Below are 56,388 nucleotides of genomic sequence, written 5' to 3' on the forward strand. Positions count from 1 at the left end.
TTTCAAATTGAACTTCGTTTCAATTTGAATTGAAAATCAATAATTTTAAAAATAGCTAGGTCTGCTGGCCTAGCTTTTGGTTCATTATTTAAGAGAAAGGAAAAATTATGGCAAATCATTTCCGTACAGACCGTGTGGGCATGGAAATCAAGCGAGAAGTCAATGAGATTTTGCAAAAGAAAGTCCGTGATCCCCGTGTCCAAGGTGTGACCATTACAGATGTTCAGATGTTGGGTGATTTATCAATGGCTAAGGTTTACTACACTATTTTGAGTAATCTTGCATCAGATAATCAAAAAGCTCAAATTGGGCTTGAAAAAGCAACTGGAACTATCAAACGTGAACTTGGTCGCAATTTGACCTTATACAAAATTCCAGACTTAACTTTTGTCAAAGACGAATCCATCGAATATGGTAATAAGATTGACGAAATGTTACGCAATCTGGATAAAAACTAAGAAAAAGAGGGGAATCCCTCTTTTTTGTTACTTTAAACATGATGATAGATTAATTAGTTGCCCTTCTTAAAAGTCGGTTAAAAAAATGTATAAATCTCTAATAGTATGATATGATAAAGCTTAACTTGAATATAAAATGGAGGTATAGATGGCTAAACAAGATATAGCTATAAAAGTTTTACAACAAGTTGTAAAGCTTCCTGTCGTAAAAGTAAATAGAGAAAAATTTTTAGTGGAGAAGTTCTCTAAAGAATTAGATAAGAAGGATATTGCCAAATTGTTAGAACAAGGTCCTCCTTCATTATTACCCCAGGAAACCTTAGATAGAGTAGCCAGGTCCTGCATAAAGGATAATGTTTTACGAGCTAGTGGAACATCTGTTCTAGCAGGTCTACCTGGAGGTATTCTAATGGCGCTTACTATTCCAACGGATGTAGCTCAGTTTTATGCTTTTTCCTTGAAATTAGCCCAAGAATTGGGATATATTTATGGATTTAATGATCTTTGGGCATCAAGAAATGACTTAAGTGAAGAAGCTAAAAACACACTATTACTTTATTTAGGGGTCATGCTTGGGGTAAACGGAGCGGGTGCCTTGCTTCGTTCTGGTGGTGTTACAGTCGCTAAACATGTAATGACCACAGTACCTCAGAAAGCCGTAGCCAAGGCTGGCTGGTACCCTATTTTAAAAAAGGTTATGAAAATTTTTGGGGTTACTCTTACAAGGAGAGGCTTGGCAAAGGGAATGGGAAAAGCGATTCCTATTCTAGGTGGGGTTATTTCAGGGGGATTAACCTATGCGACTATGAAACCAATGGGCGAAAGATTGCAAAAAGAATTATCCAAATTAGTTAACTATTCTGAAGTGCAATATCAAAATGATATGGCAATTATTCGAAAAGAGGCTGAGGTAATCGAAACTGACTGATATGATGAAACTAGTAAGTCTTGTGTTGCTAGTTTTTTTAATCCCATTCCTTATGGTATAATAAAAACAGTTAAATGATTAGAAATAGACTCATGGAGGTTCTCATGGACAATATAATCGATGTATCAATTCCAGTTGCGGAAGTGGTGGATAAACATCCAGAAGTTTTAGATATTTTGGTTGAGCTTGGTTTTAAACCTCTTGCAAATCCCTTGATGCGTAATACTGTAGGGCGAAAAGTATCGCTCAAACAAGGATCGAAGCTTGAAGGGACTCCTATGGATAAGATTGTGCGTACGCTTGAAGCAAATGGTTACGAAGTGATCGGGTTAGACTAATGACAGATGAACGTATTCATATCCTGCGGGATATTTTATTAGAATTGCATAATGGAGCCTCTCCGGAGTCCGTTCAGGAACGATTTGATGCTACTTTTACAGGTGTATCTGCTATTGAGATTTCACTTATGGAGCACGAGTTGATGAACTCGGACTCAGGCGTTACCTTTGAAGATGTCATGGAGCTATGTGATGTGCATGCCAATCTCTTTAAGAATGCTGTTAAGGGTGTCGAAGTTGAGGACACCGAGCATCCTGGTCACCCTGTGCGTGTCTTTAAGGATGAAAATCTAGCTCTCCGTGCTGCTTTGATTCGGGTCCGTAGATTGCTCTCGACTTATGAATCTGTGGACGATGAGGAAATGCTGGTTGAGATGCGCAAAGGTTTGGTACGTCAGATGGGGCTTGTTGGTCAATTTGATATCCACTACCAGCGCAAAGAAGAGCTCTTTTTTCCTATCATGGAACGTTATGGACATGATTCACCTCCCAAAGTTATGTGGGGAGTGGATGATCAGATTAGGGATCTCTTTCAAACAGCCTTAGTGGCAACTAAGTCGCTCCCAGAAGTGCCAATTTCCACCGTAAAGGAAGCTTTTGAAGCTTTTGCGACAGAGTTTGAAAGTATGATTTTTAAGGAAGAATCAATCCTTCTCATGATTCTGCTTGAATCCTTTACCCAGGATGACTGGATTCAGATTGCTGAGGAAAGTGATGCCTATGGATATGCTATTATCCGTCCGTCTGAGAAATGGGTTCCTGAACGTCAAAGTTTTGTTGAGGAAAAAAGTTTAGAAGAACCAACTCAGCCAGAAACTGTAGATGGACAAGTTCAGCAAGTGATTGATACACCAGAAGGTCAGTTTACTATCACCTTTACACCAAAGGAAAAGGAAACGGTGCTAGATCGCAATAGCCAGCAGGCTTTTGGCAATGGCTATCTCTCAGTTGAACAGGCGAATCTTATTCTTAATCATTTGCCGATGGAGATTACCTTTGTTAATAAGGATGATATCTTCCAGTATTATAATGACAATACTCCAGCAGATGAGATGATTTTCAAGAGGACACCGTCTCAGGTTGGACGAAATGTCGAACTATGCCATCCACCAAAATATTTGGAGAAAGTCAAAGCGATTATGCAAGGTCTTCGTGAAGGGAAAAAAGACAAGTACGAGATGTGGTTCAAGTCAGAATCACGTGGAAAGTTTGTCCATGTCACTTACGCAGCTGTCCACGATCAAGCAGGAGAGTTTCAAGGAGTCTTGGAATATGTTCAGGACATCCAACCCTACCGTGAGATTGATACAGACTTTTTCCGTGGATTAGAATAAGGAGAAAAAATGAGTTACGAGCAAGAATTTATGAAGGAATTTGAAGCCTGGGTTAATACCCAGATTATGATCAATGATATGGCTCTTAAGGAAAGTCAAAAGGTCTATGAAGAAGATCAAGATGAGCGCGCTAAAGATGCTATGATTCGCTACGAGAGTCGCTTGGATGCCTACCAGTTCTTACTAGGTAAATTTGAAAACTTCAAGGTAGGCAAGGGATTCCATGATTTACCAGAAGGTTTGTTTGACGAGAGAAATTATTAATATTTAGAAATTAGAAAGGGGAGTGGGACTCCCTTTTTCATTGTCCCTTGAGCCTTTTTGTGTTACAATGTTAGCATGAAAACGAAAAATATTATTAAAACAGGTTTAGTCGTGGCAGGGCTTGGAGCACTTGCCTTTGGTGCTAAGAAAGTAGCTGATGATCACAAACTCATGAAGACACAAGAAGAGTTAACGGCTATTGTGCGTGACTATTTCTCAGAAATGGGTGAGATTGGGACTCTCTATGTCCAAGTGTACGAAAGTAGCCTTGAACGTCTTGTTGGTGGTGTCATTTTTGAAGATGGTCGTCACTATACCTTTGTCTATGAAGATGAAGATCTCATCTACGAGGAGGAAGTCATATGATTTCTCCTAAAAATATTGAAGAGTTAGCAAATCTAGTAGAGCAGGATGGCAAGAAGGTCTTCCTTTTTGTTGCGGATTGGTGTGGCGATTGCCGTTATATCTATCCTGCCTTGTCAGAGATTGAAGAGACAAATCCAGAGTTCACTTTTATACGGGTAGACCGAGATGAGTACATGGAACTTGCTAAACTTTGGGATGTATACGGGATTCCAAGTCTTGTTGTTTTAGACAAGGACAAGGAGATTGGACGTTTTGTCAATCGTGACCGTAAAACCAAGGGGCAAATCAATGACTTTTTAGCAAGTTTGAAATAGGAGAAAAGAATGATTTTTACATATAATAAAGAACATGTCGGCGATGTCCTTATGGTCATCGTGAAAAACAGTGGAGATGCCAAGCTAGATGTTGAGCGTAAAGGTAATGTAGCGCGTGTTTTCCTAAAAGAAACTGGTGAGACTGTCGCTTGGAACATTTTTGAAGTTTCTAGCATGTTTGAGATCGCTGAGCCCGGGCAAGTCTTTTTAACTGACGAGCAAGTAGCACGTTTGAACCAAGAATTGCAAGAAGAAGGATTTGCTGAAGAAATCATCAATGACAAGGAACCCAAATTTGTGGTTGGAGAAATTGTAGAAATGGTTGCGCATCCAGATAGTGACCACCTCAATATCTGTCAAGTGGCAGTTGCGAGTGATAAAACAGTACAAATCGTTGCTGGTGCTCCCAATGCACGTGTTGGTTTGAAAACCATTGTCGCTCTTCCTGGGGCCATGATGCCAAAAGGCAATCTCATTTTCCCAGGGGAACTTCGTGGGGAAAAGAGTTTTGGAATGATGTGTAGTCCTCGTGAACTTGCCTTGCCAAATGCTCCACAAAAACGTTGGGTCATTGAATTGTCAGACGACCAGGTAGTTGGAACACCCTTTGATCCAGCTAAGCACTGGACTGCTTAATCACTAAAAGTGATTTATAATCTTTGCTTGAGGAAAATAGGATGGCAAAAAATGTAGTCATTACAGGTGCAACATCAGGTATCGGTGAAGCCATTGCGCGTGCATATCTAGAGAAAGGTGAGAATGTTGTACTCACAGGGCGTCGAACAGAAAGGCTCAAAACTCTAAAAACTGAGTTCGCAGAAGCCTTTCCAAATCAAAAAGTCTGGACCTTTCCGTTAGATGTTACAGATATGAGCATGGTAAAGATTGTTTGTTCAGAAATTTTAGAGACAGTAGGTCAGGTTGATATTTTGGTCAATAATGCTGGACTGGCTCTCGATTTAGCACCCTATCAGGACTATGAAGAGTTGGATATGTTGACCATGCTGGATACCAATGTCAAGGGTTTAATGGCAGTTACGCGTTGCCTCTTGCCTTCCATGGTAGCAGCTAATCAAGGCCATATCATTAATATGGGTTCTACTGCAGGGATTTACGCCTATGCTGGTGCAGCAGTCTATTCAGCAACCAAGGCTGCAGTTAAAACTTTTTCAGACGGGCTTCGGATTGACACCATTGCGACAGATATCAAGGTGACCACTATTCAGCCAGGAATTGTAGAAACTGATTTTTCAAAAGTCCGTTTCCATGGAGATGAGGCACGGGCGGCGACGGTCTATCAGGGACTCGAAGCCTTGCAGGCGCAAGATATCGCTGATACTGTCGTTTATGTGACCAGTCAACCACGACGAGTACAAATCACAGATATGACTATCATGGCCAATCAACAAGCAACTGGATTTATGATTCACAGAGATTAATATTATTAAAAAAGTTACAAATCTTGTAACTTTTTTTGTATTCTTCCGAATTATTAAGTAGGAGGATGAAAAATGTATAATAAAGTTATTATGATTGGACGTTTAACGTCTACACCAGAATTGCACAAAACCAACAATGACAAGTCAGTGGCTCGTGCGACTATTGCCATTAATCGTCGTTTCAAGGATCAAAACGGGGAACGTGAAGCGGACTTCATCAATATTGTTGTCTGGGGGAAATTGGCTGAAACTTTGGCTAGCTATGCAAGCAAAGGTAGTCTCATTTCTGTAGACGGGGAGCTTCGTACCCGTAAGTTCGAGAAGAATGGTCAGACTAACTATGTGACCGAGGTTCTCGCTACAGGCTTCCAACTTTTAGAAAGTCGTGCCCAACGTGCTATGCGTGAAAATAATGCAGGCCAAGACTTAGCAGATCTAGTTTTGGAAGAGGAGGAACTTCCCTTTTAAAATGATAGGAGGCTGGGACAAAAGTCCTAGCCTCTCAATTGTCTTTGGGTTGTCAAGCAAGACGCAGTGGTTGAGTGGGCTCTACTACGCTGATTTCATCAGCTTTTACAGCCCTACTCAACTGTGCGGAGGTGGGACGACGAAATCGAATTCTAACGAATTACCGATTTCTGTCCCACTCTCTTTTTTATGCTATATATCAGACTTTTTTCTTGACTATTTTTGACCAAGTGATACAATAGAACTATGGTTTAGCACTCATATACAAAGAGTGCTAACAATATGATTGTATTATGGAGGAAGACAAATGTTGAAACCATTAGGAGACCGTGTGGTCTTGAAAATTGAAGAAAAAGAACAAACTGCTGGGGGATTCGTCCTCGCAAAATCAGCCCAAGAAGAAACGAAAACAGCTACTGTAGTGGCTACTGGACAGGGTGTTCGTACCTTGAACGGTGAGTTAGTTGCTCCGAGTGTAAAAGTTGGAGATCAAGTTTTGGTAGAAGCTCATGCAGGCATTGATGTCAAAGATGGGGACGAAAAATACCTCATTGTAGGTGAAGCTAGTATCTTGGCAATCGTCGAAGAATAGAAGGAGAAGGTAAGTATGGCAAAAGACATTAAATTTTCATCAGACGCTCGTTCAGCTATGGTTCGTGGTGTTGATATCCTAGCAGACACTGTTAAAGTAACCTTGGGACCTAAAGGTCGTAACGTTGTTCTTGAAAAATCATTTGGTTCTCCATTGATTACCAATGATGGTGTAACAATCGCTAAAGAAATCGAATTGGAAGACCATTTTGAAAATATGGGTGCCAAATTGGTATCAGAAGTAGCTTCTAAAACCAATGATATTGCTGGTGATGGTACTACTACCGCAACAGTATTGACTCAGGCTATCGTTCGAGAAGGGATTAAAAACGTCACTGCTGGCGCAAATCCAATTGGTATTCGCCGTGGGATTGAAACTGCAGTCGCTGCAGCTGTTGAAGCCTTGAAGAACAATGCTATTCCTGTTGCTAACAAAGAAGCGATTGCGCAGGTTGCCGCCGTTTCATCTCGTTCTGAAAAAGTTGGTGAGTACATCTCTGAAGCCATGGAAAAAGTTGGTAAAGACGGAGTTATCACTATTGAAGAATCACGTGGTATGGAAACAGAACTTGAAGTCGTAGAAGGAATGCAGTTTGACCGTGGTTACCTCTCACAATACATGGTTACTGATAATGAAAAAATGGTTGCAGACCTTGAAAATCCGTACATTTTAATCACTGACAAGAAGATTTCAAACATCCAAGAAATCTTGCCACTTCTAGAAAGTATTCTTCAAACCAGCCGTCCGCTCTTGATTATTGCAGATGATGTTGATGGTGAAGCTCTGCCAACCCTTGTTTTGAACAAGATTCGTGGGACTTTCAACGTAGTTGCTGTTAAGGCACCAGGATTTGGTGACCGACGTAAAGCTATGCTTGAAGATATCGCAATCTTGACAGGTGGTACCGTTATTACTGAAGACCTTGGACTTGAATTGAAAGATGCTACTATCGAAGCTTTAGGTCAGGCAGCTAAAGTGTCTGTAGATAAAGATAGCACAGTCATTGTAGAAGGTGCAGGAAATCCTGAAGCAATTGCCAACCGTGTAGCCGTCATCAAGTCTCAAATCGAAACAACAACTTCAGAATTCGACCGAGAAAAACTCCAAGAACGCTTGGCTAAATTATCAGGTGGAGTAGCAGTTATCAAGGTCGGTGCTGCAACTGAAACTGAATTGAAAGAAATGAAACTCCGCATCGAAGATGCCCTTAACGCTACCCGTGCAGCAGTTGAAGAAGGTATTGTTGCAGGTGGTGGTACTGCTCTTGTGAATGTCATTCCAGCTGTTGAAGCTTTAGAATTGATAGGTGATGAAGCAACAGGACGTAGCATTGTTCTTCGTGCCTTGGAAGAACCAGTTCGCCAAATTGCCTACAATGCAGGTTATGAAGGTTCAATCGTTATCGATCGTTTAAAAAATGCAGAAGCTGGTACAGGCTTCAACGCTGCGACAGGTGAATGGGTGAACATGATTGAAGCAGGTATTATCGATCCTGTTAAGGTTAGCCGTTCAGCCCTTCAAAACGCAGCTTCAGTAGCAAGTTTGATTCTAACGACAGAAGCCGTTGTGGCCAACAAACCAGAACCTGTAGCACCAGCTCCAGCTATGGATCCATCAATGATGGGTGGTTACTAATAAATAAAAACAGGTAGAAATCATAATTTCTACCTGTTTCTTTTGAATCACTTAAAAAGAGGGAGCTCAGCTTCCTCTTTTTTTATATGAAATTGTTATGGTTTGATGACTTCAGCTCCACCCATGTATGGACGAAGGACTTCAGGAATAGTTACAGAGCCATCTTCATTTTGATAGTTTTCAAGAATAGCAGCGACGGTACGTCCAACAGCAAGTCCAGAACCATTCAAGGTGTGGAGAAGTTTAACCTTACCATCTGCTTCATCACGGTAACGGATTTGGGCACGACGTGCTTGAAAATCTTCTGTATTTGAACAGCTTGAGATTTCTCGGTAGGTATTTTGTGCTGGGATCCAAACTTCCAAGTCGTAAGTCTTAGCAGCTGAGAAGCCCATGTCTCCTGTAGAAAGAGCAACTACACGGTATGGCAAGTTTAGTTTTTGAAGAATGTTTTCAGCGTTAGCTGTCATCTTTTCAAGTTCTTCATATGATTCTTCAGGTTTAGCAAATTTCACCATTTCTACCTTGTGGAATTGGTGCAAACGGATCAAACCGCGAGTATCGCGACCAGCAGAACCAGCTTCAGAACGGAATGATGGACTCATAGCAGTAAAGTAGATTGGCAAGTCTTTTCCGTCAAGAATTTCATCACGGTAGTAGTTAGTCAAAGGTACTTCAGCTGTAGGAATGAGGACATAGTTGGTATCGCTGATCTCAAAAGTATCTTCCTTGAATTTTGGATATTGGCCAGTACCAAACATAGAATCATGGTTAACCATGTAAGGGGTGATGACTTCAGTATAACCTTCCTTACCATGCTCATCTAGCATAAAGTTGTAGATGGCACGTTCCAAGCGAGCTCCGAGGCCTTTATAGAAGAGGAAACGAGCTCCAGTGACTTTTCCACCACGTTCCCAGTCAAGAATACCAAGGTCTTCTCCGAGATCCCAGTGGGCTTTTGGTTCAAAGTCAAACTCACGAGGAGTTCCCCAACGGCGAACTTCTACGTTATCATCTTCGTCTGCCCCAATAGGAACACTGTCAGCTGGGATGTTTGGAAGAGTAGTGGTAAATTCTGTCAATTTAGCATCGATTTCCGCTAATTCTGCATCGAGTGCTTTGACTTCGGCAGATAGGGTTTGCATGGCAGCAATCTTGTCGTCAGCATTTTCCTTGTTGCGTTTAGCTTGGGCGATTTCAGCAGAGACCGTGTTACGCTCAGCTTTGAGGGTTTCGACCTTAACCAAGATGTCACGACGTTTAGCGTCGATTTCTTTCATCTCATTCAAGATAGCAGCGTCTACACCACGCGTAGCCAGTTTTTCAGCGACAGTGGCAAAGTCTGTACGAATACGTTTGATATCTAACATAAGTCCTCCTTTATATGAAAAAAGCACACCTGTAAAAGCGTTGGAGTGGCAGAGCCACGGTTCCATCCAACTTCACAGATGTGCACTTGATTGTGTATTTGATTTAAAACAACGGTAGAATTTCACTTATCCCCTCTATCTGCTCGCAGCACCCGCAGACTTTCTGAAAGAAGAGGATAACCTACTTATCCGTTGCTATGATTATACTAAACTTTCTATTTTTTTGCAAATAGATTTTTGATTTTACGACCGATGATTTGGAGTAAGGTTGGAAGCTTCACAACCTTTTCATTTCCGATTTTTTCCCGAGCAATTTTAAGAATTTTTCCGGAGTCTTTTGAGGCAAAGAGGAATTTTCCTTGGTCTGTAAAAACTTCAAAATGACGACTAACCTTACGGCCTGAAACATTGGCTCCGATTTGATTAACGCTAGACCATGGGATTTGAATATAATCCTCAATATTGCGATCCGAGTAAAACTCCAAGGCTTGGTCTCCTACCAGAAATTTTCCAACTTTTCCTTGTATAGAGAGGTAAGAAGTTCCAGTAGTTTGTATGTCAATGACCTTGTTAAGAGATTGTGCCATGATTAATCTTCCTTACTTTCACCGAAAAAGGCATGGTATAGAGCCTTGATAGCAGCTTTTTCTTGGTCTTTTTGAACTACGAACATGATAGAAACTTCGCTCGATCCTTGAGACATCATTTGAATGTTGATCTTGTTTTCTGAAAGTGCGCGAGTAGCTGTAGCAGTTACCCCGATATGACTCTTCATTTTTTCGCCAACAATCATGATAATAGAGAGATCGTGTTCGATTTCAGCATGGTCAACTTCAGCTTTTTGAACAAGTTGACGGAGGATTTCTTCCTCTTTGATTGGTGTGAGTTCACGTTCACGAAGGATGATAGATAGGTCATCGATACCAGTTGGCATATGTTCCCAACCAATATTCAGATCTTCTAGAATTTGAAGTACTTTACGACCAAAACCAACTTCGCGGTTCATGAGGTACTTGGACATATTGATGCTGACAAATCCAGCATCGCTGGCAATTCCGACTACAGGGAATTTTTCATCGCTGTGTTGAAGGACGATGCGAGTACCTGGATGGTCAGGATTGTTAGTATTTTTGATAACCAAAGGAATTTTTCCGCGATAGGCAGGGAGAAGGGCTTCATCGTGAAGGACAGAAAAACCTGCATAGGCTAACTCACGCATCTCACGGTAGGTTAATTCTGGAATCGAGTGTGGTTGGTGGATGATACCAGGGTGGGCAGCAAAGATTCCATCTACATCAGTAAAGTTTTCATAGAGGTCAGCCTTAACACCTGCGGCGATGATAGAACCAGTAATATCTGAGCCACCACGAGAGAAGGTACAAATTTGATCTTCCTTAGTGACACCAAAGAAACCTGGGATAACAAGAACTTCTGGACTTTTATTGAGTTCTTCAATTTTGTCATAACTTGAAGGAATGATACGAGCATTTCCAGGTTCGCTTGTTACAACAATACCAGCTTCTCGCGGATGAACATAGCGAGCCTCTAATCCATTTTGGTTAAAGTAAGCTGCAATGAGTTTGGCGTTATTATTTTCTCCCGCAGCCAAGAAAGTATCGTAAAGAAACTCATTGTCTTCAATCGGAAGGGTCGCAAGAGAACGGATACTTTTTGAGATTTTCTCTAGTACTGCTGGTTTGAGTTTTAATTCACTGACCATGGCAGCATAGCGTTCGATAATCCAGTTTTGACTTTTACTAATATCATTTCCAGCAACATAGTCACGGTAGTATTTAATTAAGGCATCTGTTACCTTTGTATCTTCAGAATCTCGTTTTCCTGGAGCAGAAACAACTACAAAACGTCGTTCAGGATCGCTCTTTACAATATTTAAAACTTTTTCTAACTGACTAGCAGAGGCAAGTGAACTTCCCCCAAATTTTACAACCTTCATAAGTACTCCTAAAGTAAGTATTTTATACGATTATAGCAGAAAGAGAACCTTTTTTCAATCGAGGATGTGGAAGGCAATCTCAATCTAAGATATTGTTGAGCGTTTATGAGTTGTCTATTAGGATTTGATAGATTAAATACAAAACAGAAAAAATCGGCTGATACACTTTTAATCATTTTTTCCTTGTGCAAAAATTTATAAAAAGATATAATTTGAAAATAAAATAATTTAAAAATCTTTGAAAACGAAAAGGAGTGGATATGAATCATATTATTTATCAAGTTCAAGATGATCTAGCAATCATTACCTTAAATCGTCCAGAAGTGGCAAATGGTTTCCATATCCCAATGTGTGAAGAAATCTTAGAAGCCTTGAACCTAGCTGAAAAGGATGGAGCAGTTTCTTACATATTGATCAATGCCTTAGGAAAAGTATTTTCTGTCGGAGGCGATTTGGTAGAAATGAAACGTGCTGTCGATGAGGATGATATCGGATCTTTAGGAAAAATTGCTGAGCTTGTTAATACTATTTCTTTTAAAATAAAGCAAATTCCTAAACCTATCATTATGGAAGTTGACGGAGCTGTGGCAGGTGCCGCGGCCAACATGGCCTTGGCTGTTGATTTCTGTATTGCAACTGATAAAGCAAAATTTATTCAAGCCTTTGTTGGTGTTGGATTAGCGCCGGATGCTGGTGGTTTGTTTTTGCTAACAAGAGCACTTGGAGTTACTCGAGCAACACAACTAGCTATGACAGGAGAAGCTTTTACAGCTGAGAAAGCCTTTGAAGCAGGAGCAGTTTATCGTGTTTGTACAAGTGATCAGTTAGAAAAAACAAGAAATCAATTGTTGAAGAAGTTGAAACGTGGATCATCCAACTCTTATGCGGCAATTAAAAAGCTAGTCTGGGAGAGTGAATTTAAACAGTGGCAAGATTATGCTAACTTGGAGTTGGAGTTACAAAAATCGTTGGCATACACCGAAGACTTTAAAGAAGGAGTTCTGGCTCATTCGGAAAGACGACGTCCTAAGTTTTTAGGAAAATAAAAACTTGCATAATCCTTTAAAGTTTGATATACTTCCATTATCAAATTCTTTGATTATAAAAGTTTTTGTAAAGGAGGGGTGAGAATTGGATTATAAAATAATCAATGAATACTTAACATCTATTTTTAATAATGTACTAGTCATTGAAGAAGTGAGCTTGAGAGGGAGTCGTTTTAAAGATATCTCTATCAAAGAAATGCATACGGTTGATGTAATCGGCAATTTTTCTGATGTAACGCCAAGTTTTGTTTCTAAAGAATTAATGGTAACTCTTGGAACAGTAACAACTTGTTTGAATAACTTGGAGCGAAAAGGTTATATTGAAAGAATCCGATCAGACCAAGATCGTCGGGTTGTATATTTACATTTGACAAAGAAAGGTCGCTTGGTCCATCGTCTTCATAAACGTTTCCACAAAGCAATGGTGGAAAAAATTATCGATGGCATGAGTCCAGAAGAAATAAATGTTATGGGCAAAGGCTTGACTAATCTTTATCAATTTTTGGAGGATTTGAAATAATGGCTTTTGCAAAAATAAGCCAAGTAGCTCATTATGTTCCAGAGCAGGTAATCGTAAATGATGATTTAGCTCGGGTTATGGATACAAGTGATGAGTGGATTTCCAGTCGGACAGGTATAAAACAAAGGCATATTTCTAAAACAGAATCCACTAGTGATTTATCTGCAGAAGTTGCTAGACGTTTACTTAACCAAGCTGGACTTTTAGCAGAGCAACTAGATTTTATTATTGTTGCTACTGTAACACCAGATTCAATGGTGCCTTCAACGGCTGCGCTAGTTCAAGCTAAAATAGGAGCTACACAAGCTTTTGCTTTCGATTTGACAGCAGCTTGTAGTGGATTTATCTTTGCACTATCAACTGGAGAGAAATTGATATCTTCTGGTCGTTATCAAAAAGGTATTGTTATTGGTGCTGAAACTTTATCGAAATCAGTGGATTGGTCTGACCGGTCGACAGCTGTTCTCTTTGGAGATGGAGCTGGTGGTGTCTTGTTAGAATCAGCTAAAATCAATCATTTCCTAGCTGAGAGTTTGCATAGTGATGGTGCTAGAGGCGAGTGTTTGACTTACGGTGAAACACCTTTGACTTCACCCTTTTCCGTCCAAAAAGAAGCAAGTGCTTTCTTAAAAATGGATGGTAGGGCAGTATTTGACTTTGCTATTCGAGATGTTTCCAAATCAATAAAAGAGACAATTGAATTGAGTCCTGTATCGACAGATGAGTTGGACTATCTCTTACTCCATCAGGCCAATGATCGTATCTTAGACAAAATGGCTAGAAAGATTGGGGTTAATCGTGATAAATTGCCCGCTAATATGACTAAGTATGGAAATACGAGTGCAGCAAGTATCCCGATTTTACTTTCTGAGTGTGTTGAAGAAGGCTTAATCCTTTTGGATGGAAGTCAAACGATTCTCATGGCAGGCTTCGGTGGAGGTTTGACATGGGGCACGCTCATTGTTACACTTTAGGTAATCATGTGGTGAACACATTTTTATAAAAAATATATATATTTAAAAGGAGTCTATCATGGCAGTATTTGAAAAAGTACAAGAAATTATCGTTGAGGAACTTGGGAAAGACGCATCAGAAGTAACACTTGAGTCTACTTTCGAGGATTTGGATGCAGATTCATTGGATTTGTTCCAAGTTATCTCAGAAATCGAGGATGCTTTTGACATCCAAATTGAAGCAGAAGATAGCTTGAAAACTGTAGGTGATTTGGTTGCTTACGTTGAAGAAAAAACAAAATAATTAACATAAACTAGGAAGGAGTAGGGGGAACCCACTCCCTCTTGTTTAGCTAATAGTTTGAAATTCAAAATATAGAACCTTCAAACTATTAGCTGAGCAATAAAATTGGAGGCAAAATGAAAACACGTATCACTGAACTATTGAATATTAAATATCCTATTTTTCAAGGTGGAATGGCTTGGGTTGCTGATGGTGACTTGGCTGGAGCTGTATCTAAGGCTGGTGGACTAGGAATTATCGGTGGTGGAAATGCACCTAAAGAAGTCGTTAAGGCAAATATCGATAAAATCAAATCACTGACAGACAAGCCTTTTGGTGTCAATATTATGCTTTTGTCTCCATTTGTTGAAGACATTGTAGACCTTGTGATTGAAGAAGGTGTTAAGGTTGTAACTACAGGTGCAGGAAACCCAAGCAAATACATGGAACGTTTCCATGATGCAGGGATTACAGTTATTCCTGTTGTGCCTAGTGTGGCACTAGCCAAACGTATGGAAAAGATTGGTGCAGATGCTGTTATTGCAGAAGGGATGGAAGCTGGAGGTCATATTGGTAAATTAACAACTATGACTTTAGTTCGCCAAGTTTCCGCAGCTGTGTCTATTCCAGTGATTGCTGCTGGTGGTATTGCAGATGGTGAAGGTGTTGCTGCTGGATTTATGTTAGGTGCAGAAGCTGTTCAAGTCGGAACACGTTTTGTAGTAGCTAAGGAATCGAATGCTCATCCAAATTATAAGGCTAAAATTTTAAAAGCTCGTGATATTGACACCACTGTTTCGGCACAGCACTTCGGGCATGCTGTCCGTGCTATCAAAAATCAATTAACTCGTGATTTTGAACAGGCTGAAAAGGATGCTTTTAAACAGGAAAATCCTGATTTGGAAGTGTTCGAACAGATGGGTGCTGGAGCGCTTGCTAAGGCTGTCGTGCATGGAGACGTAGATAGTGGTTCAGTAATGGCGGGACAAATTGCAGGTCTCGTATCTAAGGAAGAAACTGTTGAAGAAATTCTAAAAGATCTCTATTATGGTGCAGCCAAAAAAATTCAAGAAGAAGCCTCTCGTTGGATAGGAGTTACAAGAAATGACTAAAACAGCCTTTTTATTTGCAGGCCAAGGAGCCCAGTATCTTGGTATGGGAAAAGATCTTTATGATCTCTACCCTATTGTAAAGGAAACTATCGACAAGGCAAGCCAAGTTTTGGGTTATGACCTTCGTCAGCTCATTGATCAAGAAGAAAATAAGTTAAACCAAACCCGCTATACTCAACCCGCTATTCTAGCTACATCAGTTGCCATCTATCGCTTGCTAGTCGAAAAAGGCTATGAGGCTGATATGGTAGCAGGATTATCTTTAGGTGAGTATTCTGCCCTTGTGGCGAGTGGAGCTTTAGATTTTGAAGCGGCCATTGCCTTAGTTGCCAAGCGTGGAGCTTATATGGAAGAAGCTGCTCCTGCAGGTTCAGGCAAGATGGTTGCAGTCCTTAATACTCCAGTCGATGTGATTGAAGAAGTTTGTAAAAAAGCATCAGAATTTGGAGTAGTAACCCCAGCTAACTACAACACACCAAGCCAAATTGTTATTGGTGGTGAAGTTGTTGCGGTAGACCGCACTGTAGAACTTTTAAAAGAAGCAGGAGCCAAACGCATCCTCCCACTTAATGTATCTGGACCTTTCCATACCGCTCTGCTAGAACCTGCTAGTCAGAAATTAGCTGAGGTATTAACAGAGGTTCAGTTTAATGATTTTAATTATCCTTTAGTTGGCAATACAGAAGCCAAAATAATGGAAAAAGATAGAATAGCTGAACTTTTGACACGACAGGTGAAGGAACCGGTTCGTTTTTATGAGAGTATTGCTCTTATGAAAGAAGCTGGAGTGACGAGATTTATCGAAGTCGGCCCAGGAAAAGTCTTGTCAGGTTTTGTTAAAAAAATTGATAGAACCGCTGACTTAGCTAATGTGGAAGATCAAGCAAGTTTAGAAACACTTATTAATAACTAACTGAGATAGTTGAGGTTCTGAAAGGAGAAAAATGAAACTAGAAAATAAAAATGTCTTTATTACAGGCTCAAGCCGTGGAATTGGTCTTGCAATAGCTCATAAATTTGCCAGCTTGGGTGCTAATATAGTATTAAATAGCCGTGGTCAAATCTCCGAGGAGCTCTTAGCTAGTTTTAAATCATACGGTGTCAAGGTCCTTGCTATCTCTGGAGATGTATCAGACTATTCCGATGCTAAGAGAATGGTTGACCAAGCGATTGAAGAATTAGGATCAGTCGATGTTTTGGTCAATAATGCAGGTATCACCCAAGATACAATCATGCTAAAGATGACAGAAGATGACTTTGAACGAGTGTTAAAAGTTAACCTGACGGGAGCCTTCAATATGACTCAATCTGTTTTGAAACAGATGATTAAAGCTCGAGAAGGCGCCATCATCAACATGTCCAGTGTTGTTGGTCTAATGGGGAATGTTGGTCAAGCAAACTATGCCGCTTCTAAGGCAGGCCTAATTGGATTTACCAAGTCTGTAGCGCGTGAAGTTGCTGGACGTAATGTTCGGGTAAACGCCATTGCACCAGGTATGATTGAGTCAGATATGACAGCTGTTTTAAGCGATAAGGTCAAGGATGCAATGTTGGCACAAATTCCAATGAAACAGTTTGGTCAAGCAGAACAAGTTGCAGATGTGGCAGTCTTTCTTGCAAGTCAAGATTATCTAACAGGACAAGTCATTGCTATTGATGGTGGACTAACCATGCAATAATCGTTAAAGTAGAGGTGAAATAATGAAATTAAATAGAGTAGTAGTAACTGGTTACGGATTAACATCTCCGATTGGCAATACACCGGAAGAATTTTGGAATAATCTAAAAATTGGTAAGATCGGGATTGATAAGATTACCAAGTTTGATCACAGTGCTTTTGACGTCCATAACGCAGCAGAAATCCAAGATTTCCCATTTGATAAATATTTTGTAAAAAAAGATACCAATCGTTTCGATGATTATTCTTTGTATGCCTTGTATGCTGCTCAAGAAGCAGTTGACCATGCTAATCTTGACGTAGAAGCACTTGATAAAGACCGCTTTGGTGTCATCGTTGCATCAGGTATCGGTGGAATTAGAGAAATCGAAGACCAAGTCCTTCGACTTCACGAAAAAGGGCCAAAACGTGTTAAACCATTAACACTTCCCAAAGCCTTGCCAAATATGGCTGCAGGAAATGTAGCTATGCGCTTTGGTGCCAATGGTATCTGTAAATCTATCAACACAGCTTGCGCTTCATCAAATGATGCTATCGGAGATGCCTTCCGTTCTATCAAATTTGGTTTCCAAGACATCATGTTGGTTGGAGGATCAGAAGCCTCTATTACTCCTTTTGCGATCGCTGGATTCCAAGTATTGACAGCTTTATCAACTACTGAAGATCCAACTCGTGCTTCTATCCCATTTGATAAGGATCGTAATGGATTTGTCATGGGTGAAGGTTCAGGTATGCTAGTATTAGAAAGTTTAGAACATGCTGAGAAGCGTGGAGCAACTATCTTGGCAGAAGTTGTTGGTTACGGGAATACCTGTGATGCTTATCATATGACAGCGCCTCATCCAGAAGGTAAGGGAGCTATCAAGGCTATCAAACTTGCCTTAGAAGAAGCAGGAATCAGTCCAGACCAGGTTGGCTATGTTAACGCTCATGGTACCTCAACTCCAGCTAATGAAAAAGGTGAAAGTGGCGCTATTGTAGCTATTTTAGGAAAAGAAGTTCCAGTGTCTTCAACCAAATCATTTACAGGTCACTTGCTAGGAGCAGCTGGTGCTGTCGAAGCTATTGCTACGATTGAAGCGATGCGTAATAGTTATGTACCAATGACGGCAGGAACAACAGAATTATCTGACTATATTGAAGCAAATGTTATCTTTGGGCAAGGTTTGGAACGTGAGATTCCATATGCTATTTCAAATACTTTTGGATTTGGTGGACACAATGCAGTCCTTGCATTCAAACGTTGGGAGAATAAGTAAAGATGAATTTAAACGAAATCAAAGATTTGATGGCGCAGTTTAATCAATCAAGTCTGAGAGAATTATCTTATAAAAATGGGGCTGAGGAATTGATGTTTAGCAAAAATGAAACAAGAATTGTTTCAGAATTTGCGCAGCCAGTTCAAACAGTTCATTCCCATCAGCCGATTGAAGCGATTGCCAAAGAACAATCAATAGAATCTGTTGCTACTAATTCAACACCAATAGCAGAAGAAACTCAAATAGAATCAACAGTTGAGTATCAAGAAGCTGAAGGTGATCTTGTAGAGAGTCCCCTTGTTGGGGTAGCTTACTTGGCTGCTGGACCAGATAAACCATATTTTGTGAGTGTTGGAGATACTGTTAAAAAAGGCCAAACATTAGTAATCATTGAAGCCATGAAGGTCATGAATGAAATTCCAGCACCTAAGGATGGAATTGTAACTGAGATTCTTGTTACAAATGAAGAAATGGTAGAATTCGGGAAAGGCTTGGTACGTATCAAATGATTGATATTCAAGGAATAAAAGAAGCTTTGCCACACCGATATCCCATGCTCTTAGTGGATCGTGTTTTAGAAGTCAGTGAAGACACCATTGTTGCTATCAAGAATGTGAGCATCAATGAGCCTTTCTTCAACGGACACTTCCCAGCTTACCCTGTAATGCCAGGGGTACTGATCATGGAAGCCTTGGCACAAACAGCAGGTGTTTTAGAACTATCAAAACCTGAGAACAAAGGGAAACTCGTCTTCTATGCGGGTATGGACAAGGTCAAATTTAAGAAGCAAGTTGTACCTGGTGATCAATTAGTCATGACCGCTACATTTGTCAAACGTCGTGGTACAATCGCCGTAGTAGAAGCGAAGGCAGAAGTGGATGGTAAGCTAGCAGCAAGTGGAACCCTAACCTTTGCAATTGGAAACTAGGAGGTTATCCATGTTTCGAAAGATTTTAATTGCTAATCGTGGAGAAATCGCAGTTCGAATTATTCGAGCGGCAAGAGAGCTGGGAATTGCAACAGTTGCTGTTTATTCGACTGCTGATAAAGAAGCTCTGCACACACTTTTGGCTGATGAGGCAATCTGTATCGGCCCTGGTAAGGCAACAGAGTCTTATCTAAATATTAATGCTATTTTATCTGCTGCAGTTTTAACTGAGGCAGAAGCTATTCACCCTGGATTTGGTTTTTTAAGTGAAAATTCCAAATTTGCAACTATGTGTGAAGAAGTCGGTATCAAATTTATTGGTCCTTCAGCTCGTGTAATGGATGTCATGGGGGATAAAATTAATGCCCGTGCTCAAATGATTAAGGCTAAGGTACCCGTCATTCCTGGTTCAGATGGAGAAGTCCATACTGCAGAAGATGCCTTGGCTATTGCAGAAAAAATTGGTTATCCTGTCATGCTGAAAGCTTCAGCTGGAGGTGGTGGTAAAGGAATTCGTAAGGTTGAAAAGGCAGACGATCTCGTATCAGCCTTTGAAACAGCCTCTAGTGAAGCCAAAGCAAACTTTGGTAATGGTGCTATGTACCTAGAGCGCGTGATTTATCCTGCCCGCCATATTGAAGTACAGATTCTTGCTGATCAAATGGGACATGTTATTCACCTAGGTGAGCGTGATTGTTCGCTTCAGCGGAATAACCAAAAGGTTTTAGAAGAAAGCCCTTCTATTGCGATTGGTAAGACACTCCGTAATGAAATAGGTGCTGCAGCAGTCCGTGCGGCGGAATCTGTTGGTTATGAAAATGCTGGTACCATTGAATTCTTACTAGATGAAGCAACTGGTAAATTCTACTTTATGGAGATGAATACTCGTATCCAAGTAGAACATCCTGTCACAGAATTTGTTTCAAACGTCGATATAGTTAAGGAACAAATTCGTATCGCGGCTGGTCATCCCTTGACGTTAAAGCAAGAAGATGTTGTTCTAAGAGGACATGCTATCGAGTGTCGAATCAATGCAGAAAATCCAGCTTTTAATTTTGCACCTAGTCCAGGTAAGATAAAAAATCTTTATCTTCCTAGTGGTGGTGTAGGTTTGAGAGTAGATTCGGCAGTTTATCCAGGTTATACTATTCCACCTTACTATGATAGTATGATTGCTAAAGTCATTGTTCATGGTGAAAATCGTTTTGATGCACTTATGAAAATGCAACGTGCTCTATGTGAGCTTGAAATTGAAGGTGTGGAGACTAATACTAATTTTCAATTGGATTTGATTTCAGATAGTCGTGTAATTGCAGGAGATTATGATACCTCCTTCTTGATGGAAACCTTCTTACCAAATTATCAAGCTAAAAAATAAGTATTCTAGAGTATGAGACTGAAAAGGGGGATGTATGGCTCTATTTAGTAAAAAAGATAAATATATTCGAATTACACCTAATCGTACGCAAAAAAAGCAAGCTAAACCAGTAGTGCCAGATGAACTGTTTTCTAAGTGTCCAGCTTGTAAACACACTATCTATCAAAAAGATTTAGGAAGTGAGCGTATCTGTCCCCACTGCAACTATACTTTCCGTATTTCTGCTCAAGAACGGTTGGATTTAACAGTTGAACCCAATAGTTTTGTAGAGATGTTTACTGGAATTGAAACTAAAGATCCTTTGAAATTCCCTGATTATCGTAAAAAATTAGCCCAAATTCGTCAGGAAACAGGTTTAGATGAGGCTGTTATAACAGGAACAGCTCTAATCAAGGGAGAAAAGGTAGCACTGGGAATTATGGATTCCAACTTTATTATGGCATCTATGGGAACAGTTGTTGGTGAAAAAATCACTCGTTTGTTTGAATTTGCAACTCTTGAAGGATTACCTGTCGTTCTTTTTACAGCATCTGGTGGAGCTCGTATGCAAGAAGGTATTATGAGCTTAATGCAGATGGCCAAGGTGTCAGCTGCTGTGAAACGTCATTCTATGGCAGGTCTCTTTTATCTGACCATTCTTACAGATCCTACAACAGGAGGTGTAACGGCTTCTTTTGCCATGGAGGGAGATATCATCTTAGCAGAACCTCAAAGTTTAGTTGGTTTTGCTGGTCGCCGAGTTATTGAAAACACGGTGAGAGAAGATTTGCCAGAGGATTTCCAGAAGGCAGAATTTCTCCTGGAACATGGTTTTGTGGATGCGATTGTTAGACGAAGAGAACTACCAGATATGATCTCTCGATTAGTGAGACTACATGGGAGGAATCACAGATGAAGATTGCAAAAATTGTCAGAAAAGCACGTGAACAAAGTAGATTAACTGCTCTGGATTTTGCAGTGGGAATCTTCGATGACTTTATTGAATTACATGGGGATCGCTCTTTTAGAGACGATGGTGCTGTTATCGGTGGAATCGGTTGGTTAGGTCATCAAGCAGTAACTGTTGTTGGTATTCAAAAAGGTAAAAGTTTACAGGATAATCTCAACCGTAATTTTGGACAACCTCATCCTGAAGGTTATCGCAAGGCCTTACGTTTAATGAAGCAAGCGGAAAAATTTGGTCGTCCAATTGTGACATTTATCAATACTGCGGGTGCCTATCCTGGAGTAGGAGCAGAAGAACGTGGACAAGGAGAAGCGATTGCTCGTAATCTCATGGAAATGAGTGATCTCAAGGTTCCTATCATCGCAATTATAATCGGTGAAGGTGGATCTGGTGGAGCTCTTGCACTTGCAGTAGCTGACCGTGTTTGGATGCTAGAAAATTCTATCTATGCAGTTCTTAGTCCCGAAGGCTTTGCCTCTATCCTTTGGAAGGATGGAAGCCGTGCCATGGAGGCAGCAGAACTGATGAAGATAACCTCTCATGAACTTCTAGAGATGGAAGTTGTAGATAAGGTTATTTCAGAAAGTGCTCTCTCTAGTAAAGACTTGTTAGCTCATGTAAAAAATGAACTAGAGCTAGAAGTAGAGCGACTAAAATCTATGTCTTTAGAGAAGTTATTGGAAGAACGATACCAACGTTTTAGAAAATATTAAAAAGAAAGCTAGAACTAGAAAATAGCTCTAGCTTTTTGGCTTCTATAAAATACATTTCAGGATTAACAATTGACTGTTGAAGAAATAATTGCTAAAATAATCAAAAAAATATGTATACTATTGAAATCAGTCAACTAAGATTTTTAGGAGTAAGTATGAAAAAACTAGGCTATTTGGGAATCTATACATTACTGGTATTTCTATCAATTTATCTACTAGACTACAGTAGTCTCTATCTGGCTAAGCTATTTGTCTGGGGTATGGATGGCTATTCTATTATTGTAGCAGTAGAGCAATTAGCTCTTTTAGTACTAGTTATCTATTGGCTTAAAAGGAAAAAAATGCTCTATATTTTTGAGAAAAAGGGCTCGAAGAAATCCAGATTCTTTTACCTTTTAGTTAGTTTAGTGGCTGCTTATTTTGTCCGTCAGTTGTTAAGTGCTTTTTACTTACAATTTAGTCGCTTCATTAATAACAACTATATCTTTGAAGACCTTCTTTCAGTCCTATCCTTCAGTGAGCAATCTACTATTTTAACGACTTGCTTCTCTTTTATCTCAGTTGTCATTTTGGGGCCTATATTGGAGGAGATTGTTCATAGAGGCTATTTTATGAATACCTTTTTCCCTAAGTCCAAATACTACTTGGATGTCATCTTATCAGCTCTTATATTTGGGCTCAGTCATTTGGTATTGTCCCATCGCGACCCCATCAGTTTGATGATTTATTGTTTTTTCGGTCTTTTCTTTGCTTTAGTCTACCGTTGGACAAAGAATCTAAAAATCACAATCCTGTGCCATATTTTTATTAACTTTCTCATTCATGCAGATTTCATCTGGTTGTTGCTTTCTAATTTAATCTATGATCGTTTTTTTAGATAGAGTGAAGCAAAGAAAAAGTGTTTGACATTCGTCAAACACTTTTTCTTGTATTTAATTTTTTTCTGTTACAAATTGACTAAGGAGTCCGTTGATAAAACGGGCAGATTTTTGATCTGAAAAGCTCTTAGCAAGCTCAATAGCCTCATTAACAGCTACGAGTTGAGGAGTATCAAAGGAAGTGATTTCAAAAACTCCTAAACGTAGAATACTTTTTTCAACCAAGGTTAAACGATCAATTGTCCAACCTGTTTTCAAATGCTGAGTAATTTGTTTATCTAAATCCTCTTTTTGAGCTTGAACACCCGATACTAGATCTGTAAGAAAGCTAGGGAGTTTTACCTCTTCGTCTTCACGATCATGAGTGTAGGCAAAGCGACAAGCTGTCTCTAAATCAGAACCAAATTCAAGACTCATAAGTGCTTGGAAAGCACATTTACGTAGTTCGCGTCTAGATTCTAATAATGGACTAGTCATTGAGGAAGTCCTCATCAAACAAATCTTTTAATTCTGGTTTTGGAGTTTTATCAGGCACAATACCAGCAACGTGAATGTTGACAGCAGAGATTTCGACATCTGCCATATTACGAACTGCATCCTTAACGGCTTTTTGGATAGCCATTGCTACCTTAGGTACCTTAACACCATACTCAAGGTATAGATAGATATCAGCTGTCAATTCTTCGTCAGATTCTTTTAGATATACACCGCGACCAAGTGAGAGTTTTGAAATAGTATCAGATACTGATTTATTTGAGAAAGAGTGGACTCCTTCTACTTTAGCAGTAGCAATAGCAATGATTTTTTCAAGTACACGTGGGGCGATAACGATTTCGCCAAATTGTTCTTCAATTCCCATAGAATGACCTCTTTCTAGAGATTAAGCGCGAGAAACGTAAGTTCCTTCGGCAGTGTTAATCACAAGTTTTTGTCCTGCTTCGATAAAGTCAGGAACGTTGACGACAAGACCAGTTTCCATAGTTGCTGGTTTACCAGAACCTGTAACAGTAGCACCTTTAATAGATGGTTGAGTCTCAGCAACTGTCAATTCAACAGTTGTAGGTACTGTTACACCGATTACTTCAGTTCCGTAGAATTGGATTTTAACATCAGAGTTTTCAAGGATATAAAGCAATTCGTTTTCAACATTAGCAACAGGAATTTCATACTGGTCGTAAGTTTCAGTATTCATAAAGTAAGCTGTTTCATCCATTTTGTACAAGTATTGTGCTGGTACAGTTTCGATGATCGCTTGTTCAAATTTTTCCTCTGGACGGTAGCTTGTTTCAAAAGTAGAACCAGTGCGGACATCACGCAATTTCATACGCATAATCGTATTTCCTTTACCTGGTTTGTGGTGACTAGCTTCCAAAACGCGAATTAATTTTCCGTCAGCTGTTTCAAAGGTCATACCAGCCTTTAGTTTACTTGCTTCAATCATGTTTATACCTCTTTTATAAATAGTTTACTCTTTATTGTATCATAATAGCCTAAAATTCTCAAATATCAGAGAAGATGAACTAGTTGACGGGTACAATATCCCCATTTTCATTTCTAGTTACTAAAACATATTTTCCATCTACTTCGATGTAAAAGTTTTTACTTGCAGTTTGTTCTGAATTAGTCGTTGGTTCAGGATTAGTTGTCTCTTCTGCTGGACTTGTGACTGTTGGATTAGTAGCTTGTTCAGGATTTGCAGATTGTACTGGGCTAGACACTTGCTCAGGATTTGCAGTTTGTCCTGAAGTCAAAGCTTGGTTTGGATCAGCAGGTTGTACTGGGGTATAGCTTTGATTTGGGTTCAAAGGTTGAGCTTGCTGGTTAATTTGACCGCCAAGTGTTTGTCCTAGGTTCATCCCCATAATCATGTTCATTCCATTGCCATTACCTTCATTATTAGCAGCAGCGATGAGAGCTTCGTTACGAGCACGACGTTCTTCAATCTCAATCGTGTTGTATTTCATGGCAACTAGTTCGCTGTCAAGCTTGCGAACAATTTCAAGACTTTCTTGATCGTAACTCAAGTCTTCAAGAAGGATATTGGTTGCTTCAATACCGTAAAGACTAGTCCATACCTTGTTGACTTCTTGTTTAGCGATTTCATTAAAAGTATCTTGATTAGCATTTAGGCTATAGATATCAACACGGTACTCATTTGTGAATTTGGCAATTGCGATTGCAATTTTAGGGGAAATATTTTGTCTAAGAGTTCCTTGAGCAATATCTTGGAGTGTAAATGGTTTATGTTCGTCAATTTGTTGACTGATAGAGCTAACGTAGAAAAGTACTGGGTCAGAAATCTTGATGTCGAACAAACCATAGAAACGGATATTGAGCAATTGTTGGTAACGTTCACTGAAGTATTCTACAGCATTTTGAGTGCCAAATTTATTCCCTGCGATTGGTTGGACACGGACAAAGATGATTTCTTGTTGAGTAACGACTTGACCAGCAAATGAAAAGCGGTGCTTGAAGTTTTCCCAAGTTCCTCTTATTCCACCTTTTTCTAGAAGCCAAGCGTTGTCTCCAGAGCGCCATTCATGGCTACCAGCTTCTAAGACATCACCAAGGAAAGTACCGTTATTTACAAGGATAGCAACATAACCTTGTGGCACAATTACGACAGAACCATCTGTTAAAAGTCCTGTATGTTGATTACCTTGTCTAGAAACTCCGTCAGGGTCTTTTGTAAGAAGAATTCCTTTAACAGCTAATGCTTCTGATGATACGTGTTCGGGAAGTACAACGGCTTCCTTAAATTTACTGTCATTAAAACTATTAATACCAGCAGATTTGGCAACATCAACAACTCCCTTAATCTGCTCTTTGGCCATACGAATAAATCCCATAATTTCCTCCTAATTATAAAGTTCGTCTTCATCCACAACTTCATAGGTATCAAGAACCCATTGGTTAGGACTACGGGTGATATCAGACCCGCAATAGTCACATTTGCTGATAGCTGATATTTTCAGTGGTGCGCCACAGTTTGGACAGCGGTCGCTAACGGCTTCATCTTGGACAGAGCTTTCAGTTTGACTGCCATGTTTGCGGATGAAGTTCATTTGATAAACTGTAAATAGATCTTTTTGAGGGTCTCCCTCAATAACCTTACGAGTCTTGTCTTCGATGACATAGTCTCTCAAGGTAGATGATAAAACGATGACTAAAGTATCGTTTCCATCTGGATTACTATTGAAATCTTTGATTCGAACATTTTCAACGTAAACGCGTTCCAAAACATTCGTTTTTTGAGATTGGATATAGTCTTCCAGTTGAGCACTGTGTTGAGTATAGAGACTAACACTTTCAAGAGAACGCACCAAGTTCCAATCCTTTTTAGTCCAAGCAGCCTGCAACTGGATATAAACTTCTTTAGCCCATGAAGTGAAAGCAGAGGCATCAAAGTTTGGATCATAGTATCTAAGTCGATCAATGGCTTGGCTATTATTTTCAACTCGACGATGGATAGTTGGTTGTGGTTGGTAGTTAGTCGAACTTCCATAAGATTTACCAGATGATGAATTCTGGTCATTCAGATATTTGATAAGCATGAAGAGTATGAAACCTCCGACACCAAACATAATCAGAATGTTCATGCCAGTGCTTAAAGAATCCCCCAAATTCGAGTAACTACCGCCAGAACGATAGCTGCTTCTGGAAGAAGAACTACCACTTGAACGACTTCGGCTAGAGCTACTACTTCGAGAACTGCTACTACTTCGTGAGCTACTGCGACTAGAGCTACCACTTCGAGAATGGCCGACACCTGCATCGATGGATTGTAGGGGTGTCACAAAGAGAAGAAGCAAGCAAGCAGCGATAAGAGTATATAACTTTTTCATATGTCTCCTAACTATGTGAGTACAAAAATAGTTTTTGCTAAATTTTATGTCTATAAGGAGTTTTATAGTTTTATAGTTTTATTTTCAATAAACCACCCTATAATCCAACCCAACACGAGTAAATAATTCTCGATAGCACCAATCGCATTAACAGGAGAATGATATTCAATAAAATTTAGCAAATGATTTGTTCCTATTCCGATACCACCAATAATGAGGGCAAGAAGGGCAATTCTCAGGTAAAACCAATCGTACTTAATATTAACGGCAAGAATAATAATTAAGACGGCTAGATTCCAAATTCCAATTTCTCTTTGCCATCCTGCAGAAATTCCGTAACCAGAATGCTCTCCCATATATGATGGGAAAAAGATTTGTAGAATGGAAGCACCCAACATTGCGACAATAACTAAGATAAATAGTACTCGTAAAAATTTGTTCATTTATTCTCCTTATTCTATTTTTAGTAGAAAAGGCTATTAACGAAAGTATATTTACTCGTTCTCTTTCAACTTAGCCAATTCTTGGGCAAGTAGTTTAAGAGCTACTTGTGGGTTGGCTTGGCCTTTGGTTGCTTTCATGAGGAATCCTGTGAAGGCCTTGTCAGCGTTACGTTTGCCTGACTTGAAGTCGGCAACAGCGGCTTCGTTATCGGCAAAAACTTGATGGATAATTGGAATCAAGATATCTGGGTCTGAAATTTGAACTAAACCGGCTTTTTCAACGTATTCACGAGCACCTCCACCATTTTTAGCAAGGTGGACAAAGACTTTCTTGGCAATCTTAGATGAAATAGTGCCGTCTTCGATGATAGCGATCATTTCAACCAAGTTTTCTGGTGTCAACTCGATTTGTTCCAGTGTCTTACCTTCGGCGTTCAAGAATTGAGCGACTTCACCTTGGAGCCAGTTAGAGACTTGCTTAGCATCGCCACCAAGGGAAACTGCTTTCTCAAAGAAGTCAGAAGTGACTTTGTTGGCAGTCAACTGGCTAGCATCGTAGTCTGATAATCCGAGTTGAGAGACATAGCGTGCACGGCGCTCTTTTGGAAACTCTGGCAACTCCGTACGCATTTCTTCGATCCACTCATCAGAGATTTCAAAGAGGGGTAGGTCTGGTTCTGGGAAGTAGCGGTAGTCTGCAGCTCCTTCCTTAACACGCATGAGAATAGTAGCTTTATTAGCTTCGTCATAACGGCGCGTTTCTTGGCGGATTTGACCACCTGAGCGAAGGATTTCAGCCTGACGTTGGACTTCGTATTCAAGACCCTTACGCACGTTTGAGAAGGAATTGAGGTTTTTCAACTCAGTCTTGGTACCGAATTTCTCTTGACCATAAGGACGAAGCGAGATGTTGGCATCCACACGCATAGAACCTTCTTCCATCTTAACATCAGAAATGCCAGCGTATTGGATAACCTCCTTGAGGGCTGTTAGATAAGCATAAGCTTCTTCTGGTGAACGCATGTCTGCTTCAGATACGATTTCAATCAAAGGCACCCCTTGGCGGTTGAGGTCAACATAAGAGTAACCATCTGTACCATGCGTGTTTTTACCTGCATCTTCTTCTAGGTGAGCACGTTCGATACCGATTCTCTTAGTCGTACCATCTTCTAGTTCCACTTCAATCCAGCCGTTGTAACCGATTGGTTCATCAAACTGAGAAATTTGGTAGGCTTTAGGATTATCAGGGTAGAAGTAGTTCTTGCGGTCAAAGTGCATCTTCTTATGGATGTCCATGTTAAGAGCGAGTGCAGCCTTGATACCAGCATCGACAACACCTTTATTGAGAACTGGTAGTACACCTGGGAAAGACCAGTCAATCACGTTAGTGTTGGCATTTTGGTCGTTTCCAAAGTGGGCAGAAGTAGGTGAGAAGATTTTTGAATTGGTGTTAAGCTCTACGTGGACTTCAAGTCCAATGACTGTTTCAAAGTTCATTAGTTATCACCTCCAAAAATCACGGGTTGTTGTTTGTGGTAGTCTGTTGTTGCTTCAAAAGCAGCAGCAGCTTGGTAGATAGTTTCTTCTGAATACTTAGGACCAATCAATTGGAGTCCTACTGGTAGACCTTGAACAAATCCAGCAGGAATAGAAATACCTGGGAGACCAGCTAAGTTAACTGGGATGGTCAAGAGGTCAGCCAAGTACATAGCAACTGGATCATGGTTGAGCGAATCCAAGTCGTAGGCAACGCTAGGAGCAGTTGGTCCCAAAATCAAGTCATAATCCGCAAAGACGTTATCGAAATCTTGGATGATGAGGGTACGGACTTGTCCAGCCTTCTTGTAGTATGCATCGTAGTAACCCGATGAAAGGCTGAAAGTACCTAGCATGATACGGCGTTTCACCTCTTCACCGAAACCTTGGCTACGGCTGTTTACATAGATTTCATCAAGATTAGTCGCATCCTCTGCGCGGTAGCCGTAACGAATACCATCAAAACGTTGCAAGTTTGATGAAGCTTCTGAAGAAGCGATGATGTAGTAAACGGCAACTCCGTATTTAGAGTGAGGAAGGCTAACTTCTTCAACGATAGCACCAAGTTTTTCAAAGTGCTTAGCAGCACTCAGAATAGTTTCCTTAACCTCTGGATCAATCCCTTCACCCAGGTATTCCTTAGGCAAAGCGATTTTCATGCCCTTGATGTCTTGACCGATTTTTGAAGTAAAGTCAGCAATGCGGACTGGAGCAGAAGTAGAGTCTTTGGCATCTTCGCTAGCAATAGCATTGAGCAAGAGGGCATTTTCCTTAACAGTTGGTGCAAAAGGACCAATTTGGTCTAATGAGCTACCAAAAGCAATGAGACCGAAACGTGAAACTGTTCCGTAGGTTGGCTTGAGACCAACAATCCCGTTAAAGGCAGCAGGTTGGCGGATAGAACCACCAGTATCAGAACCAAGTGATAAACGGACTTGCCCTGAAGATACAGCTGCTGCAGAACCACTTGATGATCCACCAGGAACCTTGCTGTGGTCCCAAGCATTTTTGGTTGCACCGTAGTAAGAAGTCTCACCTGATCCACCCATGGCAAATTCGTCCATGTTAGTTTTCCCAACAACGATCATGCCCTTAGATTTTGCATTGGCAACAGCTGTGGCATCAAAGATAGGCTCGTAGTTATAGAGCATTTTTGATGCTGCTGTTGTTAAGAGACCATCTGTAGAAATGTTGTCCTTAACTGCGAGCGGAATTCCTGAAAGGACATTGTCAGCATCAATACCAGCTTCATCAATAGCTTTAGCTTGAGCAAGAGCTTGGGCCTCAGCGATAGTGACGAAAGCATTGATAGCTGTCTCACGAGATTTGATATCTTCAAGAGTTGCTTGTGTTAGTTCTGTTGCAGAAATTTCCTTAGAGACAAGGAGATTGTGCAACTCTTCAATAGTTTTATTGTTAAAAGTCATTAGGCATCTCCTCCATCATCTAGGATAGCTGGCACCTTGATATAGTAGTTATCTTTTTCGGGTACATTTTTAAATAAGCGATCACGGTCTGTTCCTTCTTCGGCTACATCAGGTCGGAGAACAGTTTTACGGTCAGCCATAGTTGTAGTTGGTGCGACACCAGTTGTATCGACTTCACTGAGCAATTCGACCATATCAACAATTTTTGAGAGTGTTGTCGCAAATGCAGCAGTGTCTTCTTTTGAGAAATTTAATTTTGAAAGATTGGCAACGTGAGTTACCTCTTCTTGCGTAATTTTCATCGGATATCCTTTCGTGAAATGATGATTCTTTATCTGTTCTATTTTACCATATTTTCCCCTAAATAAGACAAGTCAGGCTAAAAAGAAATAGAAATTGCCAAACCCTTTTTAATTCGATATAATGGTTGAAATTGGAAGAGACAATAGTATTGGATTTAGTTATTCAAAAAAGACGGATTTTTTAGTAATTATAGGAAGTTAAGGATGACACATGACGATTTGGGAATTATTTTTTACAAGTAAACCAACAGTTCCTCCTCACTTGGGACCTTGGTACTTTCTCTTGCCAACATCTTTAGTGGTCGTGACTTATCTATCGATTAGATATGCACGCTACAAAGGTTACCAAAATTTTTGGTATTGGGGACAATTGATTCAACTGCTGATTATCAACGCATGGTATATATCAGCACGCCTGCCTCTTTCTGAGGCTCTCCCTTTTTACCACAGTCGTATGGCAATGTGGATTATCCTTTTTGCCCCAAATAAGACTTTTTTTAAACAATACTTTGCCTTAGTAGGAGTCTTTGGTTCCATCATGGCTCTGATTTATCCGGTTTTCTATCCCTATCCTTTCCCACATGTTTCGTCTTTAAACAATGTTTTCGGGCACTGGGCCCTCTTAGCCAACTGCTTGATTTATCTTGTCAGATATTATGAGATTAAAAAAGGGGATATTTGGAAAATTTGCCAGATGACCTTTGGGGTCAATGCCATTATCTTTCTTGCCAACCTCTTGACAGGAGGGAATTATGGCTTTATGAGTAAGCCTCCTGTGATTGGGAATCATGGTAGTTTGCTTAACTATTTGATAGTGACCAGTTTGATGACAGTTACTCTCGTCCTTATCAATCAACTTGTTAAATGTAAACATACAAACAGGCAGATTAAAACTTGAATTTGTTACCATAAGGAGACTTTATGCATCATTTTATTACAAGAACCCAAACGACGCCACCGCCTATTCCGATTTTTTGGTATGGAGTTATGATAGGCCTTCTTGCCTTGTCTATTTATGCTTCTCTTACTTACTACAAAAATCCTAAATTTGTTGGATTGTTTAAGTGGATACAAATGGCTCAACTGCTAGCTCTTTATACCTGGTATATAGGTTTTAGCATTCCATTTTCAAACAGTCTGCCCCTTTACCATTGTCGTCTGGCCATGTTTGCTGTTTTTTTCCTGCCAAATAAGTGGAAAATTAAGCAGTATTTTGCCCTTTTGGGAGCCAGTGGAGCAGTATTTGCCTTGGGCTACCCTGTTTTTGCCCCCTATGATTTTCCGCATATTACCAGTTTTTCTTTCCTGATTGGCCATTATGCCCTCTTGGTCAATTCCCTGGTCTATCTCATGAATCACTACGATAAGACCTTGCTGAAAAAGTATCGAATTATCGCCTACACTTTTATTCTCAACCTTTTCCTAGTTGGAGTCAATCAAGTGACAGGTGGGAATTACGGACTCTTGAATACGACGCCGTTTATTCCAGATGCCCCTATATGGATAAAGTATCTTCTGGTTTCAATCATTCTATCTGCAGCCCTAGTGCTCTTTGATATCTTGTTTAAGAAACGTTGGCAAAAGAAAATTGCTCTAGAAAAAATTAAATTTTGAAGAGATTGTAACTAGCGATACAAAATTAATATTGAATAAAAGAATCTTATGAGCAGGTCTAGTATCTTGACCTGCTTTTCTTTTATAAGCGATTGAAAAACTCTCTAAAATCCGATATAATGGAGTGTTGAAAGGAATGTTAGGGTCCGATGTAATAAAGAGTGATTATAAATTGAATTAATAAAAAAGTAGAAAGAAAGAGAAATATGACTATTCAAGAAGAAATTAAAAAACGCCGTACCTTTGCCATCATCTCCCACCCGGACGCTGGGAAAACAACCATTACTGAGCAATTGCTCTACTTTGGAGGAGAGATTCGTGAGGCTGGTACTGTAAAAGGAAAGAAAACAGGGACTTTTGCCAAATCTGACTGGATGGATATTGAGAAACAACGTGGGATTTCGGTAACCTCATCTGTCATGCAGTTTGACTACGATGGGAAACGAGTCAATATCCTAGACACTCCAGGGCACGAGGATTTCTCAGAGGATACCTATCGTACCTTGATGGCGGTGGATGCTGCGGTAATGGTAGTGGACTCTGCCAAGGGTATTGAGGCCCAAACCAAAAAGTTGTTTGAAGTTGTCAAACACCGTGGGATTCCAGTCTTTACCTTTATGAATAAGTTGGACCGTGACGGTCGTGAACCACTAGATCTCTTGCAAGAATTGGAAGAAGTCTTGGGTATTGCAAGTTATCCAATGAACTGGCCAATCGGGATGGGGAAAGCCTTTGAGGGGCTCTACGACCTCTATAACCAACGCTTGGAACTCTATAAAGGTGATGAACGTTTTGCCAGCCTAGAAGATGGCGATAAACTCTTTGCCAGCAACCCATTCTACGAACAAGTTAAAGATGATATTGAGCTTTTGAATGAAGCAGGAAATGAATTCTCAGAGGAAGCCATTCTTGCAGGTGATTTGACACCAGTCTTCTTTGGCTCGGCCTTGACTAATTTTGGGGTGCAGACTTTCTTAGAAACCTTCCTCAAGTTTGCTCCAGAACCACATGGACACAAGAAAACAGACGGAGAAATTGTTGATCCTTATGATAAGGATTTCTCAGGATTTGTCTTTAAGATTCAGGCCAACATGGATCCTCGTCACCGTGACCGGATTGCCTTTGTGCGGATCGTATCGGGTGAATTCGAGCGTGGTATGAGTGTTAACCTCCCTCGTACTGGTAAGGGAGCTAAGCTATCTAACGTCACCCAGTTTATGGCTGAAAGTCGTGAAAATGTCACTAATGCCGTGGCTGGAGATATTATCGGAGTTTACGATACTGGTACCTATCAGGTTGGAGATACGCTAACTGTTGGGAAAAACAAGTTTGAATTTGAGCCACTGCCAACCTTTACTCCAGAGATTTTCATGAAGGTTTCTCCTAAGAACGTCATGAAACAAAAATCCTTCCACAAGGGAATGGAACAGTTGGTACAAGAAGGAGCCGTCCAGCTTTATAAGAATTACCAAACAGGCGAGTATATGCTAGGTGCTGTTGGACAACTCCAGTTTGAAGTGTTTAAACACCGTATGGAAGGTGAGTATAACGCTGAAGTGGTTATGACTCCAATGGGTAAAAAGACAGTTCGTTGGATTAAACCTGAAGATTTAGACGAACGCATGTCTTCGAGTCGTAATATCTTGGCCAAGGACCGCTTTGACCAACCTGTCTTCCTCTTTGAAAACGACTTTGCCCTTCGTTGGTTTGCAGACAAGTATCCAGATGTGGAGTTGGAAGAAAAGATGTAACTCAGTACTAACAATTGGAACTAAAGTTCCTAATTGTTGGACGCTAGTCGCTATTCGGCGAACTAGCTAACTGCCTTACTAACTGCGTTTGGCAAATATAATCGATTTGCCAAACTCCGTGTCGTAGTTCAGTAAATTTATGTAGTTGTGTAACAATCTAAGTAACTAACGCCATGTTTCTATGGAACTTGGCTAGGCGCTCTACTAGTAAAGTTTTACGAATATTATCGATTCGTAAAACTTTACGTCGTAACAGTCCGATGGGAAGGTTATCCTAACTGCCTCACTTACTGAGTTTTACAAATGGAATCGATTTGCCAAACTCCGTGTCGTAGAGTAAAAATCGGCTTACCTAAACACTTCACTAGAAAAAGTCCACGAATGGGATCGATTCGTGGACTTTTCCGTTGTAAGAGATAGAAAACCCATGAATAGTAATATTCATGGGTTTTTAAGTAATTGTTTTAAGTTTTTTCCTGTCCTAGCTTACATGCCGATATATCTCGATAATAATACTACTAGAGTAAGCAAGATAAAGCTGACACTATTTAGGACCATATGAATGGCGATAGACATTTCTAAACGACGCGTTGTGTATGCGGTCCAAGTTAGGACAGCAGACATCCAACCGTAGATTATAAATGACGGGAAATTTGAAGGAACGTGAGCTAGGAGAAAGAGTAGCCACCCTAGTACATAGCCCACTTTTTCATATCCTTGGAAGAGTTTGGTTGGGATAATGCCACGACAGATAATCTCTTCACAAATCGGAGCAATTAAAACGACTAGAAAGAACATAGCAATAAGTGAGCTTTCGGAGAAGAGATTATTGAGAATTTGTTGGTTGGAAGTCGTTGTTTGATTAAGTAATTGTAACATGATGCCACCTATGAGATTTCCAACAAAGATAGCTAGGTAACTCAAGGCAATTCTAGGCAAATCGTTGATACTAAAGAGTTTTTTCTTAATCACTAAAAGCTTACTTTTATGAGCGCCATACAAAAAGATAGCTAAAACAAATATAGAAACAAGGCTAATAATGATTCCAGACCAGATGGAAGGAATCTCAGTTTGGGCTAGCAAACCTAGAAGTGCCATTGGAGTCTGTGAAAGAACGATGGCTACCAGTAAAATACCAAACCATGCAAGTCGTTTACGAAAATCTTTAAAAAAATTCATTAAAGTTCCTCCTGAAAATTTACTTTATTATAACATATTTGTAGGAATTGTTCTATCTGATACCACAAAATGAATGAAACTAAAATCCTCTCGAATTTGAGAGGATTTTAGTTTCATTCTTCTTATCGTTTAGACCAAGTTCTTCTCATGAAGAGCAGTAAAATAGGATAAATCTCTAGTCGTCCAGCAATCATAGCGAAAGCAAGCAAAATCTTTGAGAAAGGGCTAAAGATTGAAAAACTTGCTGTTGTGCCAAGGATAGGTCCGATATTGTTAAAACAGCTAAATACAGCACTAGTAACAATCATCAGATTATTATTGTCTAAGCTGATGATAAAGATCAAGCTGATTAGAATCATAACATAAATCACAAAATATTTGAGAACCTTGTGCTGGGTATCCTTGTCAATAACCGCTTGATTTACATGGAGAGTGAGGACACGGTGAGGTGATAAAGTTGATAACACCTGATTTTTAGCAATTTTTGCCATAATGAGTCCTCGAATAATCTTAAGACCACCAGCTGTTGAACCGGCAGAGCCTCCAATAGCCATCAATAAGAGAAGGATAAATTGAGAGAAGAGTGGCCAATTAGTAGTATTTCCATAACCAAAACCAGTGGTAGTGATGATGTTTGAAACTTGAAAGAGAGCCATCTCAAAGCTATCTGCAAGGCTATGATAAAGATGGAGTGTGTTTAAAGTGATGAGACCGGTAGCAGTGATAACAATTAGGAAATATGCGCGTAGCTCTTCATCGAAAAAGAATTCCTTTACTCGACGCAGCATAAGATAGTAGTAGAGGTTGAAATTGACGCCAAATACTAAGACCCCAAAACTTGTGAGATAGGTAATTAAAGAACTTTGATAGTGAGCAATACCATCATTATAAACAGTGAAACCACCAGTACCAGCAGTCCCCATAGCAATAACGACACTGTCATAGAGTGGCATTCCTGCCATGTAATAAAGAATGATAAAGAGGACAAAGAGAGCTAGATAAAGTACATATAAAATTTGTGCGGTGTTCTTAAGTTTAGAGACTACTTTTCCAAAAATAGGTCCAGGAACCTCAGCTCTCATGACTTCCATATGACTGTTCTGAGCGTTATCCATAATTGCTAAGGCAAAGACAAGTACCCCCATTCCTCCAATGAGGTGGGTAAAGCTTCTCCAGAATAATAGAGAACGACTTAGGACAGATACATCGTTTAAAATTGTTGCTCCCGTTGTTGTAAATCCAGAGCTGATTTCAAAGAATGCATCTATCAGGTTCGGAATTTGAGCTGAAAATACAAAGGGTAAAGCACCAAAGAAGGACCAGAGAATCCAGCATAGGGAAACGATTAAGACTCCCTCTTTTGCGTAAATGTGTTTCTCTTTTGGTTTAATGATAACCCCTGCTCCACCCAGTACTGTTAGAATACCAATAGTAGAAAAAAGGGCGATAAAGACCTGGTTTGATTCTTGGTAGTATAGAGCAATAGCCACTGGAACTAGCAGCAAAACTGCTTCAATTAAGAGGAGTTTTGCGAGAAGAAAGCGAATCATACTTCTATTCATGGCTTACCTCTCTAACAGATCGTAGATCTTAGTGATATTTGATAGTAAGGTAATGACAACCAATTTATCTCCCACTTCAAGAGTGTCTTCGCCCGTTGGGAAGATGGTTTTTCCATTTCGGATAATAGCAGCAATCAAGATATCTTTCTTAAATTTGAGATTTGATAAAGGCTTGCCTGTCATTTTATTTTCTTCTTTGATAAGAAGTTGTATAGTTTCTACCTGACCGTTAGCGAGGTGGTGGATAGCTTGAAGGTCAGAATATTGGGCATTAGCTCGCCCGTGGATAAAGTGCATGATTGTATCAACAGCAATTGTCTTTGGCGTGATGATACTTGAAAAATCTGGGGTATTAATAATTTCTAAAAGACTAGTTCTATTAACTTTAGTAATGTTTTTTTGAACTCCAATACTATCTAAGAACATTGAGGTAATGATATTCTCCTCATCGACCCCAGTTAGAGTAGCGACAGCATCATAGTGTTGCGCGCTTTCTTCTAAGAGAACATCCTTGGTAGTTCCGTCTCCTTGAACGATGTATAGTTTAGGGAAATTTTCACTAAAAAAGGTTGCTCTTTCAGAATTGACTTCGATAACTTTTGTTTCGATACGACTGTCTTTCAAGATTTTCAAGAGATAGTAAGCAATTTTACCAGCACCTACGATTAGTAAGCTCTTAACAACTCTAGATTTGATGTAGTTATGGAAGAGCATCATGTCAATCCGATCCCCTGTAACAAAGATTCGGTCCTTGTCTTCTAAAATCATGTTACCACTTGGGATCATGAGTTTGTGATCACGTTCAATAGCACAAATAATGACATTGCCAAATTTTTTACGGAAATCAACCATAGACATTTGGCAAATATTACTATCTTTTCGGACAATAAATTCCATTAGACTGACCAAGCCACCAGCAAAGCGTTCAACTGAAAGAGCATTAGGGAAGTCTATGATATTGGCAATAGCACGAGCTGCCAGTAATTCAGGATTAACAATCAAGGAGAATCCAAGAATATTTTTTTCTTTAAAATAAGGATTGGAATATTCAGGATTACGTACACGGACAATTGTTTCTTTTGCACCCATTTTTTTAGCAAGAACAGCTGCAACCATATTGACTTCGTCGTACTGGGTCATAGCAATAAAAATATCACAATCTTGGACATTAGCTGCTTCTAGCATAGCGAAGTCAGCTCCGTTTCCTGCAAGTCCAATAATATCAAAACGTCTTGTCATGTAATTAAGGACTGTTTCATTTTGCTCAATTAAGACGACATCATGGTCGTCTGCTACTAAAGAGCTACAGAGGGCTGAACCAACTTTTCCCCCTCCGACAAGGATAATTTTCATAGTTATTTAACCTACTTTTTCAATATGTTTCTATCATACTCTTTTTTATAAAAAAATGCACTTAAGAACCGCTATTTTTATCTATTCCGAGACATTTCCTAATCTTAAAAGTCAAATCATAAAAGTCTTTATTTCCTATAAATTTTCATTGTTTTTCAAGATATGGTATTCTGTAATATAACGATTTTAATAATTGTTAGAGTGTTTTCTGACTATGCAAATATGCTTGTGAAAAAAGTGAAAAATTCAAGACGTTTCTATTGACAATCAATCTGAAAGTGTTATACTAAGAAAGTAGTTTCGCTGATTTACTTCAAACCTGTTGTGAGGTAAGTTAACGATGCCTTAACCACGCTGTTTGCTGAGCTTGACTCCGGGCAGTGTGGCTATTTTTTTGCAATGATAAAAGGAAGCAAGTTATGACAAACCACATTGTATTATTTGAACCACAGATTCCACAAAATACAGGAAATATTGCGCGTACCTGTGCAGCAACCAATAGTCCCCTTCATATTATCAAGCCCATGGGTTTTCCTATCGATGATCGCAAAATGAAGCGTGCGGGTCTGGATTATTGGGACAAGCTTGAAATCTATTTTTACGAGAATCTAGCTGACTTTGTGGACAAGATGGATGGTCAACTTTACCTGATTTCCAAGTTTGCAGAAAAGGTTTATTCGGATGCCGATTTTACAATGGAAGGGAACCACTATTTCCTTTTTGGAAGAGAAGATAAAGGCTTGCCTGAGGAATTTATGCGAGAACATCCAGAAAAGGCACTTCGAATACCTATGAATGATGAACATGTCCGCAGTCTCAATGTTTCGAATACTGTTTGTATGATCGTATACGAAGCTCTACGTCAACAGAATTTTGCTGGTTTGGACTTGGTTCATATCTATGAGACTGACAAGTTGAAATAATCATGAAAACGAATACTTAATGCTTGCACTTGCAAGCGTTTTTTGTTATGATAGAAGGGTCTTCAGGGCTGGGTGTAATTCCCGACCGGCGGTGACTTTAATTAGCTATTTCGGCTTACTCGTCGTTGTCTTGTCTCGATATACTTTAGTATTATCTTCGACTGCAACGCCTAGATTAATCTCAAATATCTTAGTTAAAGAAGTCCGCGAGCGCAAGCTGATGTGGTGTGATTCCACAACCGACAGTATAGTCTGGATGGGAGAAGACGAAAGAATAATTTTATCTATTCCACTTAAATATATAGGAAGTTCTTTTGGTGTTTTTGACCAATAGATTGTTTTTGATATAGTTGAGTTGATAGATAGAGTGGGACTTTCCAACTTCTTCTGATTTTATAGAAAATTGGAGGAACCTGTTATGACAAACACACGTCGACTTTCGACCATTGCAATTTTATCAGCACTTTCATTTGTGTTGATGTACTTTGACTTTCCACTCTTGCCTGCGGCGTCCTTTTTGAGGATTGAGTTCAGCATCTTACCGGTTTTGGTAGGGTTAATAGTACTCGATTTACCTGCAGCTTTTGTGATAATTTTACTCCGTTCCTTGCTTAAGTTAATTCTAAACAATCAAGGAGTCAGCACCTATATCGGTTTGCCGATGAATATCGTGGCTATAGGAGTTTTTGTTCTTGCATTTGGTTTGATTTGGAAAAAAGATCGGACGCCAATTCGTTTTGCTCTAGCTTCTCTTGCTGGTACGATTGGTTTGACCTTGGCTATGCTAGTTCTTAACTATGTTTATGCTGTCCCATTATATGCTAAATTTGCTAATTTTGATATTGAGAAAATACTAGGACTAAGTAACTATTTGTTGACAATGGTTTTACCTTTTAACTTAATTGAGGGTATTATCTTTGCACTAGCATTTTGGTTGATTTATGTCTTCCTAAAGGTAACTTTAAAACGTTATGAAAGATAAACAAACATATTTAACAAAGGGCTCTTTTGCCCTTTTACTATTTGTAATTCTAGGTTATGTCGTTAAGTTTTATCCAGAACAATTGATACCATTTGATTCGTCTATCCAGACAGCAATCCGTGGAGATTTACCAGCTATATTGACAACTGCCTTTCGTGGGATTACTCGTCTGATTGACTTACCAGTCGTTATTTCTTGGACAATTCTATTGACTGTTATTTTTTATCTGAAAAAGTGGAAGTCAGAAAGCCTTTTAGTAGCTGGCAATCTTAGTTTGGCTGGAATTTTAATTGTGTCCTTAAAACACCTCTATCAACGTCCCCGACCTGAAATTTTACACTTGGTCGAAGAAGAAGGCTTTTCTTTCCCTAGTGGTCACTCGCTAGCAGTAACCCTCTTAATCGGTTCTCTAATTATCATTGTGGGTCAAAGAGTGAAAAATAGGACTGTAAAGCTTATCCTGCAGATTTCACTGGGAATCTACCTAGTAAGTGTAATCATTTCCAGAGTCTATCTGGGAGTTCATTACCCATCAGATGTTCTTGCCAGTCTCTGTCTGGGTCTTGGAATTCTATTCATTGAATTTCCATTTTATGACAAACTTCGCTTTCAATGGCGCTTCACAGGCAAACAAAAGTAGTTATTAACTCTTCTTGAGGAGAAAAAATGGAAGTCAAGATAAAAGATCTTCATCCGACCCAACTATACTTATCAGAAAAGAAGTTGCAAGATATCCAGATGCTTTATCAGTCGGTAGAAAAGCCAAGTATTAATCCAATCAGTGTTCTTGCATTTGGAGATCGCTTGCTAATTACAGACGGGCATCACAGAGTTTACCAAGCTTTGTTGACAGGTCAAAATACGATTTCTGCTGAGTGGGATAAAGATGGTGGTAATGAACTATATCATCTCTATGCGCAAGTTTGCGAGGAAAGAAAGATATACTCTGTTCTGGATTTAAAAAATCGTATCATACCTCAAGATGAGTATGAAGCAAAATGGTACAACTGGTGTGATGGTTTTAATCAAGCAGCGGCTCTCTTATTGAAAAGGAAGTTAAAATGAAACAAATCATTCAAATTGATAGTTCTTTACGCTTGGTTCCTTATTTTTTAGCAGATCATCGTGATGTAGCTTTGACTTGGTATCAGGATGTGGACTTGGTTGAACTTGTAGATGGAGTCAGAAGCCCCTATAGTGTTAAAAAATTGAATGCTATGTACTCCTATTTAGAAAAACACGGGGATTTATTTTGGATTGAGTATAGAGAAAAGGGAGAGTGGCTTCCGATTGGGGATGTCACCTTATCTCTGGAGAATATTCCTATTGTGATTGGCAATCCAACTTACCAGCATCAAGGACTTGGATGTAAGGTTTTGAAGACTTTGATTGATCTAGCTCGACAAAGAGGATGGAAAGAATTAAAAGTTCAGGAAATCTATGATTTCAATTATGCCTCCAGACGATGTTTTGAGTCCCTTGGATTTGTGGAGAGCGGAAGTACTGAGAAAGGGACAAGCCTGCTCTTAAAGCTGGACTCCTACAAAATTTAGTATCCCTTATAATCGTTCAAAACAGAGCGGTTTTTTGTTTGTAGTTCAGGACTCTTTCACGAAGGAAATGATAGTAAAATTCAGTAATAAAAATTCTCTAAAAATAGAACTTTTCTCTTGCATTTGAGATAGATTAGTGTATAATAGTAGGGTATGTGTAAAACATACTTGTGGGAGGTAAAAATCTTACATTACCGCCAAAACCACAAAGGAGGATTTAAAAATGGCTAAAAAAGTCGAAAAACTTGTAAAATTGCAAATCCCTGCTGGTAAAGCTACACCAGCTCCACCAGTTGGACCTGCTCTTGGTCAAGCTGGTATCAACATCATGGGATTCACAAAAGAGTTCAACGCTCGTACAGCTGACCAAGCTGGTATGATCATTCCAGTTGTTATCTCAGTTTACGAAGATAAATCATTTACTTTCATCACTAAGACACCACCAGCTGCTGTTCTTTTGAAAAAAGCTGCAGGTGTTGAAAAAGGATCAGGTACACCTAACAAAACAAAAGTTGCTTCAGTTACTCGTGCGCAAGTACAAGAAATTGCAGAAACTAAGATGCCAGATTTGAACGCTGCAAACCTTGAGTCTGCAATGCGTATGATCGAAGGTACTGCTCGTTCTATGGGATTCAACGTTGTTGACTAATCAATAACATCCCAAGATAACCCGCAAGACTTCATCATTTCGAGAAGTGACGTGGGAGATGAAAATCGATTGAACCACTTACAAGGAGAATAGAAAATGGCTAAAAAAAGCAAACAACTTCGTGCTGCTCTTGAGAAAATCGACAGCACAAAAGCATACAGCGTAGAAGAAGCTGTAGCTCTTGCAAAAGAAACTAACTTTGCAAAATTTGACGCAACTGTAGAAGTTGCATACAACTTGAACATTGACGTTAAAAAAGCTGATCAACAAATCCGTGGAGCAATGGTATTGCCAAACGGTACTGGTAAAACAGCTCGCGTTCTTGTATTTGCACGTGGTGCAAAAGCTGAAGAAGCTAAAGCTGCTGGTGCAGACTTCGTTGGTGAAGACGACCTTGTTGCTAGAATCAACGACGGTTGGTTGGACTTCGACGTAGTTATCGCTACACCTGACATGATGGCTCTTGTTGGACGCCTTGGACGTGTCCTTGGACCACGTAACTTGATGCCAAACCCTAAAACTGGTACTGTAACAATGGATGTTGCTAAAGCAGTTGAAGAGTCTAAAGGTGGTAAAATCACTTACCGTGCAGACCGTGCAGGTATCGTACAAGCTATCATCGGTAAAGTTTCATTTGAAGCTGATAAGTTGGTTGAAAACTTCAAAGCATTCAACGAAACAATCCAAAAAGCTAAACCAGCTACTGCTAAAGGAACTTACGTAACAAGCTTGACAATCACAACTACACAAGGTGTTGGTATCAAGGTTGACGTTAACTCACTTTAATTTAATAAGTATAAAATTTAAAACAAAAAGGTTGAAGGTAGATTTACCTCAACCTTTTTTGTCGTCATAATAAAATTTTACTAATTTAATTTGATATTGAAAATCGTCTATATAGAAAATTCAGAAAATTGTTTCTTTTCTATTGAAAATTTTTGAAAAAATGGTATCATAGAAACAAGTCATTTTAAGAGAAGAGAAAGGGGAAGAATGGAGAAAATCACTTTAGAAACTCCTAAGACAGGATCGGATTTAGTTTTAGAAACACTTCGTGACTTAGGGGTTGATACAATTTTTGGTTATCCAGGCGGGGCAGTGTTACCTCTATATGATGCTATATACAATTTTAAAGGTATTCGTCATATTCTTGGCCGTCATGAACAAGGCTGTCTTCATGAAGCTGAAGGATATGCTAAATCAACAGGGAAGCTTGGTGTTGCGGTCGTCACAAGTGGACCAGGAGCAACTAATGCCATTACAGGTATTGCAGATGCCATGAGCGATAGCGTTCCACTCTTAGTTTTTACAGGTCAGGTAGCGCGTCCTGGTATTGGTAAGGATGCCTTCCAAGAAGCAGATATCGTTGGTATTACTATGCCAATCACTAAGTACAACTATCAAGTACGTGAAACTGCAGATATTCCAAGAATCGTAGCGGAGGCCATTCATATTGCAACTACAGGTCGTCCGGGACCAGTTGTTATTGACCTTCCCAAAGATGTCTCAGCTTTGGAAACAGATTTTATCTATTCACCTAAAGTCGTTCTTCCTAGTTACCAACCAACTCTTGAACCGAATGAGATGCAGATTAAAAAAATATTGAAGCACTTATCAAGAGCTAAAAAACCAGTTCTACTCGCTGGTGGTGGTATTAGTTATGCTGAGGCTTCTAAAGAATTAAATGAATTTGCAGAACGTTACCAAATTCCTGTTGTAACAACACTTTTGGGACAAGGAACTATTGCCACTAGTCACCCGCTTTTCTTAGGCATGGGTGGAATGCATGGTTCATTTGCAGCCAATATAGCAATGACCGAGGCTGATTTCATGATTAGCATTGGATGCCGTTTCGATGATCGTTTAACTGGTAATCCAAAAACTTTTGCAAAAAATGCTAAGGTTGCCCATATTGATATTGATGCAGCAGAGATTGGTAAGATAATTAGTGCGGATATACCAGTGGTTGGAGATGCAAAGAAAGCTTTAGAAATGCTCCTTGCAGAGCCTATTGTTCACAATGACACAACAAAATGGATCGATAAAGTAACCAAGGATAAAAACCGTGTTCGTTCTTATGATAAAAAAGAACGTGTCGTTCAACCGCAAGCAGTTATTGAACGAGTTGGTGAATTGACCAAAGGTGATGCCATTGTCGTAACGGACGTTGGGCAACACCAAATGTGGACAGCTCAGTATTATCCCTATCAAAATGAGCGTCAGCTTGTAACTTCAGGTGGTTTAGGAACCATGGGATTTGGAATACCAGCAGCTATTGGAGCAAAGATTGCAAATCCAGATAAGGAAGTAGTACTCTTTGTGGGAGATGGTGGCTTCCAGATGACCAACCAAGAGTTAGCTATTTTGAATATCTATAGAGTGCCAATTAAAGTTATTATGCTTAATAACCACTCATTAGGTATGGTTCGTCAGTGGCAAGAATCTTTCTATGAAGGAAGAACTTCGGAGTCTGTATTTGATACACTTCCTGATTTCCAGTTAATGGCTCAAGCATACGGTATAAAAAACTATAAGTTTGATAATCCAGAAACTCTTGAAAAGGATTTAGAGGTTATTCTAGAAGATGTGCCGATGTTCATCGAAGTCGATATTTCCCGTAAGGAACACGTTCTTCCGATGGTTCCTGCTGGTAAGAGTAATCATGAGATGTTGGGGGTGAAGTTTAATGCGTAGAATGTTAACAGCTAGACTCCAAAACCGCTCAGGAGTACTCAACCGTTTCACAGGTGTGCTTTCACGCCGTCAGGTAAATATTGAGAGTATTTCAGTCGGTGCGACTGAGGATCCAAATGTTTCACGGATTACCATTATTATTGATGTAGCTTCTCATGATGAAGTAGAGCAAATCATTAAACAGCTCAACCGTCAAATTGATGTGATTCGTGTTCGCGACATCACAGACCATCCTCATTTAGAGCGTGAAGTTATCTTAGTAAAGGTTTCAGCACCAGCAGAAAAACGGGCAGAGATTTTGGCAATTATTCAACCTTTCCGTGCAACAGTAGTTGATGTTGCACCAAGCTCCATTACCATTCAAATGACTGGCAATGCGGAAAAAAGTGAAGCCTTGTTGCGAGTGATTCGGCCATATGGAATAAGAAATATTGCTCGTACGGGTGCGACAGGATTTACTCGTGATTAAATAAAATTTATGTATGTAAAGACATAAGTGACAAAAAGAAAGATATAGAAAAGAGAGAAAACAATGGCAGTACAAATGGAATACGAAAAAGATGTAAAAGTAGCAGCACTTGACGGTAAAAAAATCGCCGTTATAGGATATGGCTCACAAGGTCATGCTCACGCTCAGAATTTGCGTGATACAGGACATGATGTGATTATCGGTGTGCGTCCAGGTAAGTCTTTTGACAAAGCAAAAGAAGATGGATTTGATACTTACACAGTAGCTGAAGCTACTAAATTGGCAGATGTTATCATGATTTTGGCTCCAGACGAAATCCAAGCAGACCTTTATGCAGAAGAAGTAGCTCCAAACTTGGAAGCTGGGAATGCACTTGGTTTCGCACATGGATTTAACATCCACTTTGAATTTATCAAAGCACCAGAAAGTGTTGACGTCTTCATGTGTGCGCCTAAAGGACCAGGTCACTTGGTACGTCGTACTTTCGAAGAAGGTTTTGGAGTTCCAGCCCTCTATGCAGTTTATCAAGACGCAACAGGAAATGCTAAAGATATTGCTATGGACTGGGCTAAAGGTGTTGGTTCAGCACGCGTTGGACTTCTTGAAACAAGCTTTAAAGAAGAAACTGAAGAAGATTTGTTTGGTGAACAAGCAGTTCTTTGTGGTGGTTTAACTGCCTTGATGGAAGCAGGATTCGAAGTCTTGACTGAAGCTGGTTATGCCCCAGAATTGGCTTACTTCGAAGTTCTTCACGAAATGAAACTAATCGTTGACTTGATTTACGAAGGTGGATTCAAGAAAATGCGTCAATCAATTTCTAACACTGCCGAGTATGGGGACTATGTTTCAGGTCCACGTGTAATCACTGACCAAGTGAAAGAAAATATGAAGGCTGTTCTTGCCGATATCCAAAATGGTAAGTTTGCAAATGACTTCGTAAACGACTATAAAGCTGGTCGTCCAAAATTAACTGCCTACCGTGAACAAGCAGCTGACCTTGAGATTGAAAAAGTTGGTGTTGAATTACGTAAAGCAATGCCATTTGTCGGCAAAAATGACGATGATGCCTTTAAAATCTATAACTAATATGTAAACAAGAAGGCGAGTTGGTTGGACCAAGCTCGCTTTCACATTTAAAATACTCATTAGAAAGAAATCAAATGTTAAGAGCAAAAGATGTGGTGAAAGCCCATAAAGTTTTGAATGGTGTGGTTGCTGAGACACCGCTGGACTATGATCATTACCTATCAGAAAAATACGGTGCTAAGATTTATCTAAAAAAAGAAAATGCCCAACGAGTCCGTTCTTTCAAGATCCGTGGGGCCTACTATGCTATTTCTCAACTCAATAATGATGAGCGAGAGCGTGGGGTAGTCTGTGCATCGGCGGGGAATCATGCCCAAGGAGTAGCCTACACCTGTAATGAGATGAAAATTCCTGCAACCATTTTTATGCCCATCACAACACCTCAACAAAAGATTGGGCAGGTACGATTCTTTGGGGGAGACTTTGTGACCATTAAATTGGTAGGCGATACCTTTGATGCTTCAGCCAAAGCAGCGCAGGAATATACAATAGCAGAAAATAGTACCTTTATAGATCCTTTTGATAATACGAATGTCCAAGCAGGTCAAGGTACTGTTGCCTATGAAATTTTAGAAGTTGCACGCAAGGAATCTATTGTTTTCGATACTGTCCTAGTACCTGTTGGTGGGGGAGGTTTAATTGCTGGAGTTTCTACCTATATAAAGGAAACAAATCCAGAGATAGATGTCATCGGTGTTGAAGCAAATGGCGCTCGTTCTATGAAAGCTGCTTTTGAAGCAGGTGGTCCTGTCAAGTTAAAAGATATTGATAAGTTCGCTGATGGGATTGCAGTTCAAAAGGTTGGGGAATTGACCTATGAAGCGACACGTAAACATGTTGAAACCCTTATTGGTGTTGATGAAGGATTGATTTCTGAGACCTTAATTGACCTCTACTCAAAACAAGGAATTGTAGCAGAGCCGGCAGGAGCTGCTAGCATTGCTGCCTTGGAAGTTTTATCCGACTACATCAAGGGTAAGACCATTTGTTGTATTATTTCGGGTGGAAATAATGATATCAACCGGATGCCCGAGATGGAAGAGCGTGCTTTGATTTACGATGGGATTAAACACTACTTTGTCGTCAATTTCCCACAACGTCCTGGTGCTCTTAGAGAATTTGTAAATGATATCTTAGGTCCTAACGATGATATTACTCGTTTTGAATATATCAAGAGAGCTAGCAAGGGTACAGGGCCGGTTTTAATCGGTATTGCCTTGTCAGATAAGCATGATTATGCCAGCTTGATTCGTCGCATGGAAAAATTTGACCCGGCTTATATTAATTTAAATGGTAATGAAACCCTATATAATATGCTTGTGTAATATACTACTAAATTTTTATCATAATATTTGCCTAACCTATTTATGAGTGCTATAATGTAAGTGAAGAAAGGGGGAGATTCCCATGGTTTTAAAAGTTTTACTTGTTCTATTAATTCTAATGCTTATTGTAGGAGCTATTTTGGTAAGCTCTGTTTATGTCGTTCGTCAACAGTCTGTTGCAATTATCGAGCGATTTGGTAAGTATCAAAAGTTAAGTAATAGTGGTATTCATCTACGGGCACCATTTGGCATTGACAAAATTGCTGCTCGTGTGCAGCTTCGCCTTTTACAGAGTGAGATCGTGGTTGAAACCAAGACCCAAGATAACGTTTTTGTGACCATGAATGTCGCAACTCAATACCGTGTAAATGAGCTAAATGTTACAGATGCTTACTATAAATTAATGAGACCTGAAGCTCAGATTAAATCATATATTGAAGATGCATTACGCTCGTCTGTTCCTAAGTTAACTTTGGATGAATTGTTTGAGAAAAAAGATGAAATTGCATTAGAAGTTCAAAAACAAGTAGCTGAAGAAATGTCAACGTATGGGTATATTATCGTTAAGACGCTCATTACCAAAGTAGAACCGGATGCAGAAGTTAAGCAGTCTATGAACGAAATTAATGCTGCTCAACGTAAGAGAGTAGCGGCCCAAGAATTGGCTGAAGCAGATAAAATTAAGATTGTTACAGCGGCTGAAGCAGAGGCAGAAAAAGATCGCCTACATGGTGTAGGGATTGCAGAACAGCGTAAAGCAATTGTTGATGGACTTGCTGATTCTATTATTGAGCTAAAAGGAGCAAACGTAGAATTAACAGAAGAACAAATCATGTCAATCCTATTAACCAACCAGTACTTAGACACATTGAATAATTTCGCCGACAAACAAGGCAATAATACAATATTCTTGCCAGCAAATCCTAATGGAGTTGAAGATATAAGAACCCATATATTATCAGCTTTAAAAGCGAAATAATTAGGATTTTAAGCTTTTATTTTATTGATGAAGGCCTTTTCATTGACAAACACTATTAAAACGTTTACAATAAAAAATTGTAAAGAATAAAATAGGAGAAGAAATATGGCTAAATCTAACTTCGAAAAAGTAGAATCAGTTGTCAGCTGGGTTCGTGACAAGAAAATTACAGGGTATCGTATTTCTAAGGAAACGAATGCGCGTGAGATGTCTATCATTGCTTTAGCTCAAGGACGTGCAAAAGTGAAAAATATTTCCTTTGAAACTGCCCTTGGATTAATTGATTTCTATGATAAAAACCATGAAAAATTTGAAGATTAGTCTTTGGATACAGGCGGATTCTTAAAAAGAGTCTGCCTTTTCATTTTTATGGACAATAAAAAAAGCTGCTTTCTTGCAGCTTTTTCTTACCCAAGATAGCGTTGTAGAAACTCTCTTGTACGCTCTTCTTTAGGATTCGTAAATAGATCTTCAGGCTTTCCTTCTTCAGCAATAACACCCTTATCCATAAAGATGACACGATTTGAAACGTCGCGGGCGAACTCCATTTCGTGAGTTACAACGATCATGGTCAAGCCTTCTTGAGCTAAATCTTGCATGATTTTAAGAACTTCTCCAACCATTTCAGGGTCAAGAGCAGATGTCGGTTCATCAAAAAGGATGGCATCAGGATTCATAGAAAGGGCGCGAGCGATAGCAACACGCTGCTTTTGCCCGCCAGAAAGTTGTTTAGGTTTTGCTTGCCAGTAGCGCTCTCCCATACCAACTTTTTCAAGATTTTCTTTAGCAATTTTTTCTGCCTCTGCATACTCGCGCTTGAGAACAGTTGTTTGTGCAACGATAGTATTTTCAAGTACGTTGAGGTTTTCAAAGAGGTTAAAGGATTGGAAAACCATACCTAGTTTTTCTCGATAATGAGTAAGGTTATAGCCTTTTTCAAGTACATTTTCACCATGATAGAGGATTTCTCCCTCAGTCGGGGTTTCAAGTAAGTTAATCGAACGTAGGAAGGTTGATTTTCCACTACCCGAACTTCCGATGATAGAAATAACCTCACCTTTGTGAATAGTAAGGGAAATGTCTTTTAGGACCTCATTTTGTCCATAGGACTTTTTAAGGTGTTTGATTTCAAGGATTGGCTGCTTCATTATTTCAAATCCTCCGTTTGCATTTGGTTAGCACCTGTAGTATAGGTATCCATATCCATGCGACGTTCGATAAAGCGTAAGATACGAGTTACTGTGAAGGTGAGGACAAAGTAAATCACTGCAATTATTGTAAATGTCTGGAAGTATTGGTATGTTTGAGTTGCTACTGTGTTTCCTGAGAAGTAAAGTTCCACAACAGAGATAACATTCAGTACGGAAGTATCCTTGATGTTAATAACAAACTCGTTACCAGTTGCAGGTAAAATATTGCGAACGACTTGAGGTAGAACCACCTTGCGCATGGTTTGATTGTGGGTCATACCAAGAGCTGTCGCAGCTTCAAATTGTCCCTTATCAACTGCCAGGATACCACCACGAACGATTTCTGTCATGTAGGCACCAGTGTTGATAGATACGATAAAGATAGCAGCAAGGGTACGATCCAAGTTAATTCCGAATGCTTGGGCAGTTCCATAGTAAATAACCATAGATTGAACGATCATCGGTGTTCCACGGAAAATTTCAATGTAGACATTTAGCAACCAGCCAATTACTTTTTGGAAGAATGCTACAGATTTTGTTTCTGATAGTGGAGCAGTACGGAACACGCCGATACCAAGTCCGATGATTAGACCGACAACAGTACCGATGATTGAAATTAAGAGAGTGATGCCGGCTCCTCGTAAGAGTTGTTGCCAGTTCTCAGATAGGATTTTCGCAACTTGAGCAAAGAAACTACTGCTATTTTCTTCAGTAGTTGTAGCTTGAACAGGTTGCTCCTTAATCATACGATCCATTAGTGCAACTTGTTCATCCTTAGAAATGGTTTCGATGCTAGCATTGATTTGGCTAATACGTTCGTCATCTTTGCGAAGACCGATTGCGATAGCTGTGTCTTCTTCTCCAGTTTCAAAACCTTTTTCTAACTGAACCATTTTGAACTTAGAGTTTGCGGCTTCTGCAGTTAAAGCTTCAGGACGCTCTGAAACGTAAGCATCGATGACACCAGCCTCAAGTGCTTGACGCATTTGTGCGAAATCACCCATGGCAGTTTCTTTTTTAGCGCCTGGAATTTGAGAAATCAAGTCATAAAGGTAAACCCCTTGTTGAGAAGTGATTTTTGCATCTTTAAAATCATCTAGTGTTTTGGCGTTTGCATAGGCAGAATCTTTTTTGACTAAAAGTACTGGTTCGCTGGTATAGTAACTGCTTGAGAAGGCGATTTCTTGTTTACGTTCAGCTGTTGGACTCATACCCGCGATAATCATATCGATTTTTCCAGAAGTTAGGGCTGGGACAAGACCTTCCCATTTTGTTTTCACAACCAGCGGTTCTTTCCCTAAGTCTTTGGCAATTTTTTTAGCGATTTGCACATCGTAGCCATTAGCGTATTGGTTAGTTCCGTCAATTTTGACAGCTCCGTTGCTGTCATCGTCCTGTGTCCAGTTGAAAGGAGCGTATGCGGCTTCCATTCCGATACGTAAATACTCATCTGCTTGGACAACATTTGTCAGACCTAGCATGAGAGCAAGGCCTGCAATAATTGATAAGACTAGTTTCTTCATTTTTTCTCCTATTATTGTCTAAAAGTGACTCCCTCTATTGTATCTAAAAATGGCGAGATTTTCAATACAAGTAAGCCTTTACCTATAAAAAATGATATATTTTCGAAAATGATTGAGAAGGTTTTAAAAACATGCCTCGCAATTAGAAAAGGCTGAGATAGAAAGCATTGTTTTCTGGGATCCTACCTGAGTCGGTGTAACTCTTTAGGGCATACCAAGAGTGTTAGCAAGCTCATACGATTCGAGATATTTATCTTGAAAATTCTGATATGAATCTTTATGTATCTTGTGGGTGGGATAAACAATTTCACACATCTGCTACTCAAATCAATCTATACACATCGGTCGAAAATACAGCAAGTGCCTTTTCTGTATCATCCGGAAGCGGTGGCTCTGGTGGTTTCTCATGCGGTGGCGGAAGTGTTGGTGCTTTCTAAAGAAAACTCAACACAGGCTTTAAAAGTATGATATAATGGAGGATAGAAAAAGGAGTAATCTATGTATTTTTTTGAAATTTTAAAATCAATCTTTTTTGGTATTGTTGAAGGAATTACGGAATGGTTGCCGATTTCAAGTACTGGTCACTTGATTTTAGCTGAAGAAATAGTCCAGTATAAGGATCAAAGTGAAGCCTTTATGTCTATGTTTAATGTGGTTATTCAACTTGGAGCTATTTTAGCAGTCATGGTAATCTACTTTAACAAGCTGAATCCCTTCAAACCAGGTAAGAGTAAGACCGAAGTTCGTAGGACATGGCAATTATGGTCTAAAGTTTTTGTTGCAACTCTTCCTCTTCTTGCAGTTTTTAAATTTGATGATTGGTTTGATACCTATTTTCATAACAAGGTTTCAGTAGCCATCATGTTAATTATTTATGGGATTGCTTTTATCTATCTTGAAAAACGTAACAAAGCTCAAGCTATCGAACCGACTACTACTGAATTAGAAAAACTGCCATATAAAACAGCTCTTTATATTGGACTCTTCCAAGTATTAGCTCTCTTTCCTGGGACTAGTCGTTCTGGAGCGACCATCGTTGGTGGTTTGTTAAATGGGACTAGTCGTTCAGTGGTAACTGAGTTTACTTTCTATTTGGGTATTCCAGTGATGTTTGGAGCCAGCGCTTTGAAAATTTTTAAATTCATCAAGGCTGGAGAAGTCTTGAGTTTTGGTCAATTCTTCTTGCTCTTGGTAGCAATGGTAGTAGCTTTTGCAGTCAGTATGGTTGCTATTCGTTTCTTGACAAGTTACGTCAAAAAGCATGATTTTACAATGTTTGGGAAATACCGTATCTTCCTAGGTAGTGTTTTATTACTTTATAGTTTTGTACGTCTATTTATATAAGAAGAAAACCTTGAGGGAGTAATCCTTCAAGGTTTTAAAATCCAGTTACTGTTACACCTAACAATCGGATTGCCTTATCTTTTTCAACAAGAGATTCATAAAGTTGGATAGCAGTCTGTGAGATGTCGTCCGTGTTTTGTGTTACCTCTTTAAGGGTTCTTCTTTTTGTAATAGTGGAGAAATCAGCATATCTGATTTTAAGAATTATAATTTTACCAGATTTTTTATGTTTTTGAAGATTGAGAGCTACTTTATTAGATAGAAGAGTTAGCTCTTTTTTAATATCTCCCTCCAAACAAAGTAATTTTCCATAAGTTTTTTCCTTACCGATGGATTTGCGAATTCGATTGGGTTTGACAGGTGAATTGTGGATACCACGTGCCTTTCGATAAAGATCAAAGCCTAATCTGCCAAAGTGATCAATAAGAGTAGTTTCAGGAATTTTTTGGAGGTCAGCTCCTGTAAAAACATTCATACTATGAAGTTTTTCAACTGTTTTTCGACCAACACCGTGAAACTTGGCAACATCCATTTGTTTGAGGAAATCTTCTGCATGATCAGGAAGAATGACAGTTAAACCCTGTGGTTTTTGGAAATCACTAGCCATTTTAGCTAAAAATTTGTTATAAGAAACGCCGGCAGAAGCAGTGAGATGAAGTTCTTGCCAGATATCGTTTTGGATTAGACGAGCTATTTTGACAGCAGAGCGGATGCCTAATTTATTTTCTGTTACGTCAAGATAGGCTTCGTCAATGCTCATAGGCTCAATTAAATCAGTATAGCGTAGAAAGATTTCTCGAATTTGCTGCCCGACTTTAAGATACTTTTCGTAATTTCCAGGAATAAAGACAGCTTGAGGGCAACGTTGGTATGCTTCTTTTGAACTCATGGCTGAATGGATACCAAAAAGCCTTGCTTCGTAACTACAGGTTGCAACAACCCCACGTCCACCTGTTTTTCTTGGATCACTACCGATGATAACTGGTTTTCCTTTCAATCCTGGATTATCTCTGATTTCCACAGCAGCAAAAAAGGCATCCATATCGATGTGGATGATCTTTCGAGATGTGTCATTTAAAAGTGGGAAAATCAGCATGACAACTCCTATAGTAAGTATTTTTCTTCATTCATTATACCTCTTTTTCTGAAAAAATGTAAATGAGTGATTTTCTTTTCAAAAATATAATACAGTTTATATAATAATAGACGCTGTATTAGTAAAGAAACTTTTAAAAATAGTACTTTTCTCTTGTTGAAAACGATTACCGTGTGGTATACTTAGCATATAAATGTAACAGATTCTTGTTACTAGAAAATGAGGATATATCATGGTAGTTAAGACTGTCGTTGAAGCACAAGACATTTTTGAAAAAGCTTGGGAAGGCTTCAAAGGTGTTGATTGGAAAGAAAAAGTAAGTGTGTCTCGTTTCGTTCAAGCAAACTACACACCATATGATGGAGATGAAAGTTTCCTTGCTGGACCAACAGAACGTTCACTTCACATCAAAAAAATCGTAGAAGAAACTAAAGCACACTACGAAGAAACTCGTTTCCCAATGGATACTCGTCCAACTTCTATTGCTGATATTCCAGCTGGATTTATCGACAAAGAAAATGAATTGATCTTCGGTATCCAAAATGATGAACTCTTCAAATTGAACTTCATGCCAAAAGGTGGTATCCGTATGGCTGAAACTACTTTGAAAGAAAACGGTTATGAGCCAGATCCAGCTGTTCACGAAATTTTCACTAAATACGTTACAACAGTAAACGATGGTATCTTCCGTGCATATACTTCTAACATTCTTCGTGCTCGTCACGCCCACACTGTAACTGGTCTTCCAGACTCATACTCACGTGGACGTATCATTGGTGTGTACGCACGTCTTGCTCTTTATGGAGCTGACTTCTTGATGCAAGAAAAATTGAATGATTGGAATGCTATCAAAGAAATCGATGAAGAAACAATCCGTCTTCGTGAAGAAATCAACCTTCAATACAAAGCATTACAAGAAGTTGTTCGTTTAGGTGACCTTTACGGAGTTGACGTTCGTAAACCAGCGATGAACGTTAAAGAAGCTATCCAATGGGTAAACATTGCCTTCATGGCTGTCTGCCGTGTTATCAACGGTGCAGCTACATCTCTAGGTCGTGTGCCAATCGTCTTGGATATCTTTGCTGAACGTGACCTTGCTCGTGGTACATTTACTGAATCAGAAATCCAAGAATTTGTTGACGATTTCGTTATGAAACTTCGTACAGTTAAATTCGGTCGTACAAAAGCTTATGACCAATTGTACTCAGGTGACCCAACCTTCATCACAACTTCTATGGCTGGTATGGGTAACGACGGTCGTCACCGTGTTACTAAGATGGACTACCGTTTCTTGAACACTTTGGACAACATCGGTAACTCTCCAGAGCCAAACTTGACAGTTCTTTGGACTGACCAATTGCCATATAGCTTCCGTCGCTACTGTATGCACATGAGTCACAAGCACTCTTCTATCCAATACGAAGGTGTAACAACAATGGCTAAAGATGGATACGGTGAAATGAGCTGTATCTCATGTTGTGTATCTCCACTTGACCCTGAAAACGAAGAACAACGTCACAATATCCAGTACTTCGGTGCTCGTGTTAACGTTCTTAAAGCTCTTCTTACTGGTTTGAACGGTGGATATGACGACGTACATAAAGACTACAAAGTATTTGACATCGATCCTATTCTTGACGATGTTCTTGAATTCGAATCAGTTAAAGCTAACTTTGAAAAATCTCTTGACTGGTTGACTGACACTTACGTAGATGCTTTGAACATCATCCACTACATGACTGACAAGTACAACTACGAAGCTGTTCAAATGGCCTTCTTGCCAACTAAACAACGTGCCAACATGGGATTCGGTATCTGTGGATTCGCAAATACTGTTGACACATTGTCAGCTATCAAGTACGCTACAGTTAAACCAATCCGTGACGAAAATGGTTACATCTACGATTACGAAACAATCGGTGAATACCCACGTTGGGGTGAAGATGACCCACGTTCAAACGAATTGGCAGAATGGTTGATTGAAGCTTATACAACTCGTCTACGTAGCCACAAACTGTACAAAGACGCTGAAGCTACAGTTTCACTTCTTACAATCACATCTAACGTTGCTTACTCTAAACAAACTGGTAACTCACCAGTTCACAAAGGTGTATACCTCAACGAAGATGGTTCTGTGAACTTGTCTAAACTTGAATTCTTCTCACCAGGTGCTAACCCATCTAACAAAGCTAAAGGTGGATGGTTGCAAAACTTGAACTCACTTGCTAGCCTTGACTTTGGTTACGCAGCTGATGGTATCTCTTTGACTACACAAGTATCACCACGTGCTCTTGGTAAGACTCATGACGAGCAAGTAGAAAACTTGGTAACAATCCTTGATGGTTACTTCGAAAACGGTGGACAACACGTTAACTTGAACGTTATGGACTTGAACGATGTTTACGAAAA

At 39.5% G+C, this 56,388-nt stretch carries 62 protein-coding genes and 1 riboswitch (1 of these 63 running past the window's edge); of the genes, 44 read left to right on the forward strand and 18 right to left on the reverse strand.

All coding sequences use genetic code 11. The annotated features are described in order from the left end of the window. The first annotated feature begins 107 nt into the window (after positions 1–107). From rbfA to groL, 12 genes are all read left to right on the forward strand, one after another. Entirely contained in the window at positions 108–458 is a 351-nt protein-coding gene (gene rbfA / locus BQ2679_RS03835; protein ID WP_075566355.1) for a 30S ribosome-binding factor RbfA, read from the forward strand. 148 nt (positions 459–606) lie between these two features. Beyond that, positions 607–1,386 carry a hypothetical protein gene (locus BQ2679_RS03840; protein WP_075566357.1) on the forward strand — a complete coding sequence of 260 codons (780 nt, stop codon included), beginning with the start codon at positions 607–609 and terminating at the stop codon, positions 1,384–1,386. Between the two features lie 104 nt (positions 1,387–1,490). After that, positions 1,491–1,724 (forward strand): DUF1858 domain-containing protein, encoded by a 234-nt coding sequence (locus BQ2679_RS03845; RefSeq protein ID WP_000368732.1) that lies wholly within the window; start codon positions 1,491–1,493, stop codon positions 1,722–1,724. Continuing rightward, a complete protein-coding gene (locus BQ2679_RS03850; RefSeq protein ID WP_075566359.1) occupies positions 1,724–3,058 on the forward strand; it encodes a DUF438 domain-containing protein in 1,335 nt (444 codons plus the stop codon). The genes BQ2679_RS03845 and BQ2679_RS03850 overlap by 1 nt, the downstream gene beginning before the upstream one ends. A gap of 9 nt (positions 3,059–3,067) precedes the next feature. Next, positions 3,068–3,322 (forward strand): DUF1912 family protein, encoded by a 255-nt coding sequence (locus tag BQ2679_RS03855; RefSeq protein WP_075566360.1) that lies wholly within the window; start codon positions 3,068–3,070, stop codon positions 3,320–3,322. Positions 3,323–3,397: 75 nt separating this feature from the next. Further along, entirely contained in the window at positions 3,398–3,688 is a 291-nt protein-coding gene (locus tag BQ2679_RS03860; protein WP_000850671.1) for a DUF4651 domain-containing protein, read from the forward strand. Beyond that, positions 3,685–4,002: a thioredoxin family protein gene (locus tag BQ2679_RS03865; RefSeq protein WP_075566362.1), complete on the forward strand. Its 318-nt coding sequence runs from the start codon at positions 3,685–3,687 to the stop codon at positions 4,000–4,002. The genes BQ2679_RS03860 and BQ2679_RS03865 overlap by 4 nt, the downstream gene beginning before the upstream one ends. Positions 4,003–4,011: 9 nt before the next feature. Next, positions 4,012–4,638: a YtpR family tRNA-binding protein gene (gene ytpR, locus BQ2679_RS03870; RefSeq protein ID WP_075566364.1), complete on the forward strand. Its 627-nt coding sequence runs from the start codon at positions 4,012–4,014 to the stop codon at positions 4,636–4,638. Between the two features lie 41 nt (positions 4,639–4,679). Beyond that, positions 4,680–5,441 (forward strand): SDR family NAD(P)-dependent oxidoreductase, encoded by a 762-nt coding sequence (locus BQ2679_RS03875; protein ID WP_075566367.1) that lies wholly within the window; start codon positions 4,680–4,682, stop codon positions 5,439–5,441. Positions 5,442–5,513: 72 nt separating this feature from the next. After that, the gene (locus BQ2679_RS03880; RefSeq protein WP_075566369.1) at positions 5,514–5,909 is read left to right on the forward strand and encodes a single-stranded DNA-binding protein; all 396 of its coding nucleotides are present in this window, start codon (positions 5,514–5,516) and stop codon (positions 5,907–5,909) included. Positions 5,910–6,216: 307 nt separating this feature from the next. Beyond that, positions 6,217–6,501, forward strand: coding sequence for a co-chaperone GroES (groES, locus tag BQ2679_RS03885; RefSeq protein ID WP_075566371.1), 285 nt, complete (start codon positions 6,217–6,219; stop codon positions 6,499–6,501). 15 nt (positions 6,502–6,516) lie between these two features. Beyond that, positions 6,517–8,136, forward strand: a complete 1,620-nt coding sequence (gene groL, locus BQ2679_RS03890; RefSeq protein WP_075566373.1) for a chaperonin GroEL — start codon at positions 6,517–6,519, stop codon at positions 8,134–8,136. Between the two features lie 95 nt (positions 8,137–8,231). Here the strand turns inward: groL and serS are convergent, their stop codons facing one another. The 3 genes from serS to BQ2679_RS03905 form a co-directional block, all read right to left on the reverse strand. Then, complete coding sequence (serS, locus tag BQ2679_RS03895) at positions 8,232–9,506, reverse strand: serine--tRNA ligase (protein WP_075566375.1); 1,275 nt, start codon at positions 9,504–9,506, stop codon at positions 8,232–8,234. 215 nt (positions 9,507–9,721) lie between these two features. Further along, the gene (locus BQ2679_RS03900) at positions 9,722–10,093 is read right to left on the reverse strand and encodes a DUF956 family protein (protein ID WP_075566377.1); all 372 of its coding nucleotides are present in this window, start codon (positions 10,091–10,093) and stop codon (positions 9,722–9,724) included. 2 nt (positions 10,094–10,095) lie between these two features. Then, positions 10,096–11,460 (reverse strand): aspartate kinase, encoded by a 1,365-nt coding sequence (locus tag BQ2679_RS03905; protein ID WP_075566379.1) that lies wholly within the window; start codon positions 11,458–11,460, stop codon positions 10,096–10,098. 260 nt (positions 11,461–11,720) lie between these two features. Between BQ2679_RS03905 and BQ2679_RS03910 the strand changes: the two genes are divergently transcribed. From BQ2679_RS03910 to BQ2679_RS03975, 14 genes are all read left to right on the forward strand, one after another. Next, the gene (locus BQ2679_RS03910; protein ID WP_075566381.1) at positions 11,721–12,506 is read left to right on the forward strand and encodes an enoyl-CoA hydratase; all 786 of its coding nucleotides are present in this window, start codon (positions 11,721–11,723) and stop codon (positions 12,504–12,506) included. Positions 12,507–12,591: 85 nt separating this feature from the next. Continuing rightward, complete coding sequence (gene fabT / locus BQ2679_RS03915; RefSeq protein WP_075566383.1) at positions 12,592–13,026, forward strand: fatty acid biosynthesis transcriptional regulator FabT; 435 nt, start codon at positions 12,592–12,594, stop codon at positions 13,024–13,026. Then, positions 13,026–14,000: a beta-ketoacyl-ACP synthase III gene (locus BQ2679_RS03920; RefSeq protein ID WP_075566385.1), complete on the forward strand. Its 975-nt coding sequence runs from the start codon at positions 13,026–13,028 to the stop codon at positions 13,998–14,000. Before fabT ends, BQ2679_RS03920 begins: the two co-directional genes overlap by 1 nt. Before the next feature lie 58 nt (positions 14,001–14,058). Next, a complete protein-coding gene (locus BQ2679_RS03925; RefSeq protein WP_075566388.1) occupies positions 14,059–14,283 on the forward strand; it encodes an acyl carrier protein in 225 nt (74 codons plus the stop codon). A gap of 116 nt (positions 14,284–14,399) precedes the next feature. Continuing rightward, positions 14,400–15,374, forward strand: coding sequence for an enoyl-[acyl-carrier-protein] reductase FabK (fabK, locus tag BQ2679_RS03930; protein WP_075566390.1), 975 nt, complete (start codon positions 14,400–14,402; stop codon positions 15,372–15,374). Beyond that, positions 15,367–16,287, forward strand: a complete 921-nt coding sequence (fabD, locus tag BQ2679_RS03935; protein ID WP_075566392.1) for an ACP S-malonyltransferase — start codon at positions 15,367–15,369, stop codon at positions 16,285–16,287. Before fabK ends, fabD begins: the two co-directional genes overlap by 8 nt. Before the next feature lie 31 nt (positions 16,288–16,318). Next, positions 16,319–17,053, forward strand: coding sequence for a 3-oxoacyl-[acyl-carrier-protein] reductase (gene fabG, locus BQ2679_RS03940; RefSeq protein ID WP_075566394.1), 735 nt, complete (start codon positions 16,319–16,321; stop codon positions 17,051–17,053). A 22-nt stretch (positions 17,054–17,075) separates the two neighbouring features. Next, a complete protein-coding gene (fabF, locus tag BQ2679_RS03945; protein ID WP_075566396.1) occupies positions 17,076–18,311 on the forward strand; it encodes a beta-ketoacyl-ACP synthase II in 1,236 nt (411 codons plus the stop codon). 2 nt (positions 18,312–18,313) lie between these two features. Continuing rightward, a complete protein-coding gene (gene accB / locus BQ2679_RS03950; RefSeq protein WP_075566397.1) occupies positions 18,314–18,820 on the forward strand; it encodes an acetyl-CoA carboxylase biotin carboxyl carrier protein in 507 nt (168 codons plus the stop codon). Then, entirely contained in the window at positions 18,817–19,239 is a 423-nt protein-coding gene (gene fabZ / locus BQ2679_RS03955; protein ID WP_075566399.1) for a 3-hydroxyacyl-ACP dehydratase FabZ, read from the forward strand. The genes accB and fabZ overlap by 4 nt, the downstream gene beginning before the upstream one ends. A 10-nt stretch (positions 19,240–19,249) precedes the next feature. Next, positions 19,250–20,617, forward strand: coding sequence for an acetyl-CoA carboxylase biotin carboxylase subunit (accC, locus tag BQ2679_RS03960; protein ID WP_075566401.1), 1,368 nt, complete (start codon positions 19,250–19,252; stop codon positions 20,615–20,617). A 34-nt stretch (positions 20,618–20,651) separates the two neighbouring features. Continuing rightward, a complete protein-coding gene (gene accD, locus BQ2679_RS03965) occupies positions 20,652–21,512 on the forward strand; it encodes an acetyl-CoA carboxylase, carboxyltransferase subunit beta (protein WP_075566403.1) in 861 nt (286 codons plus the stop codon). Next, positions 21,509–22,276: an acetyl-CoA carboxylase carboxyl transferase subunit alpha gene (locus BQ2679_RS03970; protein WP_075566405.1), complete on the forward strand. Its 768-nt coding sequence runs from the start codon at positions 21,509–21,511 to the stop codon at positions 22,274–22,276. Before accD ends, BQ2679_RS03970 begins: the two co-directional genes overlap by 4 nt. A gap of 155 nt (positions 22,277–22,431) precedes the next feature. Then, positions 22,432–23,157, forward strand: a complete 726-nt coding sequence (locus tag BQ2679_RS03975) for a CPBP family intramembrane glutamic endopeptidase (protein ID WP_075566407.1) — start codon at positions 22,432–22,434, stop codon at positions 23,155–23,157. Positions 23,158–23,208: 51 nt separating this feature from the next. On the opposite strand, the gene nusB is transcribed toward BQ2679_RS03975, so the two are convergent. The 9 genes from nusB to gatC all read right to left on the reverse strand — a co-directional run bounded on the left by nusB (position 23,209) and on the right by gatC (position 30,707). After that, entirely contained in the window at positions 23,209–23,631 is a 423-nt protein-coding gene (gene nusB / locus BQ2679_RS03980; protein WP_075566409.1) for a transcription antitermination factor NusB, read from the reverse strand. Then, a complete protein-coding gene (locus BQ2679_RS03985) occupies positions 23,624–24,013 on the reverse strand; it encodes an Asp23/Gls24 family envelope stress response protein (protein WP_075566411.1) in 390 nt (129 codons plus the stop codon). Before BQ2679_RS03985 ends, nusB begins: the two co-directional genes overlap by 8 nt. Positions 24,014–24,034: 21 nt before the next feature. Next, positions 24,035–24,595 carry an elongation factor P gene (gene efp / locus BQ2679_RS03990; protein ID WP_075566413.1) on the reverse strand — a complete coding sequence of 187 codons (561 nt, stop codon included), beginning with the start codon at positions 24,593–24,595 and terminating at the stop codon, positions 24,035–24,037. A gap of 79 nt (positions 24,596–24,674) precedes the next feature. After that, positions 24,675–26,003, reverse strand: a complete 1,329-nt coding sequence (locus BQ2679_RS03995; protein WP_075566416.1) for an SPFH domain-containing protein — start codon at positions 26,001–26,003, stop codon at positions 24,675–24,677. Between the two features lie 9 nt (positions 26,004–26,012). Further along, a complete protein-coding gene (locus BQ2679_RS04000; RefSeq protein ID WP_075566419.1) occupies positions 26,013–26,999 on the reverse strand; it encodes a zinc-ribbon domain-containing transport protein in 987 nt (328 codons plus the stop codon). Positions 27,000–27,061: 62 nt separating this feature from the next. Then, positions 27,062–27,442, reverse strand: a complete 381-nt coding sequence (locus tag BQ2679_RS04005; protein ID WP_075566421.1) for a hypothetical protein — start codon at positions 27,440–27,442, stop codon at positions 27,062–27,064. A gap of 51 nt (positions 27,443–27,493) precedes the next feature. Further along, on the reverse strand, positions 27,494–28,939 hold the full coding sequence (gatB, locus tag BQ2679_RS04010) for an Asp-tRNA(Asn)/Glu-tRNA(Gln) amidotransferase subunit GatB (RefSeq protein ID WP_075566423.1): 1,446 nt from the start codon (positions 28,937–28,939) through the stop codon (positions 27,494–27,496). Beyond that, the gene (gene gatA, locus BQ2679_RS04015) at positions 28,939–30,405 is read right to left on the reverse strand and encodes an Asp-tRNA(Asn)/Glu-tRNA(Gln) amidotransferase subunit GatA (protein WP_075566426.1); all 1,467 of its coding nucleotides are present in this window, start codon (positions 30,403–30,405) and stop codon (positions 28,939–28,941) included. The genes gatB and gatA overlap by 1 nt, the downstream gene beginning before the upstream one ends. After that, positions 30,405–30,707 (reverse strand): Asp-tRNA(Asn)/Glu-tRNA(Gln) amidotransferase subunit GatC, encoded by a 303-nt coding sequence (gene gatC / locus BQ2679_RS04020; protein ID WP_075566428.1) that lies wholly within the window; start codon positions 30,705–30,707, stop codon positions 30,405–30,407. The genes gatA and gatC overlap by 1 nt, the downstream gene beginning before the upstream one ends. A 211-nt stretch (positions 30,708–30,918) precedes the next feature. Here gatC and BQ2679_RS04025 point away from each other — a divergent pair, with 211 nt between their 5' ends. The 3 genes from BQ2679_RS04025 (at position 30,919) to BQ2679_RS04035 (ending at position 34,072) form a co-directional block, all read left to right on the forward strand. Further along, a complete protein-coding gene (locus tag BQ2679_RS04025; RefSeq protein ID WP_075566430.1) occupies positions 30,919–31,605 on the forward strand; it encodes a YwaF family protein in 687 nt (228 codons plus the stop codon). Between the two features lie 23 nt (positions 31,606–31,628). Next, the gene (locus BQ2679_RS04030; protein ID WP_075566432.1) at positions 31,629–32,321 is read left to right on the forward strand and encodes a YwaF family protein; all 693 of its coding nucleotides are present in this window, start codon (positions 31,629–31,631) and stop codon (positions 32,319–32,321) included. Positions 32,322–32,527: 206 nt separating this feature from the next. Further along, complete coding sequence (locus BQ2679_RS04035; protein WP_075566434.1) at positions 32,528–34,072, forward strand: peptide chain release factor 3; 1,545 nt, start codon at positions 32,528–32,530, stop codon at positions 34,070–34,072. Between the two features lie 486 nt (positions 34,073–34,558). Here BQ2679_RS04035 and BQ2679_RS04040 read toward each other — a convergent pair whose 3' ends face one another. The 3 genes from BQ2679_RS04040 to trkA form a co-directional block, all read right to left on the reverse strand. Further along, positions 34,559–35,251, reverse strand: a complete 693-nt coding sequence (locus BQ2679_RS04040; RefSeq protein WP_075566440.1) for a CPBP family intramembrane glutamic endopeptidase — start codon at positions 35,249–35,251, stop codon at positions 34,559–34,561. Between the two features lie 122 nt (positions 35,252–35,373). Further along, on the reverse strand, positions 35,374–36,813 hold the full coding sequence (locus BQ2679_RS04045) for a TrkH family potassium uptake protein (protein ID WP_075566442.1): 1,440 nt from the start codon (positions 36,811–36,813) through the stop codon (positions 35,374–35,376). Between the two features lie 3 nt (positions 36,814–36,816). Next, positions 36,817–38,166 (reverse strand): Trk system potassium transporter TrkA, encoded by a 1,350-nt coding sequence (gene trkA, locus BQ2679_RS04050; protein ID WP_075566444.1) that lies wholly within the window; start codon positions 38,164–38,166, stop codon positions 36,817–36,819. Between the two features lie 419 nt (positions 38,167–38,585). On the opposite strand from trkA, the gene BQ2679_RS04055 reads away from it, so the two are divergent. The 13 genes from BQ2679_RS04055 to BQ2679_RS04115 all read left to right on the forward strand — a co-directional run bounded on the left by BQ2679_RS04055 (position 38,586) and on the right by BQ2679_RS04115 (position 49,147). Beyond that, positions 38,586–39,089: a tRNA (cytidine(34)-2'-O)-methyltransferase gene (locus tag BQ2679_RS04055; RefSeq protein ID WP_075566447.1), complete on the forward strand. Its 504-nt coding sequence runs from the start codon at positions 38,586–38,588 to the stop codon at positions 39,087–39,089. A 54-nt stretch (positions 39,090–39,143) separates the two neighbouring features. Beyond that, positions 39,144–39,361: riboswitch (FMN riboswitch) on the forward strand. A 146-nt stretch (positions 39,362–39,507) separates the two neighbouring features. Next, positions 39,508–40,071: an ECF transporter S component gene (locus tag BQ2679_RS04060; protein WP_075566450.1), complete on the forward strand. Its 564-nt coding sequence runs from the start codon at positions 39,508–39,510 to the stop codon at positions 40,069–40,071. Continuing rightward, positions 40,061–40,711, forward strand: a complete 651-nt coding sequence (locus BQ2679_RS04065; protein WP_075566452.1) for a phosphatase PAP2 family protein — start codon at positions 40,061–40,063, stop codon at positions 40,709–40,711. Before BQ2679_RS04060 ends, BQ2679_RS04065 begins: the two co-directional genes overlap by 11 nt. Positions 40,712–40,737: 26 nt before the next feature. After that, positions 40,738–41,136 carry a ParB N-terminal domain-containing protein gene (locus BQ2679_RS04070; RefSeq protein ID WP_075566454.1) on the forward strand — a complete coding sequence of 133 codons (399 nt, stop codon included), beginning with the start codon at positions 40,738–40,740 and terminating at the stop codon, positions 41,134–41,136. After that, the gene (locus tag BQ2679_RS04075; RefSeq protein ID WP_075566456.1) at positions 41,133–41,624 is read left to right on the forward strand and encodes a GNAT family N-acetyltransferase; all 492 of its coding nucleotides are present in this window, start codon (positions 41,133–41,135) and stop codon (positions 41,622–41,624) included. Before BQ2679_RS04070 ends, BQ2679_RS04075 begins: the two co-directional genes overlap by 4 nt. A 223-nt stretch (positions 41,625–41,847) precedes the next feature. Further along, entirely contained in the window at positions 41,848–42,273 is a 426-nt protein-coding gene (rplK, locus tag BQ2679_RS04080; RefSeq protein WP_001085804.1) for a 50S ribosomal protein L11, read from the forward strand. Positions 42,274–42,369: 96 nt separating this feature from the next. Then, positions 42,370–43,059 carry a 50S ribosomal protein L1 gene (rplA, locus tag BQ2679_RS04085; RefSeq protein WP_075566458.1) on the forward strand — a complete coding sequence of 230 codons (690 nt, stop codon included), beginning with the start codon at positions 42,370–42,372 and terminating at the stop codon, positions 43,057–43,059. A gap of 207 nt (positions 43,060–43,266) precedes the next feature. Then, a complete protein-coding gene (locus tag BQ2679_RS04090) occupies positions 43,267–44,967 on the forward strand; it encodes an acetolactate synthase large subunit (protein ID WP_075566460.1) in 1,701 nt (566 codons plus the stop codon). Beyond that, on the forward strand, positions 44,960–45,436 hold the full coding sequence (ilvN, locus tag BQ2679_RS04095; RefSeq protein WP_075566463.1) for an acetolactate synthase small subunit: 477 nt from the start codon (positions 44,960–44,962) through the stop codon (positions 45,434–45,436). Before BQ2679_RS04090 ends, ilvN begins: the two co-directional genes overlap by 8 nt. Positions 45,437–45,499: 63 nt before the next feature. Continuing rightward, complete coding sequence (gene ilvC, locus BQ2679_RS04100) at positions 45,500–46,522, forward strand: ketol-acid reductoisomerase (protein WP_075566465.1); 1,023 nt, start codon at positions 45,500–45,502, stop codon at positions 46,520–46,522. Between the two features lie 74 nt (positions 46,523–46,596). Further along, entirely contained in the window at positions 46,597–47,847 is a 1,251-nt protein-coding gene (ilvA, locus tag BQ2679_RS04105) for a threonine ammonia-lyase IlvA (RefSeq protein ID WP_075566467.1), read from the forward strand. A gap of 82 nt (positions 47,848–47,929) precedes the next feature. After that, positions 47,930–48,826 (forward strand): SPFH domain-containing protein, encoded by an 897-nt coding sequence (locus BQ2679_RS04110; RefSeq protein ID WP_075566469.1) that lies wholly within the window; start codon positions 47,930–47,932, stop codon positions 48,824–48,826. Positions 48,827–48,931: 105 nt separating this feature from the next. Then, positions 48,932–49,147, forward strand: a complete 216-nt coding sequence (locus BQ2679_RS04115; protein ID WP_002893653.1) for a capsule biosynthesis transcriptional regulator — start codon at positions 48,932–48,934, stop codon at positions 49,145–49,147. An 86-nt stretch (positions 49,148–49,233) separates the two neighbouring features. Here the strand turns inward: BQ2679_RS04115 and BQ2679_RS04120 are convergent, their stop codons facing one another. Beyond that, positions 49,234–49,974 carry an amino acid ABC transporter ATP-binding protein gene (locus BQ2679_RS04120; protein ID WP_075566471.1) on the reverse strand — a complete coding sequence of 247 codons (741 nt, stop codon included), beginning with the start codon at positions 49,972–49,974 and terminating at the stop codon, positions 49,234–49,236. Continuing rightward, entirely contained in the window at positions 49,974–51,539 is a 1,566-nt protein-coding gene (locus BQ2679_RS04125) for an ABC transporter substrate-binding protein/permease (RefSeq protein ID WP_075566473.1), read from the reverse strand. Before BQ2679_RS04125 ends, BQ2679_RS04120 begins: the two co-directional genes overlap by 1 nt. A gap of 498 nt (positions 51,540–52,037) precedes the next feature. On the opposite strand from BQ2679_RS04125, the gene BQ2679_RS04130 reads away from it, so the two are divergent. Further along, complete coding sequence (locus BQ2679_RS04130) at positions 52,038–52,883, forward strand: undecaprenyl-diphosphate phosphatase (RefSeq protein ID WP_075566475.1); 846 nt, start codon at positions 52,038–52,040, stop codon at positions 52,881–52,883. A gap of 34 nt (positions 52,884–52,917) precedes the next feature. Here BQ2679_RS04130 and dinB read toward each other — a convergent pair whose 3' ends face one another. Next, on the reverse strand, positions 52,918–53,979 hold the full coding sequence (gene dinB / locus BQ2679_RS04135; RefSeq protein ID WP_075566477.1) for a DNA polymerase IV: 1,062 nt from the start codon (positions 53,977–53,979) through the stop codon (positions 52,918–52,920). A 232-nt stretch (positions 53,980–54,211) separates the two neighbouring features. On the opposite strand from dinB, the gene pflB reads away from it, so the two are divergent. Beyond that, a protein-coding gene (pflB, locus tag BQ2679_RS04140) for a formate C-acetyltransferase (protein ID WP_075566480.1) crosses the window boundary here: on the forward strand, positions 54,212–56,388 show its 5' portion. It continues 139 nt past the right edge of the window; 2,177 of the gene's 2,316 nt are visible here — the first part of the coding sequence; its start codon is at positions 54,212–54,214; its stop codon lies beyond the right edge, outside the window.

The sequence above is a fragment of the Streptococcus timonensis genome, assembly GCF_900095845.1.
Lineage (GTDB): Bacteria > Bacillota > Bacilli > Lactobacillales > Streptococcaceae > Streptococcus > Streptococcus timonensis.

Excerpts from the sequence above, each read along its gene's own strand:
- BQ2679_RS03840 (WP_075566357.1), top strand. The coding sequence starts at position 607 with ATGGCTAAACAAGATATAGCTATAAAAGTTTTACAACAAGTTGTAAAG.
- BQ2679_RS04060 (WP_075566450.1), top strand. The coding sequence starts at position 39,508 with ATGACAAACACACGTCGACTTTCGACCATTGCAATTTTATCAGCACTT.
- gatA (WP_075566426.1), bottom strand. The coding sequence starts at position 30,405 with ATGACTTTTAACAATAAAACTATTGAAGAGTTGCACAATCTCCTTGTC.
- ilvC (WP_075566465.1), top strand. The coding sequence starts at position 45,500 with ATGGCAGTACAAATGGAATACGAAAAAGATGTAAAAGTAGCAGCACTT.
- BQ2679_RS04090 (WP_075566460.1), top strand. The coding sequence starts at position 43,267 with ATGGAGAAAATCACTTTAGAAACTCCTAAGACAGGATCGGATTTAGTT.
- BQ2679_RS03905 (WP_075566379.1), bottom strand. The coding sequence starts at position 11,460 with ATGAAGGTTGTAAAATTTGGGGGAAGTTCACTTGCCTCTGCTAGTCAG.
- BQ2679_RS03865 (WP_075566362.1), top strand. The coding sequence starts at position 3,685 with ATGATTTCTCCTAAAAATATTGAAGAGTTAGCAAATCTAGTAGAGCAG.
- BQ2679_RS04065 (WP_075566452.1), top strand. The coding sequence starts at position 40,061 with ATGAAAGATAAACAAACATATTTAACAAAGGGCTCTTTTGCCCTTTTA.
- dinB (WP_075566477.1), bottom strand. The coding sequence starts at position 53,979 with ATGCTGATTTTCCCACTTTTAAATGACACATCTCGAAAGATCATCCAC.
- BQ2679_RS03855 (WP_075566360.1), top strand. The coding sequence starts at position 3,068 with ATGAGTTACGAGCAAGAATTTATGAAGGAATTTGAAGCCTGGGTTAAT.
- trkA (WP_075566444.1), bottom strand. The coding sequence starts at position 38,166 with ATGAAAATTATCCTTGTCGGAGGGGGAAAAGTTGGTTCAGCCCTCTGT.
- fabF (WP_075566396.1), top strand. The coding sequence starts at position 17,076 with ATGAAATTAAATAGAGTAGTAGTAACTGGTTACGGATTAACATCTCCG.
- BQ2679_RS03970 (WP_075566405.1), top strand. The coding sequence starts at position 21,509 with ATGAAGATTGCAAAAATTGTCAGAAAAGCACGTGAACAAAGTAGATTA.
- fabK (WP_075566390.1), top strand. The coding sequence starts at position 14,400 with ATGAAAACACGTATCACTGAACTATTGAATATTAAATATCCTATTTTT.
- BQ2679_RS03920 (WP_075566385.1), top strand. The coding sequence starts at position 13,026 with ATGGCTTTTGCAAAAATAAGCCAAGTAGCTCATTATGTTCCAGAGCAG.
- accC (WP_075566401.1), top strand. The coding sequence starts at position 19,250 with ATGTTTCGAAAGATTTTAATTGCTAATCGTGGAGAAATCGCAGTTCGA.
- gatB (WP_075566423.1), bottom strand. The coding sequence starts at position 28,939 with ATGAACTTTGAAACAGTCATTGGACTTGAAGTCCACGTAGAGCTTAAC.
- BQ2679_RS03880 (WP_075566369.1), top strand. The coding sequence starts at position 5,514 with ATGTATAATAAAGTTATTATGATTGGACGTTTAACGTCTACACCAGAA.
- BQ2679_RS03910 (WP_075566381.1), top strand. The coding sequence starts at position 11,721 with ATGAATCATATTATTTATCAAGTTCAAGATGATCTAGCAATCATTACC.
- nusB (WP_075566409.1), bottom strand. The coding sequence starts at position 23,631 with ATGACTAGTCCATTATTAGAATCTAGACGCGAACTACGTAAATGTGCT.
- BQ2679_RS04005 (WP_075566421.1), bottom strand. The coding sequence starts at position 27,442 with ATGAACAAATTTTTACGAGTACTATTTATCTTAGTTATTGTCGCAATG.
- BQ2679_RS03860 (WP_000850671.1), top strand. The coding sequence starts at position 3,398 with ATGAAAACGAAAAATATTATTAAAACAGGTTTAGTCGTGGCAGGGCTT.
- BQ2679_RS04045 (WP_075566442.1), bottom strand. The coding sequence starts at position 36,813 with ATGAATAGAAGTATGATTCGCTTTCTTCTCGCAAAACTCCTCTTAATT.
- BQ2679_RS04120 (WP_075566471.1), bottom strand. The coding sequence starts at position 49,974 with ATGAAGCAGCCAATCCTTGAAATCAAACACCTTAAAAAGTCCTATGGA.
- BQ2679_RS04000 (WP_075566419.1), bottom strand. The coding sequence starts at position 26,999 with ATGAAAAAGTTATATACTCTTATCGCTGCTTGCTTGCTTCTTCTCTTT.
- BQ2679_RS04025 (WP_075566430.1), top strand. The coding sequence starts at position 30,919 with ATGACGATTTGGGAATTATTTTTTACAAGTAAACCAACAGTTCCTCCT.
- ytpR (WP_075566364.1), top strand. The coding sequence starts at position 4,012 with ATGATTTTTACATATAATAAAGAACATGTCGGCGATGTCCTTATGGTC.
- BQ2679_RS04040 (WP_075566440.1), bottom strand. The coding sequence starts at position 35,251 with ATGAATTTTTTTAAAGATTTTCGTAAACGACTTGCATGGTTTGGTATT.
- BQ2679_RS04115 (WP_002893653.1), top strand. The coding sequence starts at position 48,932 with ATGGCTAAATCTAACTTCGAAAAAGTAGAATCAGTTGTCAGCTGGGTT.
- BQ2679_RS04075 (WP_075566456.1), top strand. The coding sequence starts at position 41,133 with ATGAAACAAATCATTCAAATTGATAGTTCTTTACGCTTGGTTCCTTAT.
- BQ2679_RS03845 (WP_000368732.1), top strand. The coding sequence starts at position 1,491 with ATGGACAATATAATCGATGTATCAATTCCAGTTGCGGAAGTGGTGGAT.
- BQ2679_RS03900 (WP_075566377.1), bottom strand. The coding sequence starts at position 10,093 with ATGGCACAATCTCTTAACAAGGTCATTGACATACAAACTACTGGAACT.
- groES (WP_075566371.1), top strand. The coding sequence starts at position 6,217 with ATGTTGAAACCATTAGGAGACCGTGTGGTCTTGAAAATTGAAGAAAAA.
- fabD (WP_075566392.1), top strand. The coding sequence starts at position 15,367 with ATGACTAAAACAGCCTTTTTATTTGCAGGCCAAGGAGCCCAGTATCTT.
- BQ2679_RS04030 (WP_075566432.1), top strand. The coding sequence starts at position 31,629 with ATGCATCATTTTATTACAAGAACCCAAACGACGCCACCGCCTATTCCG.
- ilvA (WP_075566467.1), top strand. The coding sequence starts at position 46,597 with ATGTTAAGAGCAAAAGATGTGGTGAAAGCCCATAAAGTTTTGAATGGT.
- accB (WP_075566397.1), top strand. The coding sequence starts at position 18,314 with ATGAATTTAAACGAAATCAAAGATTTGATGGCGCAGTTTAATCAATCA.
- BQ2679_RS04125 (WP_075566473.1), bottom strand. The coding sequence starts at position 51,539 with ATGAAGAAACTAGTCTTATCAATTATTGCAGGCCTTGCTCTCATGCTA.
- BQ2679_RS04035 (WP_075566434.1), top strand. The coding sequence starts at position 32,528 with ATGACTATTCAAGAAGAAATTAAAAAACGCCGTACCTTTGCCATCATC.
- BQ2679_RS03925 (WP_075566388.1), top strand. The coding sequence starts at position 14,059 with ATGGCAGTATTTGAAAAAGTACAAGAAATTATCGTTGAGGAACTTGGG.
- fabG (WP_075566394.1), top strand. The coding sequence starts at position 16,319 with ATGAAACTAGAAAATAAAAATGTCTTTATTACAGGCTCAAGCCGTGGA.
- BQ2679_RS04110 (WP_075566469.1), top strand. The coding sequence starts at position 47,930 with ATGGTTTTAAAAGTTTTACTTGTTCTATTAATTCTAATGCTTATTGTA.
- BQ2679_RS03985 (WP_075566411.1), bottom strand. The coding sequence starts at position 24,013 with ATGGGAATTGAAGAACAATTTGGCGAAATCGTTATCGCCCCACGTGTA.
- fabZ (WP_075566399.1), top strand. The coding sequence starts at position 18,817 with ATGATTGATATTCAAGGAATAAAAGAAGCTTTGCCACACCGATATCCC.
- ilvN (WP_075566463.1), top strand. The coding sequence starts at position 44,960 with ATGCGTAGAATGTTAACAGCTAGACTCCAAAACCGCTCAGGAGTACTC.
- BQ2679_RS04055 (WP_075566447.1), top strand. The coding sequence starts at position 38,586 with ATGACAAACCACATTGTATTATTTGAACCACAGATTCCACAAAATACA.
- BQ2679_RS03875 (WP_075566367.1), top strand. The coding sequence starts at position 4,680 with ATGGCAAAAAATGTAGTCATTACAGGTGCAACATCAGGTATCGGTGAA.
- gatC (WP_075566428.1), bottom strand. The coding sequence starts at position 30,707 with ATGAAAATTACGCAAGAAGAGGTAACTCACGTTGCCAATCTTTCAAAA.
- efp (WP_075566413.1), bottom strand. The coding sequence starts at position 24,595 with ATGATTGAAGCAAGTAAACTAAAGGCTGGTATGACCTTTGAAACAGCT.
- rplK (WP_001085804.1), top strand. The coding sequence starts at position 41,848 with ATGGCTAAAAAAGTCGAAAAACTTGTAAAATTGCAAATCCCTGCTGGT.
- BQ2679_RS03995 (WP_075566416.1), bottom strand. The coding sequence starts at position 26,003 with ATGGGATTTATTCGTATGGCCAAAGAGCAGATTAAGGGAGTTGTTGAT.
- BQ2679_RS03850 (WP_075566359.1), top strand. The coding sequence starts at position 1,724 with ATGACAGATGAACGTATTCATATCCTGCGGGATATTTTATTAGAATTG.
- serS (WP_075566375.1), bottom strand. The coding sequence starts at position 9,506 with ATGTTAGATATCAAACGTATTCGTACAGACTTTGCCACTGTCGCTGAA.
- accD (WP_075566403.1), top strand. The coding sequence starts at position 20,652 with ATGGCTCTATTTAGTAAAAAAGATAAATATATTCGAATTACACCTAAT.
- BQ2679_RS03975 (WP_075566407.1), top strand. The coding sequence starts at position 22,432 with ATGAAAAAACTAGGCTATTTGGGAATCTATACATTACTGGTATTTCTA.
- rbfA (WP_075566355.1), top strand. The coding sequence starts at position 108 with ATGGCAAATCATTTCCGTACAGACCGTGTGGGCATGGAAATCAAGCGA.
- BQ2679_RS04070 (WP_075566454.1), top strand. The coding sequence starts at position 40,738 with ATGGAAGTCAAGATAAAAGATCTTCATCCGACCCAACTATACTTATCA.
- rplA (WP_075566458.1), top strand. The coding sequence starts at position 42,370 with ATGGCTAAAAAAAGCAAACAACTTCGTGCTGCTCTTGAGAAAATCGAC.
- groL (WP_075566373.1), top strand. The coding sequence starts at position 6,517 with ATGGCAAAAGACATTAAATTTTCATCAGACGCTCGTTCAGCTATGGTT.
- BQ2679_RS04130 (WP_075566475.1), top strand. The coding sequence starts at position 52,038 with ATGTATTTTTTTGAAATTTTAAAATCAATCTTTTTTGGTATTGTTGAA.